General features: G+C 49.5%; 52 protein-coding genes, 3 pseudogenes and 1 other annotated feature (2 of these 56 cut by a window edge). Of the genes and pseudogenes, 32 read left to right on the top strand and 23 right to left on the bottom strand.

Features of this window, described 5'->3' with window-relative positions:
* Together trpD and SC127_RS22370 are read right to left on the bottom strand one after the other, a co-directional pair.
* Nucleotides 1-1,345: pseudogene (gene trpD, locus SC127_RS22375) on the bottom strand (bifunctional anthranilate synthase glutamate amidotransferase component TrpG/anthranilate phosphoribosyltransferase TrpD); it reaches 249 nt to the left of the window's first position.
* A complete protein-coding gene (locus tag SC127_RS22370; protein WP_332628205.1) occupies nt 1,345-2,907 on the bottom strand; it encodes an anthranilate synthase component 1 in 1,563 nt (520 codons plus the stop codon). Before SC127_RS22370 ends, trpD begins: the two are co-directional and overlap by 1 nt.
* A 23-nt stretch (nt 2,908-2,930) precedes the next feature.
* Nucleotides 2,931-3,035 (bottom strand) — a sequence feature (Trp leader region).
* Between the two features lie 154 nt (nt 3,036-3,189).
* On the opposite strand from SC127_RS22370, the gene rnm reads away from it, so the two are divergent.
* Both rnm and SC127_RS22360 read left to right on the top strand, forming a co-directional pair.
* Nucleotides 3,190-4,074 (top strand): RNase RNM, encoded by an 885-nt coding sequence (gene rnm / locus SC127_RS22365; RefSeq protein ID WP_215846695.1) that lies wholly within the window; start codon nt 3,190-3,192, stop codon nt 4,072-4,074.
* A 12-nt stretch (nt 4,075-4,086) separates the two neighbouring features.
* Nucleotides 4,087-4,707, top strand: coding sequence for an L-threonylcarbamoyladenylate synthase (locus SC127_RS22360; RefSeq protein ID WP_215846696.1), 621 nt, complete (start codon nt 4,087-4,089; stop codon nt 4,705-4,707).
* A gap of 5 nt (nt 4,708-4,712) precedes the next feature.
* Here the strand turns inward: SC127_RS22360 and SC127_RS22355 are convergent, their stop codons facing one another.
* On the bottom strand, nt 4,713-5,360 hold the full coding sequence (locus SC127_RS22355; RefSeq protein WP_243077828.1) for a serine protease: 648 nt from the start codon (nt 5,358-5,360) through the stop codon (nt 4,713-4,715).
* 765 nt (nt 5,361-6,125) lie between these two features.
* Here SC127_RS22355 and rluB point away from each other — a divergent pair.
* Nucleotides 6,126-7,016, top strand: coding sequence for a 23S rRNA pseudouridine(2605) synthase RluB (gene rluB / locus SC127_RS22350; protein ID WP_215846698.1), 891 nt, complete (start codon nt 6,126-6,128; stop codon nt 7,014-7,016).
* Between the two features lie 64 nt (nt 7,017-7,080).
* On the opposite strand, the gene cobO is transcribed toward rluB, so the two are convergent.
* On the bottom strand, nt 7,081-7,671 hold the full coding sequence (cobO, locus tag SC127_RS22345) for a cob(I)yrinic acid a,c-diamide adenosyltransferase (RefSeq protein WP_243077829.1): 591 nt from the start codon (nt 7,669-7,671) through the stop codon (nt 7,081-7,083).
* The gene (locus tag SC127_RS22340; protein WP_215846700.1) at nt 7,671-8,432 is read right to left on the bottom strand and encodes a YciK family oxidoreductase; all 762 of its coding nucleotides are present in this window, start codon (nt 8,430-8,432) and stop codon (nt 7,671-7,673) included. The genes cobO and SC127_RS22340 overlap by 1 nt, the downstream gene beginning before the upstream one ends.
* A gap of 175 nt (nt 8,433-8,607) precedes the next feature.
* Between SC127_RS22340 and sohB the strand changes: the two genes are divergently transcribed.
* Complete coding sequence (sohB, locus tag SC127_RS22335) at nt 8,608-9,654, top strand: protease SohB (protein ID WP_215846701.1); 1,047 nt, start codon at nt 8,608-8,610, stop codon at nt 9,652-9,654.
* A 41-nt stretch (nt 9,655-9,695) separates the two neighbouring features.
* Here the strand turns inward: sohB and SC127_RS22330 are convergent, their stop codons facing one another.
* On the bottom strand, nt 9,696-9,944 hold the full coding sequence (locus SC127_RS22330) for a DUF2498 family protein (protein ID WP_215846702.1): 249 nt from the start codon (nt 9,942-9,944) through the stop codon (nt 9,696-9,698).
* Between the two features lie 371 nt (nt 9,945-10,315).
* Here SC127_RS22330 and topA point away from each other — a divergent pair, with 371 nt between their 5' ends.
* From topA to acnA, 4 genes are all read left to right on the top strand, one after another.
* Nucleotides 10,316-12,913 (top strand): type I DNA topoisomerase, encoded by a 2,598-nt coding sequence (gene topA / locus SC127_RS22325; protein ID WP_332628200.1) that lies wholly within the window; start codon nt 10,316-10,318, stop codon nt 12,911-12,913.
* Between the two features lie 189 nt (nt 12,914-13,102).
* Entirely contained in the window at nt 13,103-14,077 is a 975-nt protein-coding gene (gene cysB / locus SC127_RS22320) for an HTH-type transcriptional regulator CysB (RefSeq protein WP_215846703.1), read from the top strand.
* Nucleotides 14,078-14,571: 494 nt separating this feature from the next.
* Nucleotides 14,572-14,730 carry a YmiA family putative membrane protein gene (locus tag SC127_RS22315; RefSeq protein ID WP_215846704.1) on the top strand — a complete coding sequence of 53 codons (159 nt, stop codon included), beginning with the start codon at nt 14,572-14,574 and terminating at the stop codon, nt 14,728-14,730.
* Between the two features lie 608 nt (nt 14,731-15,338).
* Nucleotides 15,339-18,020 (top strand): aconitate hydratase AcnA, encoded by a 2,682-nt coding sequence (gene acnA / locus SC127_RS22310; RefSeq protein WP_243077833.1) that lies wholly within the window; start codon nt 15,339-15,341, stop codon nt 18,018-18,020.
* 30 nt (nt 18,021-18,050) lie between these two features.
* On the opposite strand, the gene ribA is transcribed toward acnA, so the two are convergent.
* Nucleotides 18,051-18,644: a GTP cyclohydrolase II gene (gene ribA / locus SC127_RS22305; RefSeq protein ID WP_215846705.1), complete on the bottom strand. Its 594-nt coding sequence runs from the start codon at nt 18,642-18,644 to the stop codon at nt 18,051-18,053.
* Nucleotides 18,645-18,871: 227 nt separating this feature from the next.
* Here ribA and pgpB point away from each other — a divergent pair, with 227 nt between their 5' ends.
* The 5 genes from pgpB to yciH all read left to right on the top strand — a co-directional run bounded on the left by pgpB (nt 18,872) and on the right by yciH (nt 22,489).
* On the top strand, nt 18,872-19,636 hold the full coding sequence (gene pgpB / locus SC127_RS22300; protein ID WP_332628198.1) for a phosphatidylglycerophosphatase B: 765 nt from the start codon (nt 18,872-18,874) through the stop codon (nt 19,634-19,636).
* A 128-nt stretch (nt 19,637-19,764) separates the two neighbouring features.
* Nucleotides 19,765-20,073, top strand: a complete 309-nt coding sequence (locus tag SC127_RS22295; RefSeq protein WP_215846707.1) for a LapA family protein — start codon at nt 19,765-19,767, stop codon at nt 20,071-20,073.
* A gap of 6 nt (nt 20,074-20,079) precedes the next feature.
* Nucleotides 20,080-21,249, top strand: coding sequence for a lipopolysaccharide assembly protein LapB (lapB, locus tag SC127_RS22290; protein ID WP_215846708.1), 1,170 nt, complete (start codon nt 20,080-20,082; stop codon nt 21,247-21,249).
* 197 nt (nt 21,250-21,446) lie between these two features.
* On the top strand, nt 21,447-22,169 hold the full coding sequence (gene pyrF / locus SC127_RS22285; protein ID WP_332628197.1) for an orotidine-5'-phosphate decarboxylase: 723 nt from the start codon (nt 21,447-21,449) through the stop codon (nt 22,167-22,169).
* A complete protein-coding gene (gene yciH / locus SC127_RS22280; protein WP_332628196.1) occupies nt 22,166-22,489 on the top strand; it encodes a stress response translation initiation inhibitor YciH in 324 nt (107 codons plus the stop codon). The genes pyrF and yciH overlap by 4 nt, the downstream gene beginning before the upstream one ends.
* 81 nt (nt 22,490-22,570) lie before the next feature.
* Here yciH and osmB read toward each other — a convergent pair whose 3' ends face one another.
* On the bottom strand, nt 22,571-22,786 hold the full coding sequence (gene osmB / locus SC127_RS22275; protein WP_031374546.1) for an osmotically-inducible lipoprotein OsmB: 216 nt from the start codon (nt 22,784-22,786) through the stop codon (nt 22,571-22,573).
* A 338-nt stretch (nt 22,787-23,124) separates the two neighbouring features.
* Here osmB and araD point away from each other — a divergent pair, with 338 nt between their 5' ends.
* The 3 genes from araD to SC127_RS22260 all read left to right on the top strand — a co-directional run bounded on the left by araD (nt 23,125) and on the right by SC127_RS22260 (nt 26,044).
* On the top strand, nt 23,125-23,823 hold the full coding sequence (araD, locus tag SC127_RS22270) for an L-ribulose-5-phosphate 4-epimerase (RefSeq protein ID WP_332628194.1): 699 nt from the start codon (nt 23,125-23,127) through the stop codon (nt 23,821-23,823).
* A 229-nt stretch (nt 23,824-24,052) separates the two neighbouring features.
* Nucleotides 24,053-25,036 carry a 2-keto-3-deoxygluconate transporter gene (gene kdgT / locus SC127_RS22265; protein WP_215848272.1) on the top strand — a complete coding sequence of 328 codons (984 nt, stop codon included), beginning with the start codon at nt 24,053-24,055 and terminating at the stop codon, nt 25,034-25,036.
* A gap of 141 nt (nt 25,037-25,177) precedes the next feature.
* On the top strand, nt 25,178-26,044 hold the full coding sequence (locus tag SC127_RS22260; protein WP_215846711.1) for a crotonase/enoyl-CoA hydratase family protein: 867 nt from the start codon (nt 25,178-25,180) through the stop codon (nt 26,042-26,044).
* Nucleotides 26,045-26,059: 15 nt separating this feature from the next.
* Here SC127_RS22260 and pdeR read toward each other — a convergent pair whose 3' ends face one another.
* The 5 genes from pdeR to SC127_RS22235 all read right to left on the bottom strand — a co-directional run bounded on the left by pdeR (nt 26,060) and on the right by SC127_RS22235 (nt 35,088).
* A complete protein-coding gene (pdeR, locus tag SC127_RS22255; protein ID WP_243077838.1) occupies nt 26,060-28,045 on the bottom strand; it encodes a cyclic di-GMP phosphodiesterase in 1,986 nt (661 codons plus the stop codon).
* A gap of 158 nt (nt 28,046-28,203) precedes the next feature.
* Nucleotides 28,204-28,494 carry a YbdD/YjiX family protein gene (locus SC127_RS22250; RefSeq protein WP_332628192.1) on the bottom strand — a complete coding sequence of 97 codons (291 nt, stop codon included), beginning with the start codon at nt 28,492-28,494 and terminating at the stop codon, nt 28,204-28,206.
* Nucleotides 28,487-30,553, bottom strand: a complete 2,067-nt coding sequence (locus SC127_RS22245; protein WP_243077840.1) for a carbon starvation CstA family protein — start codon at nt 30,551-30,553, stop codon at nt 28,487-28,489. The genes SC127_RS22250 and SC127_RS22245 overlap by 8 nt, the downstream gene beginning before the upstream one ends.
* Nucleotides 30,554-30,735: 182 nt before the next feature.
* Nucleotides 30,736-32,670 carry an exoribonuclease II gene (locus tag SC127_RS22240; RefSeq protein ID WP_332628190.1) on the bottom strand — a complete coding sequence of 645 codons (1,935 nt, stop codon included), beginning with the start codon at nt 32,668-32,670 and terminating at the stop codon, nt 30,736-30,738.
* Between the two features lie 114 nt (nt 32,671-32,784).
* The gene (locus tag SC127_RS22235) at nt 32,785-35,088 is read right to left on the bottom strand and encodes an FdhF/YdeP family oxidoreductase (protein ID WP_243077842.1); all 2,304 of its coding nucleotides are present in this window, start codon (nt 35,086-35,088) and stop codon (nt 32,785-32,787) included.
* Nucleotides 35,089-35,350: 262 nt separating this feature from the next.
* Between SC127_RS22235 and SC127_RS22230 the strand changes: the two genes are divergently transcribed.
* Together SC127_RS22230 and iraP are read left to right on the top strand one after the other, a co-directional pair.
* Nucleotides 35,351-36,937, top strand: coding sequence for a PTS transporter subunit EIIC (locus SC127_RS22230; protein WP_243077843.1), 1,587 nt, complete (start codon nt 35,351-35,353; stop codon nt 36,935-36,937).
* A gap of 279 nt (nt 36,938-37,216) precedes the next feature.
* On the top strand, nt 37,217-37,546 hold the full coding sequence (iraP, locus tag SC127_RS22225) for an anti-adapter protein IraP (RefSeq protein WP_215846716.1): 330 nt from the start codon (nt 37,217-37,219) through the stop codon (nt 37,544-37,546).
* Nucleotides 37,547-37,634: 88 nt separating this feature from the next.
* Here iraP and SC127_RS22220 read toward each other — a convergent pair whose 3' ends face one another.
* The 3 genes from SC127_RS22220 to SC127_RS22210 form a co-directional block, all read right to left on the bottom strand.
* Nucleotides 37,635-37,961 (bottom strand): four-helix bundle copper-binding protein, encoded by a 327-nt coding sequence (locus SC127_RS22220; RefSeq protein ID WP_243077844.1) that lies wholly within the window; start codon nt 37,959-37,961, stop codon nt 37,635-37,637.
* 180 nt (nt 37,962-38,141) lie between these two features.
* Nucleotides 38,142-40,553, bottom strand: coding sequence for a membrane-bound PQQ-dependent dehydrogenase, glucose/quinate/shikimate family (locus SC127_RS22215; RefSeq protein WP_332628187.1), 2,412 nt, complete (start codon nt 40,551-40,553; stop codon nt 38,142-38,144).
* Between the two features lie 184 nt (nt 40,554-40,737).
* Complete coding sequence (locus SC127_RS22210) at nt 40,738-41,799, bottom strand: FUSC family protein (RefSeq protein WP_332628185.1); 1,062 nt, start codon at nt 41,797-41,799, stop codon at nt 40,738-40,740.
* A 95-nt stretch (nt 41,800-41,894) separates the two neighbouring features.
* Between SC127_RS22210 and aroD the strand changes: the two genes are divergently transcribed.
* On the top strand, nt 41,895-42,761 hold the full coding sequence (gene aroD, locus SC127_RS22205) for a type I 3-dehydroquinate dehydratase (RefSeq protein WP_332628183.1): 867 nt from the start codon (nt 41,895-41,897) through the stop codon (nt 42,759-42,761).
* 70 nt (nt 42,762-42,831) lie between these two features.
* Here aroD and betA read toward each other — a convergent pair whose 3' ends face one another.
* From betA to betI, 3 genes are read right to left on the bottom strand one after another with little or no spacing between them, the layout of a single operon-like run.
* Complete coding sequence (betA, locus tag SC127_RS22200; protein ID WP_243077848.1) at nt 42,832-44,520, bottom strand: choline dehydrogenase; 1,689 nt, start codon at nt 44,518-44,520, stop codon at nt 42,832-42,834.
* A 24-nt stretch (nt 44,521-44,544) separates the two neighbouring features.
* A complete protein-coding gene (gene betB / locus SC127_RS22195; RefSeq protein WP_332628181.1) occupies nt 44,545-46,017 on the bottom strand; it encodes a betaine-aldehyde dehydrogenase in 1,473 nt (490 codons plus the stop codon).
* A 14-nt stretch (nt 46,018-46,031) separates the two neighbouring features.
* Nucleotides 46,032-46,625 (bottom strand): transcriptional regulator BetI, encoded by a 594-nt coding sequence (gene betI, locus SC127_RS22190; RefSeq protein WP_243077849.1) that lies wholly within the window; start codon nt 46,623-46,625, stop codon nt 46,032-46,034.
* Between the two features lie 246 nt (nt 46,626-46,871).
* Between betI and SC127_RS22185 the strand changes: the two genes are divergently transcribed.
* Together SC127_RS22185 and SC127_RS22180 are read left to right on the top strand one after the other, a co-directional pair.
* Nucleotides 46,872-48,902, top strand: a complete 2,031-nt coding sequence (locus SC127_RS22185; protein ID WP_243077850.1) for a choline transporter — start codon at nt 46,872-46,874, stop codon at nt 48,900-48,902.
* Nucleotides 48,903-49,023: 121 nt separating this feature from the next.
* Nucleotides 49,024-50,340 (top strand): MFS transporter, encoded by a 1,317-nt coding sequence (locus SC127_RS22180; protein ID WP_332628179.1) that lies wholly within the window; start codon nt 49,024-49,026, stop codon nt 50,338-50,340.
* Nucleotides 50,341-50,618: 278 nt separating this feature from the next.
* On the opposite strand, the gene SC127_RS22175 is transcribed toward SC127_RS22180, so the two are convergent.
* Together SC127_RS22175 and SC127_RS22650 are read right to left on the bottom strand one after the other, a co-directional pair.
* Nucleotides 50,619-50,804 (bottom strand): hypothetical protein, encoded by a 186-nt coding sequence (locus tag SC127_RS22175; RefSeq protein WP_243077852.1) that lies wholly within the window; start codon nt 50,802-50,804, stop codon nt 50,619-50,621.
* 62 nt (nt 50,805-50,866) lie between these two features.
* The gene (locus SC127_RS22650; RefSeq protein WP_215848273.1) at nt 50,867-50,926 is read right to left on the bottom strand and encodes a type I toxin-antitoxin system Ibs family toxin; all 60 of its coding nucleotides are present in this window, start codon (nt 50,924-50,926) and stop codon (nt 50,867-50,869) included.
* A gap of 291 nt (nt 50,927-51,217) precedes the next feature.
* Here SC127_RS22650 and SC127_RS22170 point away from each other — a divergent pair, with 291 nt between their 5' ends.
* The 8 genes and pseudogenes from SC127_RS22170 to SC127_RS22135 all read left to right on the top strand — a co-directional run bounded on the left by SC127_RS22170 (nt 51,218) and on the right by SC127_RS22135 (nt 55,195).
* The gene (locus SC127_RS22170; RefSeq protein WP_243077853.1) at nt 51,218-51,625 is read left to right on the top strand and encodes a lipoprotein; all 408 of its coding nucleotides are present in this window, start codon (nt 51,218-51,220) and stop codon (nt 51,623-51,625) included.
* Between the two features lie 162 nt (nt 51,626-51,787).
* Entirely contained in the window at nt 51,788-51,910 is a 123-nt protein-coding gene (locus tag SC127_RS22165) for a phage holin (RefSeq protein WP_332628176.1), read from the top strand.
* Nucleotides 51,911-52,017: 107 nt separating this feature from the next.
* Nucleotides 52,018-52,526: pseudogene (locus SC127_RS22160) on the top strand (lysozyme).
* On the top strand, nt 52,507-52,956 hold the full coding sequence (locus tag SC127_RS22155; protein ID WP_332628174.1) for a lysis protein: 450 nt from the start codon (nt 52,507-52,509) through the stop codon (nt 52,954-52,956). Before SC127_RS22160 ends, SC127_RS22155 begins: the two are co-directional and overlap by 20 nt.
* Before the next feature lie 206 nt (nt 52,957-53,162).
* Nucleotides 53,163-53,846, top strand: coding sequence for a phage antirepressor KilAC domain-containing protein (locus tag SC127_RS22150; RefSeq protein ID WP_332628172.1), 684 nt, complete (start codon nt 53,163-53,165; stop codon nt 53,844-53,846).
* A complete protein-coding gene (locus SC127_RS22145; protein WP_243077856.1) occupies nt 53,843-54,016 on the top strand; it encodes a hypothetical protein in 174 nt (57 codons plus the stop codon). The genes SC127_RS22150 and SC127_RS22145 overlap by 4 nt, the downstream gene beginning before the upstream one ends.
* Before the next feature lie 290 nt (nt 54,017-54,306).
* Nucleotides 54,307-54,531 (top strand): annotated as a pseudogene (locus SC127_RS22140) (DNA translocase FtsK); the annotation flags it as partial.
* A 478-nt stretch (nt 54,532-55,009) separates the two neighbouring features.
* The gene (locus tag SC127_RS22135; protein WP_332628170.1) at nt 55,010-55,195 is read left to right on the top strand and encodes a hypothetical protein; all 186 of its coding nucleotides are present in this window, start codon (nt 55,010-55,012) and stop codon (nt 55,193-55,195) included.
* Here the strand turns inward: SC127_RS22135 and SC127_RS22130 are convergent.
* Nucleotides 55,161-55,610 carry a hypothetical protein gene (locus tag SC127_RS22130; protein ID WP_243077858.1) on the bottom strand — a complete coding sequence of 150 codons (450 nt, stop codon included), beginning with the start codon at nt 55,608-55,610 and terminating at the stop codon, nt 55,161-55,163. The two genes, SC127_RS22135 and SC127_RS22130, sit on opposite strands and share 35 nt — an antisense overlap.
* Before the next feature lie 201 nt (nt 55,611-55,811).
* Between SC127_RS22130 and SC127_RS22125 the strand changes: the two genes are divergently transcribed.
* The gene (locus tag SC127_RS22125) at nt 55,812-56,063 is read left to right on the top strand and encodes a bacteriocin immunity protein (RefSeq protein ID WP_332628166.1); all 252 of its coding nucleotides are present in this window, start codon (nt 55,812-55,814) and stop codon (nt 56,061-56,063) included.
* 147 nt (nt 56,064-56,210) lie between these two features.
* Nucleotides 56,211-56,627, top strand: coding sequence for a cell envelope integrity TolA C-terminal domain-containing protein (locus SC127_RS22120; protein ID WP_243077860.1), 417 nt, complete (start codon nt 56,211-56,213; stop codon nt 56,625-56,627).
* Between the two features lie 69 nt (nt 56,628-56,696).
* Here the strand turns inward: SC127_RS22120 and SC127_RS22115 are convergent, their stop codons facing one another.
* Complete coding sequence (locus SC127_RS22115) at nt 56,697-57,035, bottom strand: hypothetical protein (RefSeq protein WP_332628163.1); 339 nt, start codon at nt 57,033-57,035, stop codon at nt 56,697-56,699.
* 408 nt (nt 57,036-57,443) lie between these two features.
* On the opposite strand from SC127_RS22115, the gene SC127_RS22110 reads away from it, so the two are divergent.
* Nucleotides 57,444-57,671, top strand: partial view of a LysR family transcriptional regulator gene (locus SC127_RS22110; RefSeq protein ID WP_332628271.1) — the 5' end (the start) only. The gene runs 669 nt beyond the window's last position; only the first 228 of its 897 coding nucleotides appear in the window; its start codon is at nt 57,444-57,446; the stop codon falls past the right edge of the window.

Here is a 57,671-nt window from a genome sequence, read left to right as displayed (position 1 = left end):
GTCTTCTGGCGACAGCAGGTAACGCGTAATTTCGCCATCACGCAGTTCCGCTACGTGCGTTACATCATGCAGCGCCACTTCGTCCATGCCACCTCCATGAACCACAGCGGCACGCTGGTAACCCAATACTTTTAATGTCTGCGCAATAGGAAGCACCAGCTCTGCGCTGTAAACCCCAATCACGGCCAACGGCGGGCGCGCGGGATTGATCAGCGGGCCGAGCACATTAAACAGTGTGCGGGTTTTGAGCTGCTGGCGAACCGGCATCGCATGGCGGAATCCAGTGTGATATTGCGGAGCAAACAGGAAACAAACGTTCAGATCATCCAGCGCTTTACGCGCCTGCTCAGCAGGCATATCCAGATTAATGCCAAATGCAGCCAGCAGATCGGATGAACCCGACTTGCTGGAGACGCTGCGGTTGCCATGCTTCGCCACTTTCAGTCCACAGGTCGCGGCAACAAATGCGCTGGCGGTAGAAATATTAATGCTGTTGCTGCCGTCACCGCCGGTGCCAACGATATCGGCAAAGGCATAATCGGGACGCGGGAAGGGTTTAGCATCTTCCAGCAAGGCCGTTGCGGCACCCGCAATCTCCTCTGGCTTTTCGCCGCGAACTTTCATCGCGATGAGCGCTGCGGCTAACTGTGTTGGCTCGAGCTGCCCGGTAATGATTGCGCTGAATAGCTGATGGCTTTCAGCCTGATTTAGCGTCTGCGCCTGGTAAAGTTTTTCCAGAATAGTATGCATTTTGTTCTCCCTGTTACTTCGCCAGCGCCCAAGCCAGCGTCTGCTCAAGCAGACGTGCGCCTTGAGTAGTCAAAATGGATTCAGGATGGAACTGGAATCCGCAAACACGATCTGCATCGTGGCGCACTGCCATCACCATGCCGTTAAAGCTGGCGTTGACCGTTAATTCGTCGGGTGTGTTGCTGCCAACCAACGAGTGATAACGCGCCACTGGCAGCGGATTGCTCAGGCCAGAAAACATCGCTTCACCGTCATGCGTGATAATGGATGCTTTGCCGTGCAGGATTTCGCCCGCCTGGCCCACGTGTCCGCCATAGGCTTCCACAATGGCTTGATGACCGAGGCAAATGCCAATAATCGGCAGGCGACCCCGCAGCACACGAAGCAGCTCAGGCATGCAACCGGCATTTTTCGGTGCGCCCGGGCCTGGTGACAACATCAATACCGGGTTCTCCATACGCTGCAGATGGTCGATCAGCAATTCTGCAGGTAGGTTGTTGCGATAAATCACCACGTTGTGACCGAAAGTCCGCAACTGGTCGACGAGGTTATAGGTAAATGAGTCGATGTTATCGAGCAGCAGAATATCGGCCATCAGAAAATCTCCTTGCAGTGATGGGCTGTTGCAATGGCGCGCAACACCGCGCGGGCTTTATTGCGGCTTTCATCCGCTTCAGCTTGGGGATTGGAATCCAGGACGACGCCAGCACCGGCTTGCACGGTGGCAACGCCGTCTTCAACGTAGGCAGAGCGAATCACAATGCAGGTGTCTAAGTCGCCGTTAGCGGTGAAGTAACCCACTGCGCCGCCGTAACTGCCACGACGTGAGCCTTCCGCAGCGGCAATGCGTTGCATCGCGCGGACTTTTGGCGCGCCGCTTAGCGTGCCCATATTCATACAGGCGCGATAGGCATGCAGCACGTCAAGATCCTCGCGCAATGTGCCCACAACGCGTGACACTAAATGCATCACAAAGGAATAACGATCGACTTTAGTCAGATCGGCGACATAGCGGCTGCCGGGCACGCAGATACGCGCTAAATCGTTACGCGCCAGGTCAACCAGCATCAGATGCTCAGCCAACTCTTTATGGTCGGTGCGCATTTCAAGCTCAATGCGGCTGTCGAGATCGCGATCCAGCGAACCATCAGCATGACGACCCCGCGGGCGCGTCCCGGCAATCGGGTAGATTTCAATCTGGCGTGAAGTTGCGTCATATTTCAGCGAACTTTCCGGCGATGCGCCAAATAGCGTGAAATCCTGATCCTGCATGAAGAACATGTATGGGCTGGGATTACTGCTTTTCAGCGTGTCATACGCTGCCAGCGGCGACGGACAAGGCAGCGAGAAGCGGCGCGAAGGTACAACCTGGAAAATCTCGCCAATGCGAATCGCTTCCTGCATGTCGCGTACCACTTCGCAATATTCTTCGTCACTTTGATTAGTGTTCAGCGTCATCTGTTCAACAGATTGAACCGGTAACGGCGCTGCTGGCTGCAGCATTTGGCCATGCAACTGTTCAATACGCCCTTGTAGGCGTTGGAATTCGCTGGTGGAGGGGCTGAACAGGCTAGCCTGCAAACGTGCGCTGCGTTCCTGATGATCCAGCACTAAAAGGGTTTCAGCTAAATAGAAGCAGTAATCAGGACAGCGCTGATGACTTTCCAGTTCGGGGAGTTCTTCAAAGCCAGCCACTAAGTCGTAAGCAAACAGACCGCCCAGCAGCAAAGCTTCACGTTCATCGGCGGGTGCGTTCACCAGTTGAGGAATCAAACGCAGCGCATCGAATACGGAAAGCGCCTGTAAGCGGGAGTCTTCATCTTGCAGCGCTTCTGTGGTGGGAAAGGTTAAAACTCGTCCATCGGGGCGCGCTTCAATCTTCACGGAGTCCGGTAGCACGGCATCCAGCAGCGGCAGCAGCGCGCGGCCATTTTCCGAAAGCGCTTGTAAGGTGACGTTATTGCCAAGCGCACTGATACGCAGGGCGCTGTCAACGATCAGCAAGCTTTTTAGGTTACGTTTACTGTCGATATCCGCAGATTCAAGCAGCAAGGTTGCCGGGCGTGCGCCGCATAACTGATGAAACACTGCGGCCGGATCTTCGCGATAGGGCGCGGTGCCGGTAATCAACTTCACTGTAGGTTTCGCATTTGGCATGATGAATTCTCTGAATTTCGCTCGAAAAAAAGCCCGCTCGGTGGCGGGCTCAGGTATCTGCACAGCGTTTACGCTAGTTGTGCACGACGACGTCGCCCGTATCTGGGAACATCGCGCCACCAACCGTTTAAAAGCGTATGAACAACAGCCATGATTAAATACCCGTTACGTGTGAACTTGTGTACTAGTTAACGGGTTCATGGCTTAAATGTCAATACACTTTTTCTCTGACCGCCAAAATCGTTATCATGCTGGCCAGTTTAGATTTTTACTGGAGTTAGCTTGAGCGATATCGCCCGTTTCCCTATTTATGATTTACACAGCCACACGCGGGCATCTGATGGCTTTCTCACGCCGCAGGCCCTTGTGCAGCGCGCTGTTGAGATGCGTATTGGCGTTTTAGCAATTACGGATCACGATTCAGTGGGCGGCGTTACGGAAGCGCAGCAGGTGGCTATTGATCAAGATTTGCCCATCAAAGTTGTGGCTGGCGTTGAGATTTCAACAGTGTGGGAGAATCATGAAATTCATATTGTCGGACTCAATATTGATATTCACCATCCAGTAATGAGCACTTTTTTGGCTGCACAGCACGATCGCCGTCAGACACGTGCCGAACATATTGCGGAACGACTGGAAAAAGCACAGATTCCCGGCGCGCTGGCGGGTGCAACGCGTTTGGCGGAAGGTGGCGTGATCACGCGTGGCCATTTTGCCCGTTTTCTGGTTGAACAAGGACGGGCGGATAATTTTGCGCAGGTTTTCAAATCATATTTGGCGCGCGGTAAAACCGGTTATGTCCCGCCACAATGGTGTACAATTGAACAAGCTATTGATGCAATTCATCATTCTGGTGGTTGTGCCGTGCTGGCTCATCCCGGACGTTATGGACTGTCCGCAAAATGGCTTAAGCGCTTAGTCGCTTATTTTCGCGATGCCGGCGGTGATGCGATGGAAGTTGCACAGTGCCAGCAAGCACCTAATGAGCGCACACAGCTGGCGCAATACGCCAGAGATAATGGGTTAGCTGGTTCACAAGGTTCTGATTTTCATCAACCCTGTCCGTGGATTGAATTGGGACGCAAATTATGGCTGCCCGCAGGCGTCGAGCCGGTCTGGGAACGTTTTCCGGCTTTGGCACCTGCATCTGATTGCACGGAAAGGTGACACGAGGTTTCTATGAGTCAATTTTTTCATATCCATCCTGACAATCCGCAGCCTCGCCTGATTAATCAGGCCGTGGAATATCTCAATAAAGGCAGCGTGATTGTTTACCCCACCGATTCTGGCTATGCCTTGGGGTGTCGTTTAGAAGAGAAGGGCGCAATGGAGCGCATTTGCCGTATTCGTCAGCTGGATGGCAATCATAATTTCACCCTGATGTGCCGTGACTTATCTGAATTATCAGTCTATTCACAGGTCGATAATTCCGCGTTTCGTCTGCTAAAAAACAACACGCCGGGGAATTACACCTTCATCCTGAAAGCCACCAAAGAAGTTCCGCGCCGCCTGATGAGCGACAAGCGTAAAACCATTGGCCTGCGCGTGCCGTCAAATCCAGTGGCTCTGGCGCTGCTTGAAGCGTTAAATGAGCCAATGATGTCGACCTCTTTGATTTTGCCAGGCAATGATTTCACCGAATCAGACCCAGAAGAGATTCAGCACAGCATTGGCAAATTGGTCGATCTGATTATCGATGGAGGAACGTTGGGGCAGCAGCCAACCACGGTCGTTGATTTGACGCATGATGCGCCTGAGATCATCCGCGAAGGCGTTGGCGATACCCGTCCGTTCCAGTAATTTCCTCAGGCACCGCGCGTCGGTGCCTGTCCAATATTTGTCTGCAGCCAATCTTTAAAATCACGGTAGGGAATATAGAGCGAAACGTCTTTAAGTATGATCTTTCCGCTGCGACCATTTTTAATGGCGTCTGTATATCCCACAATAACACCACCCAGCGTTTCATCGCGGTTATAAACACCGCCGCCAGACATCCCTTGCACCACTCCCGCATTTGAAGCCATCGCCATACAAGGACTTTTATTCCAATTATTCCGAATGGCTGTGCGCGCTAAATTAGTGCCCGTTGATTCCACAGGCAAGGCGGAAATAAAGCTGTAGCCATACATTTTTATTGAATCGCCAATATCACTGTTACGGAATTTGGCTAATGTCTTTGCGTCATTCTTGTGATAAATAATCGCAAGATCGCAATAAGGATGATAGGCCTTTACGCGTTGAACGGCATATTTCGCAACGTGTGCGGCTGTCAGGCTATATTCAGGTGTGAGGGGGATGCTGCTGCCCAAAGTGCCAAGACCAAGGATCGTCGGGATGCCGGTCACGCTCATGTCTACGTGCTGCATCGCCGTACGACTGTACTCGGTTTGGCCCACAGAACAACCGCTTAAAGCCAGCGCGACAAACGCTGGGCACAGAAACAGTTTTTTCATGGTTTTTTCTTTATTTAGGCATGTCTTTAATATCCCTGGTGAGGATTTTCGACATGCAATATCAGGTTCATCACTGAACCGTATTAACGCAACAATTCCGGATGCGCCGGTTTATTGTATTAATGAAGAAGCAAAATATTTATTAATGAAACATGAGATATAATTTAATTTTTAGGTGAATAGCGTTAATCTTTCACTCTGATTTTCTTGCTCTTCGGGGTTAAATTGTACACAGATAATAAAGCTGTACAATTCAATTAAATTAATATTAGTCAAATAAACCTGAATATCATGATTTAATTCAACCTATGGTGCATTAAGTTTGATAATTTATTTTTTATCAATATCACATGCTAGGTAAAATCAATTAAACGATACATTATGCCGTAAAGGTCTTTTTTTATGGTTTAAATGATGTATGTGAAATGCCAGTGGAGTTTAAGATACCGTTACTTATTGAGTTGTCAGTACTTTTAATTAAATCATATTGTTTAATAAATTTAATGCTCACTAAGTATAAAGTTTTCGATATTGCCGTTTTAAGCACTGCTCGAAATAGTAAATAAGTTGTGTTGAACGACGAATTACCAGGCGTGAATTATCGCCAATTAACACTATTATTAGGATGAGTGCCATCTTCATAAACCGCGTTACATCAGGGTTAAATGCCTGTATAATAGGCCAAACTTTTTAAGTTAACCTGTTGATTTAAAAAGACTTACCACCCTACCGTGACGCCTGGGAAGGCGACAATGAGGAAGCTCAATGAGCGAAAAGTTACAGAAAGTATTAGCGCGTGCCGGCCATGGTTCGCGTCGTGAAATCGAAACAATGATCGCCGCCGGACGCGTCAGCGTTGATGGCAAACTGGCTACGCTAGGCGACCGTATCGAAAACAGTAAAGCCCTTAAAATTCGCATTGATGGTCATCTGGTCTCGATTGCCGAATCCGCAACGGAAGTCTGTCGCGTCTTGGCTTATTACAAACCAGAAGGTGAACTTTGCACCCGTAGTGACCCTGAAGGTCGTCCAACTGTCTTTGATCGTTTGCCGCGACTGCGCGGTTCACGCTGGATTGCTGTTGGTCGTCTGGACGTCAATACGTGTGGATTGATGCTGTTCACGACTGATGGTGAGCTGGCAAACCGTCTGATGCATCCAAGCCGTGAAGTTGAACGTGAATACGCCGTGCGTGTATTTGGTCAGGTAGATGACGATAAAATCCGTCAGTTGAGCAAAGGCGTGCAGTTGGAAGATGGCCCAGCCGCTTTCAAAACTCTGCGCTTTGGCGGCGGTGAAGGCATTAACCAATGGTATAACGTAACGCTGACCGAAGGACGTAACCGTGAGGTACGTCGTTTATGGGAAGCGGTTGGCGTGCAGGTGAGCCGTCTGATGCGTGTGCGTTATGGTGATATTCATCTGCCGAAAAACTTGCCACGTGGCGGTTGGACCGAGCTGGATCTTCCTGCGGTCAACTACTTACGTAATTTGGTCGGTATGGATGACGAAACGGTTACCAAACTGGTTGTTGAGAAAGATCGTCGTCGTACCAAGGCTAACCAAATTCGTCGAGCCGTAAAACGTCACAGCCAGACCGGAACTGCGCAGCGTCGTCCTACCGGTGGCAAAAGCAGCAAACGAACGTCTTCTTAAGTTTCCTGTTCATCTAAACGCAGCTTAACCGCTGCGTTTTCTTTTATTACCCGCTTATTCTTTATTACCAGTCAATTCCTTGCTGCGCCTGAATACCGACATCAAAAGCGTGTTTAACCGGACGCATCTCGGTCACTGTGTCAGCCATTTCCATGAGGCTGCGATGGCAACCACGTCCTGTAATAATGACGCTTTGTTGCAAAGGACGCTGAATAAGTGCAGCAATCAGCTCCTCAAGCGGCAGGTAATCCATACTGACCATGTAAGTGATTTCATCAAGGATCACCAAATCAAGATGGCTATCTGCGAGCATGCGTTTGGCCTGTTCCCATACGGCTAAACAGGCATCGGTGTCAGCCTGACGATTTTGCGTTTCCCAGGTAAATCCGGTCGACATCACCTGAAACTCAACGCCATGTTGCTCCAGCAGATTGCGCTCGCCGTTAGGCCATTCGCCTTTTATGAACTGGATTGCGCCGACACGCTTACCGTGACCGCAAGCTCGCAATGCAGTACCAAATGCCGCCGTGGTTTTGCCTTTACCATTGCCGGTGAAAACCATCAGAATACCGCGTACCTCGGTCGCGGCGGCAATGCGTGCATCAACGTGTTCTTTTAAACGTTGCTGACGTTGCTGGTGGCGATCTTCACTCATTATTCAGCTGCTCCCGGTTTTCGGCCTGGCTGGGCATCAAAACTCATACCGGTTTTACGACGGCTATCATCACCCATCAGATAAAGATAGAGCGGCATTAAATCGGCTGGGGTTTTTAGCTTGTTGGCATCTTCCTCAGGGAAGGCGCTGGCTCGCATTTTTGTGCGCGTTCCACCCGGATTGATACAGTTCACCCGCAAGTGCTGATTTTTATATTCATCAGCCAATACTTGCATCATACCTTCAGTAGCAAACTTCGACACTGCGTAAGCACCCCAGCCGGAACGCCCGGTGCGTCCTACGCTGGACGTGGTAAAGATCAGTGAGCCTGCATCCGATTTTAACAGCAGCGGCAGCAACGCCTGTGTGAGATAAAAAGTGGCATCGACATTTATCTTCATGACTTGTTGCCAAACGTGAGGATCAAGCTCAGCCAGCGGGACAATCTCACCTAAAATACCCGCATTGTGTAATACGCCATCTAAGTGCGAAAATTGCAGTGCCAACTGTTGAGCAATATGTTGGCAATTTTCTGGCGTAGCTTGTGCCAGATCGAACACCACGCTGTGCGCGGGTCGCTTGTTTAACTGATTGATTGCCTTCTCGGTGAGCTGAAGTCGCTCAAGATTGCGTCCCAGCAGAATGACTTCCGCGCCGTAGCGCGCGTAAGTTAACGCGGCTTCACGGCCAATACCGTCAGAAGCGCCGGTGACGAGAATAATTCGATTATTGAGCAAATCGCTTTTCGGTTGATAGTGCACAGGGGAATCCTCTAGCGAAGGTCAAAGTGTTTTCGTTTTATGCCTCAATTTCATGTGATGTGCAATCATCGACAGGCGCATTCTGTGCCAGGTGCTGGCATTTCAGGCGACGCTTGGGTGTAAACAAGTTAAACTATTCTATTGTCTCTAATTCTCTGTTTAATAAGGCGACGTAATGGATCTTCTTGCAAATTATGGACTCTTTCTCGCAAAAGTTGTGACGTTGGTGATTGCCGTCGCGGCTATTGTGCTGATCATCATGAATGCGACGCTGCGCAAACGCGGTCAAAGCGGCCAGCTGCGTCTGACACATCTGGGTGATGATTATCAGCAGATGAAAGACGATGTGCAGTTAGCGAAGATGAAACCGCAAGTGCAAAAACTGTGGTTGAAAAATCATAAGAAAGCTGAGAAGCAGAAAGCAAAAGCGGAAAAGCGTGCGGCTAAGCAGGGTGAAACCGAAATCGTGAAGCCGACACTGTATGTCATCGATTTCAAAGGCAGCATGGACGCCAGCGAAGTGACTTCATTACGAGAAGAAATTTCAGCCGTGTTAGCTGTAAAACAGAGCGGTGATGAGGTGTTGTTGCGTCTGGAAAGTCCTGGCGGGGTGGTTCATGGTTATGGTTTGGCAGCGTCACAGCTGCAACGCTTGCGTGATGGTGGCCTGCGCGTTACGGCTGCTGTTGACAAAGTTGCGGCTAGCGGCGGTTACATGATGGCTTGTGTGGCCGATCGTATTGTCGCCGCGCCGTTTTCCATAATCGGTTCGATTGGCGTTGTCGCTCAAATTCCAAACTTCAATCGTCTGCTTAAACGTAACGACATTGATGTGGAATTGCATACTGCTGGCCAATACAAACGTACGCTAACGCTGTTTGGTGAGAACACCGAAGAAGGACGTGAAAAATTTCAGGAGGATCTTAATGAAACACATGTGCTGTTTAAAGATTTCGTTCATGAAATGCGTCCATCATTGAATATCGATAACGTGGCTACCGGTGAACACTGGTATGGACGCCAGGCATTAGACTTGGGTTTGATTGATGAGATTGGCACCAGTGATGATCTCATTATTCGTCAAATGGATAGCTTTAATGTACTGGGCGTTCACTACGCGCGTCGCCGCAAGATGATTGACCGCGTTACGCATAGCGCCGGTTCTGTCGCCGAGCGACTATTAATGAAGCTCTGGCAACGGGGTGAAAAGCCCTTGTTGTAAGATATAACCCGGCGAGAGCCGGGTTTTTTAATGCGGTGGTTTTACTCCAGGTGATATTGAGATGATAACGCGACCGCGAGATATTTAAACACGTTAAACACCGCCGTTGTTTTCGCTGTAGGGATCTCATTCTCATCAAGAAAAAAGGGACCGCGAAACACGAAAACCTCACCGTGCTGTACCACGTCTGTCGCTTCCATTCCGGTAAAATAATCATCATGCGCTTTGATCATTACGTTGGCTTTTTCCAGCAACGCGTGGCGTGTAATAGCCTGGGTATCGTTCTGCATTTATTCATTCCTTTTTGACAGCCTCTTAATCCTTTCTATATTACTTGCGAGCCTCACTGTTCGACAAATGGTCGCAATGACTGAAAAATTGGCGCAAATTTAGCCTGAGTGCTAATTAAGTTGCGTAACAGATTTTATCAGGTAGAGTGTGGGCGATTCAGATTTCAGGGAGATCGCACCAGGAAGTGTGATTATGTCAGGTGGAAAAAGCGATTTTAATCATAAAGTTGCATCACGCCATGTTGTCTGACCTGAGATTGATCCCGCCGCCTTGAAATGTTAAACAGGCGCAGCAATATTGAACCCGATGGGTTTTTGGGCATCAAATCCTCTCCCGTTAAGCAGGACGATTTCATTAGGTAAAGGTAAATATGGGTAAAGCACTCGTTATTGTTGAGTCCCCGGCAAAGGCCAAAACAATCAATAAATACCTCGGCAATGACTACGTGGTTAAATCCAGCGTTGGTCATATTCGAGATCTGCCGACCAGTGGTTCAACCGCTAAAAAAAGTGCTGACGCTTCGACAGATAAAAAAGTTAAAAAAGTTAAAAAAGATGAGAAAGCCGCGCTGGTTAGCCGCATGGGCGTCGATCCTTATCATGGCTGGGAAGCGGATTACCAAATTCTGCCAGGCAAAGAAAAAGTCGTCGCTGAATTAAAAGCGTTAGCAGAAAATGCAGACCACATTTATCTCGCAACTGACCTTGACCGCGAAGGGGAAGCCATTGCCTGGCACCTGCGGGAAGTGATCGGGGGAGATGACAAGCGCTTCAGCCGCGTGGTGTTCAACGAAATCACCAAGAATGCTATTCGTCAGGCTTTTGAAAAGCCGGGCGAACTCAATATTGACCGTGTAAATGCTCAGCAGGCGCGTCGTTTTATGGACCGCGTTGTGGGTTACATGGTTTCTCCCTTGTTATGGAAAAAAGTGGCGCGTGGATTATCCGCAGGCCGCGTGCAATCTGTTGCCGTTCGTCTGGTGGTTGAGCGTGAACGCGAAATCAAAGCGTTTGTGCCAGAAGAGTACTGGGAATTACAAGCCAGCCTGACCACGCCGAAAGGCGACGATCTGCCAATGGAAGTCTCGCATCATAATGACAAAGCATTCCGCCCGGTAAACCGCGAGCAGACGCATGCTGCGCTAGCGCTGCTGGAAAAAGCGCGTTATGAAATTGTGGATCGTGAAGATAAGCCGACCAGCAGCAAACCTGGCGCACCTTATATCACCTCGACATTGCAGCAGGCAGCCAGCACACGCTTGGGCTTTGGCGTCAAGAAAACCATGATGATGGCGCAGCGCCTGTATGAAGCAGGATACATCACCTATATGCGTACCGACTCAACCAACTTGAGTCAGGATGCGGTTGCTATGGCGCGTGGATATATTGAAAGCAACTTTGGCAAAAAATACATGCCGGAGTCTGCCAATACTTACGCCAGCAAAGAGAACTCGCAGGAAGCGCACGAAGCAATTCGTCCTTCTGATGTGGAAGTGATTGCAGAGCAACTTAAGGACATGGAAGCGGATGCGCAGAAGCTGTATCAGCTAATCTGGCGTCAATTCGTGGCCTGTCAGATGACGCCAGCAAAATATGATTCCACTACGCTGACAGCGGCGGCGGGTGACTATAAATTGAAGGCCAAAGGACGCACGCTGCGTTTTGACGGCTGGACAAAAGTCATGCCTGCGCTGCGCAAGAACGATGAAGATCGTACATTGCCTGCTGTTAACGTGGGCGATGTGCTCGATTTGCAACAGCTGATGCCAAGCCAGCACTTTACCAAGCCGCCAGCGCGATTTAGCGAAGCGTCCTTGGTACGTGAGCTTGAAAAGCGCGGAATCGGTCGTCCTTCCACTTATGCCTCCATCATTTCTACCATTCAGGATCGTGGTTACGTACGCGTCGAAAACCGTCGTTTCTATGCTGAAAAAATGGGTGAGATCGTTACCGATCGTCTGGAAGAGAACTTCCGTGAATTGATGAATTACGACTTCACTGCGCGCATGGAAAACAATCTTGATCAGGTTGCGAATAATCAAGCGAAGTGGAAAGCGGTGCTCGATAACTTCTTCAGTGATTTCAGCCAGCAACTTGAGCAGGCTGAAAAAGATCCTGAAGAGGGCGGCATGCAGCCTAATCAGATGGTGTTAACCAGCATTGATTGTCCAACCTGCAGCCGTCCAATGGGTATTCGTACTGCCAGCACCGGTGTATTCCTCGGCTGTTCTGGTTATGCGTTACCGCCTAAAGAGCGTTGCAAGCAGACCATCAACCTGATTCCAGAAAATGAAGTGCTCAATATTCTGGAAGGCGATGATGCGGAAACCAATGCGCTGCGTGCTCGTCGTCGTTGCCAAAAATGTGGCACGGCAATGGACAGCTACTTGATCGATAATCAGCGTAAGCTGCACGTTTGTGGTAACAATCCAGAGTGTGACGGTTACGAAATCGAGCAGGGTGAATTCCGCATTAAAGGTTATGACGGCCCGATTGTTGAATGTGAAAAATGTGGCTCTGAAATGCACCTGAAGATGGGGCGTTTCGGCAAATACATGGCTTGCACCAACGACGAGTGTAAAAACACCCGTAAGATATTACGCAACGGTGATGTTGCGCCGCCGAAAGAAGATCCGGTTCCTTTACCAGAACTGGCATGTGAAAAATCGGATGCGTATTTCGTTTTACGTGATGGTGCAGCGGGCGTTTTCCTGGCAGCAAATACCTTCCCTAAATCGCGCGAAACGCGTGCGCCGTTGGTAGAAGAGTTACAACGCTTCAGCGACCGTTTGCCTGAGAAATTGAAATACCTGGCTGAAGCCCCGGCTGCGGATCCAGAAGGCAACAAAACCATGGTGCGATTTAGCCGTAAAACTAAACAGCAATATGTCTCTTCTGAAAAAGAGGGCAAAGCTACCGGTTGGTCCGCCTTCTATATAGAAGGCAAGTGGCAAGAAGCGAAGAAGTAATCCCCTAAAAGGCCAGCGCTCGCTGGCCTTTCTCATTCCCTTATATCAATAAGTTCTACATTTGTTATCTAAATGATATAGTGGTTATAGCATTTCCGACCTTTCTGATTCCGGATATTCAGCACGCTGTTTAGGCGACTTTATGTCAGCCGGGGATGCGACTCTGTAGCTTACTGGGATAGAACATATATGAAATTACAGCAGTTGCGCTATATCGTTGAAGTGGTTAATCATAATTTAAACGTATCCTCGACCGCGGAAGGCCTTTACACCTCGCAACCTGGCATCAGTAAACAAGTGCGCATGCTAGAAGATGAGTTAGGGGTACAGATTTTTGCCCGTAGCGGAAAGCATCTCACTCAGGTTACCCCTGCTGGCGAAGAGATTATCCGCATCGCTCGAGAAGTCTTATCAAAAGTAGATGCGATTAAATCTGTGGCGGGTGAACACACCTGGCCCGATAAAGGATCGCTTTACGTAGCTACGACACACACTCAGGCTCGTTATGCTTTGCCCGGCGTTATTAAAGGGTTTATAGAACGTTACCCGCGCGTATCGCTGCATATGCATCAAGGTTCACCGACTCAAATTGCAGAAGCCGTTTCGAAAGGGAATGCAGATTTTGCTATTGCTACTGAAGCGCTGCATTTGTACGACGACCTGATCATGTTGCCTTGTTACCACTGGAACCGCGCAATTGTTGTTACGCCTGATCATCCCTTAGCGGGCAAAGCACAGGTTACGATTCAAGAGCTGGCAGATTTTCCGCTTGTTACCTATACCTTTGGCTTTACTGGGCGCTCTGAACTTGATACCGCTTTTAACCGTGCGGGATTAACACCACGGATCGTTTTCACTGCAACCGATGCTGATGTGATTAAAACCTACGTTAGATTAGGATTAGGCGTGGGTGTCATTGCCAGTATGGCGGTTGATCCGGTGTCAGATCCTGACCTTGTAAGGATTGAGGCTGCGGAAATATTCACCAATAGCACAACCAAAATTGGTTTCCGACGAAGCACCTTTCTGAGGAGTTATATGTATGATTTCATTCAACGTTTTGCGCCACATTTGACTCGTGATGTGGTGGATGCCGCGGTTGCATTACGTTCTAATGACGATATTGAAGCGATGTTTAAAGACATAAAGTTACCGTTTAAATAATCACCGCACTGATTAATTTTTTTTAAGGCTGCCTTTGGCAGCCTTTTTTATTGCTAGTTGTTAGCGCCAGATGAAGATGGATAAGTTTCATTATTTTTTTGTAAATGAAACATCGATCACATGTTTCTTTATTGATGTTCATTAATTGCGAATCAGTACACATTTTTAACCATACCGCTTTGCGGCACGCCAGGATTATTCCCATACTCCAGTTATGACTTGATGTGGAAGCGCTTTTAATAAGGGTTTTAAATTTATACATTAGCTTTAACTGGTACTAATTCCATTTTAAGCCAAATTTTTGCTGTAATTGTTTAATAATAAAAGAGGGGAGAAGTTAATGATTACTTAAGTTTTTTAGTTATTTTGATAAATAGCGTTAATCGTTGTACTCAATAAAAATAACTGGATTTTTGGTCTTAACGAGTTTAGGATTCGTCCTAATTCTTCATCGGTGTTATCAATCATTTTATTGAGAGTGATTATCAAAAACTATGAATACGAGAATAACTGTACAACCGGATTTTCCGGCTAAAAGCACCAAGGTTGAGCGTTCTGGCAATACTCGTCGCAAAGCTTGGTTGACCATTTTTGCTGCTTCCGCACTGTTCTGGGTAGTTGTAGCATTAACGATCTGGCGTATGTGGGGCTAAGCCATGTGGGCAAATACACTCAGCCATAAACGTTCTTTGACCGCGCGCCAGCACAAACCTTCTGGCTGTAAGTCAAAAGAGGCTGGCGCGAAGCAGGAATTTGCATCAATCCCAGACTCTTGGGAGTTGAGTGACACCCAACGCCATTTCATCGAGTCTTTCATGGACCCGAAAGCGAAATAATATTTAAGAAGTAAGTAATTTATTACTTAGTGAAAATCTTTTCTTACCGGTTATTCCGGCGGGCACTTTAAAAGCCCAGTCTTTATCACACTCAGTTTAAAAAGTTTTCATCCTTTTCAGGGATGATTTCATGACTTTTTGCGCCAATTTTCAGTGAGGAGTGAATTTATGAATATGATAAAAATGTCTTGGTTCAGTGCTTACGCCTTCTCATTTGCGTTTTGGTCTGCGGCTGTATGGATCGCACTATAATTTGAATTAAATCACCTCTTTCTGATGCCTCGTGTCCTGCACGGGGCATTTTCGTTTGCGTTTGATTGTAGCAAATCGTGTTGTAATCAAAACGTTAACGAAATTGTGGTCTATCTTTAACATAAACCTTGTTTTCACTGAGGTTTAAAGATCACGATTATAAAGGAGGAACTATGTCGTTTACCCTACGCGAGCAGAGTCAGGAAACACTGCAGGTCGACAATCAAACCTATCATTTTTTTAGTCTGCCCCTCGCTGCTCAACACCTCGGCAACATTGATCGCCTTCCTAAGTCTATGAAAGTGTTGCTTGAAAACCTGTTACGTTGGCAGGATGGAGACTCTGTTACGGCAGAAGATATCCAGGCGCTGGTTGATTGGCAAAAAGATGCACATGCCGATCGCGAAATTGCTTATCGTCCTGCGCGTGTGCTCATGCAAGATTTTACCGGCGTGCCTGCTGTTGTGGATTTAGCCGCCATGCGAGAAGCGGTAAACCGCCTCGGTGGTGATGTCGCAAAAGTTAATCCGCTTTCCCCTGTAGATTTAGTCATTGACCATTCCGTCACGGTTGACCATTTTGGCGATGATGATGCGTTTGAAGAGAACGTTCGTTTGGAAATGGAGCGCAATCATGAACGTTACGTTTTCCTGCGCTGGGGGCAAAAAGCCTTTGATAAATTCCGCGTTGTCCCGCCAGGAACAGGTATTTGCCATCAGGTTAATCTTGAATATCTTGGCAAATCTATCTGGCATGAAAATCTGAACGGAAAAGAGTATGCCTGGCCCGATACTTTAGTCGGTACTGATTCGCACACCACCATGATCAATGCGCTGGGCGTATTAGGCTGGGGTGTGGGAGGGATCGAAGCTGAAGCGGCCATGCTCGGACAGCCGGTTTCCATGTTGATCCCTGATGTTGTCGGCTTTAAATTAACCGGTAAATTACGTCCTGGCATCACTGCCACAGACTTGGTATTAACTGTCACGCAGATGCTACGCAAACATGGCGTAGTGGGTAAGTTTGTTGAATTCTACGGTGATGGATTAGCTGATTTGCCGCTGGCTGACCGCGCAACTATTGCCAATATGGCACCAGAATATGGCGCAACCTGCGGTTTCTTTCCCATTGATGAAGTGACATTAAGCTACATGACGCTAACCGGTCGCGAAGCCGATCAGGTGGCGTTGGTTGAAGCCTATGCAAAACAGCAGGGTATGTGGCGTAACCCTGGCGATGAACCTATTTTTACCAGCACGCTAGCGCTGGATATGAATGAGGTCGAATCGAGCCTGGCGGGTCCTAAGCGTCCTCAGGATCGCGTCTCTCTGGGAGATGTTCCCGCTGCATTTGATGCCAGCAATGAACTTGAAGTCAATCAGGCACAAAAACCGCACAAGATTATTAATTACACGGACAGTGAAACCGGCTTAAGTCATGAGCTTACCGACGGCGCGGTTGTGATCAGCGCAATAACGTCATGTACTAATACTTCTAATCCAAGTGTTCTTATGGCGGCCGGTTTATTAGCTAAAAAAGCTGTTGAGCGCGGCCTCAAGCGCCAGCCGTGGGTTAAAGCGTCCCTGGCACCGGGTTCGAAAGTGGTTTCAGATTATCTGGCGGTGGCGCAGTTGACGCCTTCTTTGGATAAGCTTGGCTTTAATTTGGTGGGTTACGGCTGCACGACTTGCATCGGTAACTCAGGCCCGTTGCCTGATGAGATTGAATCTGCCATTAAAGAGGGTGATTTAACCGTTGGCGCGGTGCTTTCTGGTAATCGTAACTTTGAAGGCCGTATTCATCCGCTGATCAAAACGAACTGGTTGGCCTCACCGCCGTTGGTGGTGGCGTATGCGTTGGCTGGAAACATGAAAATCAATCTGCAAACCGATCCGCTTGGTCACGATCACACCGGGCAGCCGGTTTATCTCAAAGATATCTGGCCATCACCGGAAGAAATTGCTACTGCTGTTCAGCAAGTTACCAGTGACATGTTCCATAAAGAGTATGCCGAAGTGTTCGATGGCACACCGGAGTGGCAGGAGATAAAAGTCAGCGAAGCGGCCACCTATGACTGGGATGAAGGCTCGACCTATATTCGGCTTTCACCTTTCTTTGATGATATGGAGAAAGAACCCAAGCCGGTTAAAGACATCAAAGGCGCACGCGTGCTGGCAATGTTAGGTGATTCGGTGACAACCGACCATATCTCTCCAGCAGGTAGCATTAAAGCGGAAAGCCCAGCAGGACGCTACTTGATGTCGCATGGTGTAGAACGCAATGACTTTAACTCTTACGGTTCGCGTCGTGGTAACCATGAAGTAATGATGCGCGGCACCTTTGCAAATATCCGTATTCGTAATGAGATGGTGCCCGGCGTTGAAGGGGGTTACACCAAACATCATCCGAGTGGCGAAGTGTTAGCGATTTACGATGCGGCGATGAAATACCAAGCCGAAGGTGTTCCCTTAGCGGTGATTGCGGGTAAAGAGTATGGATCGGGATCAAGCCGTGACTGGGCAGCCAAAGGGCCTCGTTTACAAGGCGTGCGCGTGGTGATTTCGGAGTCATTTGAGCGAATTCACCGTTCAAATCTGATCGGTATGGGAATTTTGCCGCTGGAATTTCCACCGGATACCACGCGTAAAACGTTAGGTCTGACCGGGGAAGAGTTGATTGACGTTGAAAATCTGGATCAATTGCAGCCCGGCTGCACGGTGAAAGTGACCTTAACGCGCGCTGACGGTAGCAAGGAGCTGCTGGAAACGCGGTGCCGTATTGATACAGGTAATGAGTTAACCTATTACCGAAATGACGGCATCTTGCACTACGTGATACGCAACATGCTTAACTGATAAAAAAGCCGGGTAATCCCGGCTTTTTATTTATCCCTTCGGCAGTAGATGACCCATCTTAGCTGCCTTAGTGTCAAGGTAATGGGCATTTTTGGGATTGCGACCAACAACCAATGGCACACGCTCCACAATATTAATCCCAGCTTCCGACAGAATTTCTACTTTGCGTGGATTATTAGTTAACAATCGCACTTCATTCACCCCGAGCAGTTTGAACATATCTGCGCACAGCGTAAAATCTCGCTCGTCAGCAGCAAAGCCTAATTGATGGTTGGCTTCAACCGTGTCGTAGCCTTTATCTTGAAGCGCATAGGCACGAATTTTGTTCAGCAGCCCGATATTTCGGCCTTCCTGGCGGTGATACAGAAGCACACCGCGACCTTCTTCAGCAATTGAATTCAACGCGGCTTCAAGCTGAAAGCCACAGTCGCAACGCAAACTGAAAAGCGCATCGCCTGTCAGGCACTCAGAATGGACGCGCGCCAGAACCGGATCGTTATCATTGATATCACCAAAGACCAGCGCGACGTGGTCATGGCCGGTTGCCAATTCTTCAAAACCTACCATCAGGAAATCTCCCCATGGCGTTGGCAGTTTGGCTTCTGCCACCCGTTTAAGCTGCATGTGACTCTCCAGAACCTTCAGAGGATGCACTATCATCATGATAGCGCACGGGCGAGTGTAGCCCGACAAACGTGTAATATTGTGCCACAACCCACTGGTGGGCTGGTAATCTGTCAGAGCGATTGTAGTGATAAAGCACAATTATCCAATCTGCAATGGTTATGTTATTCTTTTTTAAGCTAAAGTTATTCATCAGCGATGAATTAAGTTCTCTAAAAGGAAAACGGATGTTGAAGATTTCACGCCGCACCACCTTGGGGATGCTGCTGTTGTTGATAATGCCGCTGACGGTTTGGTTATCTGGCTGGCAGTGGCAACCGGGTGAAAGCGGTGCGGTTTTAAAAATCTTATTCTGGATGACCGAAACTGTCACCAGTCCTTGGGGAACCCTGACCAGCCTGTTACTCAGTGCATGGGTCATGTGGTGTCTGCGTTTTAGATGGAAACCCGCTATTTTGCTGTTGCTGATTATGAACGCCACCATTCTGGCAGGGCAGTACACCAAATCCTTCATTAAAGACCAGGTTCAGGAATCGCGGCCTTATGTCGTATGGTTAGAGCACAGTCATGGTCTGGATGACAAAGCGTTCTACGAACTAAAACGCCATCAGCGCAGCCAAATGGTTAATGATTTAATGGCTGACGATACGCTGTTACCCGGCTGGCTAAAACGTCATTGGGCGCAAGAGACCGGTTTTGCTTTTCCTTCCGGGCATACCATGTTTGCGGCCAGTTGGGCTTTGCTGGTAATTGGATTGCTGTGGCCGCGTCGCCATTACAAAACGGTTGTGATTGTCTTTATCTGGGCCAGCGCGGTAATGGGTAGCCGCCTGTTGCTGGGCATGCACTGGCCACGTGATTTAATCATGGCCACTGTATTGTCATGGGTGTTGGTAACCCTGGCCACCTGGCTGGCACAACGTTTTTGTGGGCCGCTTAGCTTGCCGCCCGAAGAACAAAAAGAGGTGCAAGAGCGTGAACCTGAATTGTAATTCCACGCGTAGACCCCATATCATTGATTGTGCTTGCGTAAAAACGAATCGCCTGATGCTGCTGGGAGCAGCATTTTTGCCGTAGTTTTGGCATAATTCCACCCGACAACCTCACAACAGGATGCACTGTGAAATATTTGCTGATTTTTTTAGTGGTTTTGGTCATTTTCATCATCTCCGTCACATTAGGTGCGCATAACGACCAGGTCATCACCTTTAACTATCTGCTGGCGCAGGGCCAATTCAGTATCTCTACACTATTGGCAAGCTTGTTTGGTGTAGGCTTCTTGTTGGGCTGGGCAATTTGTGGATTGTTTTGGTTACGTGTTCGCGTTTCCCTGGCGAATGCGCAGCGCAAAGTAAAGCGTATGCAAGCACAAATTGAACAGGGCAGCACGACAGTGACGACCACATCGTCATCGGCTGCCCGGGAATAATTATCCATGCTTGAATTGCTGTTTCTGTTGCTTCCGGTTGCTGCTGCTTACGGCTGGTATATGGGTCGACGTAGCGCACAACAGGATAAGCAGCAGGAAGCGAACCGTTTATCCCGCGAGTATGTTGCCGGCGTTAACTTCCTGCTCTCTAATCAGCAAGACAAAGCCGTTGATCTCTTTTTAGACATGCTTAAAGAAGACAGCGGCACAGTCGAAGCTCACCTGACGCTGGGTAATTTGTTCCGTTCTCGCGGCGAAGTTGATCGCGCTATTCGCATACATCAGTCATTAATGGAAAGCGCTTCACTGAGCTACGAGCAGCGCTTACTTGCGATTCAGCAATTAGGGCGTGATTACATGGCGGCCGGATTGTATGACCGCGCCGAAGATATGTTCAAACAGCTCACTGATGAAACAGATTTTCGCATCGGTGCACTGCAGCAATTATTGCTGATTCACCAGGCAACAAGCGACTGGCAGCAGGCGATTGAAGTCGCTGAACGTTTGGTGAAACTGGGCAAAGATAAGCAGAAAGGTGAAATAGCCCATTTTTATTGCGAGCTGGCTTTGCAGGCGATGAGTAGTGACGATCTTGATCGCGCGATGAGCCTGCTGAAGAAGGGTGAAGCAGCAGATCGTCAAAGTGCACGAATCTCTATCATGATGGGACGTATTCTGATGGAGAAGGGCGATTACGCAAAAGCAGTGGGGCATTTACAGCGCGTACTCGATCAGGATAAAGAGTTGGTGAGTGAAACGCTGCCAATGCTAGAAACCTGTTTTCAACGGCTGAATCAGCCAGACGCGTGGGCAGAATTCCTGCAACGCTGCGTTGAAGAAAATACGGGCGCCGCCGCTGAACTGTATATGTCCGATATACTCGAGCAGCAGCAGGGACCAGAAGAAGCTCAGCTTTATATCAATCGGCAGTTACAACGTCACCCAACCATGCGAGTGTTTCATCGTTTGATGAATTTTCACCTACACGAAGCTGAAGATGGTCGCGCCAAAGAAAGTTTGATGGTTTTGCGCGACATGGTTGGCGAGCAGATTCGCACCAAGCCACGCTATCGCTGCCAGAAATGCGGCTTCACTGCGCACGCACTTTACTGGCATTGCCCTTCTTGTCGCACGTGGTCCTCTGTGAAGCCTATTCGAGGACTCGACGGTCAATAATCATCAACAGCCAGCGTTGGTGATTTACTTTCATTGTAGTTACAACATACTAAAAGCCTAAAGCTTTCGAAACCTACGCATCTGTGCAGTTTGTCGTCTAACAGACGGGAACAGCGATTGTGATGGCCCGACACCGCAGGTAAAATGCCAGCCGTTTGTCTATTGCGCCCATGGGTGCCCACTGCAGAGGAAATGCCATGCCTTCACCCCAAACTGTGACCGCTTCGCCGATTCTGGTGGCTTTCGATTACCATGACATCAATAGCGCATTACGCTTTGTTGACCAAATCGATCCCGGTAGCTGCCGACTGAAAGTGGGCAAAGAGATGTTTACGCTGTTTGGCCCTTCATTGGTGAAAGATTTGCAGCAACGCGGTTTCGATATCTTTCTTGACCTGAAGTTTCACGATATTCCCAACACGACAGCGCATGCGGTTGCCGCGGCTGCCGATCTGGGTGTCTGGATGGTCAATGTCCATGCCAGCGGTGGGGCACGCATGATGAATGCTGCACGTGAAGCTCTGGTTCCCTTTGGAAAGGATGCACCTTTACTGATTGCTGTGACAGTACTGACAAGCATGGATGCAGACGATCTGAAAGGATTGGGCATCACACTCTCACCGGCAGAACAGGCAGAAAAACTGGCAAAATTAACCCGTGAGTGTGGACTGGATGGTGTGGTCTGTTCCGCACATGAAGCGGCACGTTTTAAACAGGTCATTGGATCAGATTTCGCGCTGGTTACGCCAGGTATTCGCCCGGCAGGCAGTGATGCAGGCGATCAACGCCGTATCATGACACCAGAGCAGGCGAAGCAGGCAGGTGTTGATTATATGGTGATTGGACGCCCTATTACCCAATCGGCCAATCCCGCTGCTACGTTGCAATCAATCTTAAAAAGTCTGGAGGATGCCTCATGAATCGCGATAACCCGCTGGTTTACTCTACGGATACAGGTCGTATAGACCAGCCGCAGCAGAAAGTTGAGCGACCTAAAGGTGATGGCATTGTTCGCATTCAGCGTCAGACCAGCGGACGAAAAGGCAAAGGCGTCTGTTTGATTACCGGTATTGATCTGGATGATGCCGCATTAACACAGCTTGCTGCCGAGCTTAAGAAAAAATGCGGTTGCGGTGGCGCATTAAAAGAGGGCGTTATCGAAATCCAGGGTGACAAGCGCGACTTACTCAAGAGCTTACTGGAAGCAAAAGGCATGAAGGTAAAGCTGGCAGGCGGCTAAAATGAAAAAAATCGGGCTACTAAAAGTAGCCCGATGAGTATGTAGATGCATTGCGTAGCCGTGTTTTATTTTAATGCGGTCTTAATGAACTTGATGACCGATAATACCACCTACCGCTGCGCCACCGACGGTGCCGAGCGCGCTGCCGTTAGTTAGCACTGAACCACCAATCGCACCGGCACCCGCGCCAATTGCGGTATTACGGTCACGTTTAGACCAGTTAGAACAACCGCTTAACGCGACGACTAAGGTGGTAGCAAGGACAGCTGCTGTAATACGTTTCATTGTAATTGTCATAAACTTCTCCATTAGTGTGCTCACAGAGGCAACACCTTAAGTATAGCTTCGAAATTAATTTCACTCGTCGTCGCCGAGTTATTGCCACATCCTTGAAGGCAATGTATCGGCTTTCATCATGATGACCGACGAGTAATCAACAAAGCTCAGACAGGTCCGCTCTTTGTCTGAGAGGATTTTAAGCGTTCTGCGAAATTTCCGAAGATAGACAATTCCTAATTCACTCCACAATTTTGCTTTCACAGCTAATTCATTCTGCGTTTATAGCGATTTGCTCCATAACCTTTTGCCCGCTGGCTCCGCACACTTTAGGGACGATGATCTGCAGGAGAAAAGGAATGCTGGAACAGCTTAAACAGCAGGTTTTGGAAGCGAATCTGGACTTGCCAAAATATAACTTAGTCACTTTTACCTGGGGCAACGTCAGCGCTGTCGATCGTGAGCAGGGCTTGCTGGTGATTAAACCCTCAGGAGTCAGCTATGACGTGATGAAGCGCGACGATATGGTTGTGGTTGACCTTGCGAGTGGCGACGTTATAGAAGGAGATAAACGGCCATCTTCAGATACCGCAACGCACCGTGCACTTTATATGGCGTGGCCCGAAGTGGGCGGCATTGTGCATACCCATTCGCGCCATGCCACCATTTGGGCGCAGGCCGGGCGTGTCATCCCTGCTTGGGGAACGACCCATGCTGATGACTTCTACGGTGAGATCCCGTGTACACGGGCAATGCGTGATGATGAAATCAAACATGAGTATGAGTGGAATACCGGCCAGGTAATTATCGAAACCTTTGCTGAACGTGAGCTTTCTCCCAGCGCAATTCCCGCTGTGCTGGTTAATTCGCATGGGCCTTTTGCCTGGGGCAAAGACGCGCATGCTGCGGTACACAGCGCCGTTGTGCTGGAAGAAGTCGCTTATATGGGGTTATTCAGTCAGCAATTGACCGCTAACTTGCCACCGATTCAGCAAACGCTGCTCGATCTCCATTACCTGCGCAAGCACGGCGAAAACGCGTGGTATGGACAAAAGTAACTGGCTAACAGGGATGTAACCCATCCCTTCTTGCTGTCTCGCTGTTTACGCAAAAACGGATAGGGCGATCGCGATCATGTTTATTAAAACAGTGCATCTATAAAAATAAAACGCTGTTTCAATTTTATAGTCAGGATCACTGTTTTTGTTTCTTAATGTCATTACTTTGCTGTCATCGCCTTCGGGCACAACTCACATCTTCCTCTGGAACAGCAAAGGTGACACCAATATGCATATCAAACGTGCGATAGATAAAATCCCTGGCGGCATGATGTTGATACCGCTATTTCTCGGCGCGCTTTGTCACACCTTTTCCCCCGATGCCGGAAAATATTTTGGATCGTTCACCAACGGATTGATGACCGGGACGGTACCTATTCTGGCTGTGTGGTTTTTCTGTATGGGTGCATCGATAAAAATCAGCGCGACGGGAACGGTATTGCGTAAGTCCGGTACGTTAGTGCTGACCAAAATTGCCGTGGCCTGGGTAGTCGCGGCCATCGCCTCACGCATGATGCCGGAGAACGGTGTTGAAGTCGGCATGTTTGCTGGACTCTCTACGCTGGCTTTGGTCGCCGCGATGGATATGACCAATGGCGGCCTTTATGCCTCGATTATGCAGCAATATGGTTCGAAGGAAGAGGCGGGCGCATTTGTCCTGATGTCGCTGGAATCAGGTCCACTGATGACTATGGTTATTCTTGGCACAGCCGGCATAGCATCATTTGAACCCCACGTCTTTGTCGGTGCAGTTCTGCCCTTTATTGTCGGTTTTGCTTTAGGAAATCTTGATCCAGAATTGCGAGAATTCTTTGGCAAAGCGGTCCATACGCTGATTCCTTTCTTCGCGTTTGCTTTGGGTAATACCATCAATCTGGCCGTCATTGCTGAAACGGGTCTGCTCGGTATCATGTTGGGCGTCGCAGTGATTATCATTACCGGCATCCCATTAATTATTGCCGATCGTGTAATCGGAGGCGGAGACGGAACCGCAGGTATTGCCGCATCGAGTACGGCAGGAGCCGCCGTTGCTACGCCAGTATTGATTGCAGAAATGCTGCCACAATTCAAACCGGTTGCACCAGCTGCGACCGCGCTGGTCGCGACATCGGTTATTGTAACGTCTGTTCTGGTCCCGATTATCACCGCGATTTATTCAAAACGCGTTAAGCGTTCGCAGGTTGTTGTCAGCCAGCGCGCGGCTATTAAGTAACCCACCTAATCAATCCCCGGCCCTAAGTCGGGGAAATCTCTGGATTTTGTTTTATAAATCAATCTCTCATTTGGTCTGGCCTCACTCTGCATTACGCTGATGTGGCGTAAAAAACGCATCTAATAATCAGAGGATGAGACTATGACAGTTATTAACCAAGCAACTTGCAGATTGTTTACCGAAGTCGGACATACCACACAGCTGGTGGCGTACTACGAAGAAGGACGACGCACCATGTGGATGATGTTGCGGGCGCAGCCGCGTCCTAGCTTCAACCATGAGCTGATAGAGGAAATCATGAATTTGAGCTATGCCGCACAGCGTTCTGGCTTACCGATTGATTTCTGGGTAACCGGTTCTTTGGTACCGCAGATGTTTAATGCGGGTGGCGATCTGCGTTTCTTCGTTGAATGTATTCGTAACAATCGCCGTGAAGCTTTACGTGCTTATGCCAGAGCCTGTGTGGATTGCATTCATTCTGCAGCACGCGGTTTTGATACCGGCGCGGTGACGCTAGCGATGATTGAGGGCAGCGCATTAGGCGGTGGCTTTGAAGCGGCGCTGGCGCATCACTTCATTCTGGCGCAGAACAATGCACGCATGGGATTCCCTGAAATTGCCTTCAACTTGTTCCCTGGTATGGGCGGTTATTCATTGGTGGCTCGCCGCGCAGGCATGAAACTGGCAGAGGAGTTAATTTGTGAAGGTGAATCTCACAGTGCGGAGTGGTTTGAAACGCGAGGACTGGTCGATAAAGTCTTCCAGCCGGGCGACAGCTATCGTGCAACACGCACATTCATTGATACGTTGCGTCCGAAGCTGAATGGTGTGCGAGCTATGCTCAAAGCGCGTCAGCGCGTGCTGCAATTAACACGCGCTGAGTTGATGGATATCACCGAAGATTGGGTCGATTTTGCCTTTACCATTGAGCCAAAAGATATTGCTTACATGGAACGTTTGGTGCAATTACAAAACCGCCACAGCGCCTCGTTGCGTAAAGCGGGATAGTAATGTAATCCAGCGTTAAACGCGGGCAGGATGCTTAGCCAGCCAATGCCCAAACTGCTCTGCGGGCATTGGTTTTGCGTAGTAGTAACCCTGACGCCCATCAACGCCACTATTGAGGATAAATGCTTCTTCAGCTTTTGTTTCAATGCCTTCGGCAATCACTAACAGATCGAGAGCCTTGGCGACGGCAACGATCGCGCGAACCAGCGACTGAGAAACAGGCTGTAAATTGATATCACGTATAAAACTTTGATCGAGCTTGATGGCATTGATTGGCACACGTGCTAATTGGGAAAGTGACGAATAGCCTGTACCAAAATCGTCAAGATGGACCTGGGCGCCCAGATCCTGGAACTTTTTCATTAGCGTCAGCGCTTCAGCTTCATTCTCAATCAAGCAGCTTTCGGTTAATTCGATATCGATTGGACAATCACTTAAACCGGCATCGGCCAATGCCTGTTTTAAATCGCTATAAATGCTCTGATCCAGCAGTTGTCGCGCAGAAACATTTACGGCTACGCGCAGTTCAATGCCTTGTTGACGCCAGGTGAGGATCTGTTTCAGCACATTGAGCATGACCCAGCGGCCGAGCGGCACAATCAGGCCAGATTCTTCCGCATAGGGGATAAATTCAGCCGGGGAAACCAAGCCTCGTTCCGGTGAGTTCCAGCGCACTAACGCTTCCGCGCTGCGTATCTGCCCATCGCTGTCGACTTTAGGCTGGTAAAAAACCGTTAAATGATCGAGCTCCAGCGCTTTACGAAGGTTGGTATCAAGCCATAAATATTCAAATACGCGTTGGTTCATCTCAGCGGCGAAAACACAATATTTACCGCGACCATTCTCTTTTGCGTGATACATCGCAGTATCAGCATTGCGAATCAGGCTTTCACGGTCTTCGCCATGCAGCGGGGCAAGGGCAATACCAATGGAGCAGCCGCTATAAACCTCAATGAGTCCAATGCGGAACGGTAAACGCAAACGCTCCAGAATGCGAGATGACATCGCTTCCAGCGCCGCCTGGCTAGTATGTTCAGCCAGCACCACGAATTCATCACCACCCAGACGTCCCAGCGTTTGATCTTTACCCAAACAGCTAAGAATCGCCAAAGAGACAGCTTGCAGCAGTTGATCGCCAAACATATGGCCGTAAGCGTCGTTAACTTTTTTGAAATTATCCAGATCGAGATAAACCACACCGGTTTCATCGCCGCCTGCTTGCTCTAGTGCCAGGCTCATTTGTTGATGAATTGCGTTGCGATTAGGCAATCCGGTCACCGTATCGGTGTTTGCCAGCACCCGTAGACGTTCCTGGGCCCGTCTTTCCTCGGTTATGTCCGTTCCTGAACAGATGAGGAAAATTTCATTTTTTCCGCTACCGCTGTGCACGAACTTATTACGAAACAGAAACAGTCGCTGGCCTTTTTTAGTCTTCACCCAGCGTTCAACTTCGTAGGAATTGCCGTCGCGAAAGAATCCGGCGATGTTGCGGCGTGATGCTGCAGCTTCCTGTTTACTCATAAACAATTGAAAGACGTTGCGCCCAATCACTTCATGTTCATTCAGGCCGGTATATTCTTCACTGAGGCGATTAAAACGTTGAATATTGCCGCGCTGATCGAGAATCACGATCACCGAATTAGCTTCTGAAACCACTTGCTCAGCAAATGAAAGACCCAGCGTCAAATCACGTGCAACGGCAGAGGTATCACCCCACGCAGAAGCCGTTCCGCCCCAGGATGACTGGTTTACCTTGCGGCCCACCAAGTGCATCGGAACCGGCACGCCGTGTAGCGGCAGCGTAAGATTAATTGTCGAGGTGATCACTGGCATTGCGCGGATTAAACTGGCCTGGCCCGGCGTCAGCGGCAGGGCAATGTTGGTATTTGACGATTCGTCTTCAGCAAAATGCAGCGCATCGCTGTCCGCGGTTAGACGCCAATGAGGGCTGGTTGTACCAAATAAGGTATACAACAAGGTTTGCCCTTGTTCATCGGTCATGGAACTTCCTCCGGGAAGTGCTCTGCAGGCGTTATCTCATTATTTTAGCAACAGTATTCATCATCTGACGCGAGCACAAGATGCAAACTGAATATATTTTGTTGTCCAGCTATGAATGGCACAAAAAAGCCCCGTAAAAACGGGGCGATGGCGTTGATTTAGCAAGGGCATTTACCCAGTTTCCCCGCTTGGCTTGGAAAGCGAGCATCCAGGCAATAACGATGAAAATCTCGCTCTGTCATTGCTGTCTGATCGGGATGATGGTACTGCATATGCTGTAAATATTTTTGATAATCCTGAACACCGACCATTAAGCGAAAGCTCTGTTGTAAACCTTGCCACAGCGCGCGCCAGCTAAATTTCGCCGTATCTGGCGCTGATAGCCGCTGGCAACGTTCAATTTGCCATACGCCTTGTGGACGTGTAGCACGATGAATGGCATCAAACATGACGTACCTCCTTACGTAACGCTGGCTCAGATTCATGGGTAGTCGGCACGTTACTGCGCAGGGCGCGACGAATAACAAACACCGCAGCGATTAACATCGTGACCGCCACCAGCATGAAGAATCCACACAAAGCGGCATTGATTTGGTTGCTAAAAACGATGGTTTGCATATCGGCTACAGTTTTTGCTGGCGCAAGAATCACGCCTTCATCTAAACCTCTACGGAATTTATTTGCCTGCGCAAGGAAACCGATCGAAGGTTTTTCATGAAAGATTTTCTGCCAGCCCGCAGTCATTGAAGTAATAAACAGCCAAATCGTGGGCAGAATCGTGACCCAGGCGTAACGCTGTTTCTTCATCTTAAACAGCACTACCGTTCCGAGGATCAACGCCATTGAAGCCAGCATCTGGTTACCAATACCGAACAGTGGCCACAAGGTGTTGATACCGCCAAGCGGATCAACTACACCCTGATAAACGAAAAAGCCCCATCCCGCGACAGCTACCGAGGTACCGGCCATGTTACCTAACCACGAACGGTTGTTGGCCATTGAGGGCACCACGGTGCCGACCAAATCCTGCACCATAAAGCGGCAGGCGCGTGTGCCTGCATCAACAGCGGTAAGAATAAACAGCGCTTCAAACAGAATGGCGAAGTGATACCAAAACGCCATCATGGCGCGGCTGTTGAACACTTCCGTAATGATATGCGCCATGCCAACCGCAAAGGTCGGTGCGCCACCGGCCCGTGATAGAATCGATCCTTCACCAACGTCACGTGCAATGCCGCTCAACACTTCTGGCGTTACCACAAAGCCCCAGCCGTTAATGACCTGAGAGGCATTTTCAACCGTGGTGCCAATCAGCGCTGCCGGAGAGTTCATGGCAAAGTAAACGCCCGGATCCAGCACCGATGCACAGATTAACGCCATGATGGCGACAAAGGATTCCATCAGCATCGCGCCATAGCCGATAAAGCGAATATGACTTTCGCGCTCGATCAGTTTTGGCGTAGTACCGCTTGAAACCAGCGCATGGAAACCAGAAATCGCGCCACAGGCAATGGTAATAAACAAGAAGGGGAAGAGCGCGCCGGAGAAGACCGGGCCGGTGCCGTCAATGAATTTCGTCACCGCAGGCATTTTCAACTCTGGCATGGCAAACACGATGCCAATCGCCAAGCCAACGATCACACCAATTTTAAGAAAGGTTGAGAGATAATCTCGCGGCGCTAACAGTAACCAAACCGGCAGCACCGAAGCGATAAAGCCGTAAATTACCAAGACCCACGTTAGTGACGTGCCTTTCAACGTAAAAAAGGGCCCCCAGTAGGGATGTTGTGCCACATCGCCACCGAAGATAATCGCGGCCATCATCAGCACAAAGCCAATCAACGAGACTTCAGCGATTTTACCGGGGCGGATAAAGCGCATGTAAACGCCCATAAACAGCGCGATCGGTATGGTGGCGGCAATGGTAAACAGTCCCCAAGGACTGTCCGCTAAGGCTTTCACCACGACCAACGCCAGCGCCGAGAGAATAATGATCATTACGCCCAGCGCACCCAGCATAGTAATCACACCAGCAAAAGCGCCTAACTCCTGACGCGCCATTTCACCCAAGGAGCGTCCGTCACGGCGCGTGGAAATGAACAGAATCAAAAAGTCCTGCACTGCGCCAGCCATCATTACGCCGACCAGAATCCAGATAGTGCCCGGTAAGAACCCCATTTGGGCCGCTAAAATTGGGCCAACCAGCGGACCTGCGCCTGCAATGGCAGCAAAGTGATGGCCAAAAAGCACCCATTTGTTGGTTGGGACATAATCCAGCCCGTCGTTAAGACGTTCGGCAGGTGTGAGGCGACGGTCGTCCAGTTCAAAAATGTTGCGCGCAATAAACAGGCTGTAAAAGCGATAAGCGATGCTGTAGCAGGCGACAGCGGCAATGACCAGCCAAACGGCGTTGACGTGCTCGCCACGGTTTAAGGCGAGCATGGCAAACGCGCCCGCGCCGATTAACGCCACCGCTAACCAGATGACTCCGGTTTTGACGTTTTTCATGACTAACTCCTTGTAGGGATCGAGAGAGAGGCGATCGAAAACAACGAGTTAAACTTAATGTAATGGAATGTAAGTGGAAGTTAATCGATAGAGAAGTGTGAGGCGAGGTACAAATTTAACATTTAGGCAAATAATTTGGGGAAAGTGCGGGACAACCTGAGTTGTCCCGCAAATTTTCGTGCTTATACCGCTGGGCGAGCCACAACGCTACGTGTTTCCATGCGCACTTCAGCGATGGTCACGTCAATAACGTCGGTGACGCGGAAAGCGACTTCACCTTTGATCTGAACCGTGCCGTTTTCCTGGCTGCAGACCAGTTCATCACGCACCGCGTGAATAAACGGGGCAGGGATAAAGGCGACCGCGCCGAACTCCAGCAAACGGACGCGCATACCGCCACGTGACACATCAATAATTTCGGCACTGAATTTACGATCGCTGCCAGCGAACGGCGACAGATAGCGCGCATACAGCCAGTCACCGACATCGCGTTCAGCCATGCGATTCAGACGACGACGCTCACTCATGGTCACGGTCAGCGCGCTATCCGGGCGAGCAATGTCATCACCCCGGATAATCGCTTTCAGCAAACGATGGTTGATCATGTCGCCAAATTTACGGATCGGCGAAGTCCAGGTCGCATAAGCTTCCAGGCCTAAACCAAAGTGTGGGCCTGGTTCAGTGCTGATTTCAGCGAAAGTCTGGAAGCGACGAATGCGGCTGTCGAGGAACTGCGTTGGCTGCGCATCGAGTTCACGACGCAGCACGCGGAAGCCTTCCAGCGTAGTGATTGCTTCCGCATCCACGGTGATGCCATGTGCAGCCAGCACTGTTGCTGCTTGCTCGGCATTGGTCGCATCAAAACCGGCATGAACGTTGTAGATACCAAAGCCGAGGCGTTCACGCAGCACTTTGGCCGCGCAGACGTTGGCCAGGATCATCGCTTCTTCAACAATGCGGTTAGCGATGCGGCGTGGCTCGGCAATGATCTCCAGCACTTCGCCTTTTTCACCCAGAAGGAAGCGGTAATCTGGACGATCTTTAAACACCAGCGCATGGGTTTGACGCCATTCGCCGCGTGCCAGGCAGATGCGATGCAACAGTCGAATCTGGTTCGCGATCGCTTCGTTCTCGGGTTGCCATTCGCCGCTGTTTTCCAGCCAGTCAGAGACGTCGTCGTAAACCAGCTTGGCTTTAGATTCAATCCAGGCAGCAAAGAACTGTGGATCTTCGCCTAAAGTGCCGTCTTTTGCCACGGTCACGCGGCAAGCCAACGCTGCACGGCGCATATTCGGACGCAGCGAACACACATCGTCAGAGAGTTCGCGTGGCAACATTGGAATATTGAAGCCTGGCAGATAGTTAGTAAAGGCACGTTGCGCCGCCACTTTATCGAGCTGGCTGCCTTCTGGCACGTAAGCGGTGGGGTCGGCGATGGCGATAGTCAGACGCAGCGCGCCATCGTTCAGTTCCTCAACGTACAGCGCATCATCCATATCTTTGGTGCTGGCGCTGTCGATGGTGACAAAATCCAGTGCGGTGAGATCTTCACGCGTCAGGTTCTCATCCATCATTTCGCCAAAGCCAACGTCTGGCGCTTCACGCTCAAGGTTATGGCGCGACAGCGTCACCCACCATGGCGCAAGGTGATCGTCAGCTTTGATAATAAATTCGGTCAGTTCAGCATAAAAACCGCGGTCGCCTTTTAGCGGGTGGCGGCGCATCTCAGCCACTGCCCAGTCGCCAGCTTGAAAATCATGTGTCACACCACGGGCCGGGCGGCACTGGATGGCATCTTTCAGCAGCGGATGATCCGGGACAATTGAAAGACGATCGTCTTTCTTCTGCACGCGGCCAACAAAGCGGCTCAGAAACGGTTCAACCAGCGTTTCTGGTTCAGCACTTTCACGGTCTTTATCGCTATGGATGATGGCAACGATGCGGTCACCGTGCATCACTTTCTTCATCTGCGGAGGCGGGATGAAGTAGCTTTTTTGCGCATCAACTTCGAGGAAGCCGAAGCCTTTTTCAGTGCCTTTTACCACACCTTCGGCGCGAGGCGTTTGCGAGTGGAGCTTCTCTTTGAGCTGCGCGAGCAGCGGGTTATCCTGGAACATAATTTTTTTAGTTTCGTGGCCTAAGAGCGGCTGACAGTTTTACGCGAATCGGGGTCGCGCGGCAAGGCAAAAAGCCGCTTAGCGCGGCTTTTTAACAATGCTGTAACAAGGATTTTAGGCAATTCGCTGACCGGGAAGTGCCTGTGAAAGTTCGAGTTTTACCGGTACCGATTTGGAGGTTGGCGTACCGCTGCCGTCACCAAAGCTATTGAGTGGGACCAGCGGGTTGGTTTCGGGATAATAGGCCGCGAGATTGCCGCGCGGAATATTGTATGGCACCAGCTTGAAGCCGCTGACGCAACGCGTAATCCCGTCGTTCCACAGCGTTTCGATATCAACCAACTCACCTTCGCTGAAACCCAATTCGGCCATGTCATCAGGGTTAATAAACACCACTTCGCGCTGGCCGTACACGCCGCGATAGCGATCGTCGAGACCGTAAATCGTGGTGTTGTACTGGTCGTGGGAACGCAGAGTTTGCAGAGTAAACGGCACGTCCGCATTCAGGTTGGGAAACAGTGACGTTGGCAGTGCTGCGTGGCTAAATTCTGCTTTTCCTGACGGCGTATTAAAACGCAATTCCGCTGCGGCGTTGCCCAGATAAAAACCGCCCGGCAGGTCGCATTTCTCATTGAAATCAGTGAAGCCTGGGATCGTGGCGGCAATATGATCGCGGATCAGGTTGTAATCACCGGCCAAATCCAGCCATTTTACTTTGTCATCACCGAGTACTGCGTGTGCAATACCTGCCACAATCGCCGTTTCTGAACGCTGCGTATCCGCCAGCGGCATGCCGATACCTTCAGAGGCGTGCACCATGCTGAATGAATCTTCCACAGTAATGAACTGATTGCCGGTCGCCTGCTCGTCACGCTCGGTGCGACCCAACGTCGGCAGAATCAATCCTTCATGCCCCGGAACCAAATGGCTGCGGTTCAGCTTGGTACTGATGTGCACCGTCAAACCGCAACGCGACATCGCTTCTTCGGTAATCGGTGAATCTGGCGCTGCTGCAGCGAGATTACCGCCCAATGCGATCAACACTTTGACTTCATCACGTAGCATGGCATTCAAGGCTTCAACGGTGTTATGGCCTGCTGCACGTGGGGGTTCAAAATCGAAATGTTTGCCCAGCGCATCAAGGAACGGCTTAGCCGGTTTCTCATCGATGCCCATGGTGCGGTTGCCCTGAACATTACTGTGACCGCGAACCGGACACAGGCCCGCGCCTTTTTTACCCAGTTGCCCAAACAGCAGTTGCAGGTTAGTGATCTCACGAACCGTATCAACCGAATGTTTGTGCTGGGTAATGCCCATCGCCCAGGTACAAATTACCCGGTCGGCGCTTTGATAAATCGCCGCGGCTTCACGGATCTGCGCCTCAGTCAGACCTGATTGCGCCACGATCTGCGCCCAATCGGTGTTATCAACTGCTGCAAAGTACGCTTCAACGCCTTGCGTTTTGGCATTCAGAAAAGCCTGATCGAACAAGCCACTTTCACCCGCAGCCAGACGCGCACGGTGCGTTTCCAGCAGCGTCTTCACCATGCCGCGTACCGCCGCCATATCACCCCCCAAATTCGGTTGGTAATAAGCCGAACTGATGGTGCCCGCTTTAGACGTCATGACTTCAAGGGGTTTTTGTGGATCGGCAAACCGTTCCAGACCGCGCTCACGTAGCGTGTTAAAGGTTACGATCTTCGCGCCATGATCGGCAGCGTGACGCAGGCTGTGCAGCATGCGTGGATGGTTCGTTCCCGGGTTTTGACCGAAGACAAAAATCGCGTCAGCGTGGTCAAAATCATCCAAACGAATCGTGCCTTTGCCTACGCCGATACTGCGCTTCAGGCCAGTACCGCTGGCTTCGTGGCACATGTTGGAACAGTCAGGGAAGTTATTCGTGCCCATCAGGCGGCCAAACAACTGATAAAGCCAGGACGCTTCATTACTGGCGCGGCCGGAGGTGTACAGCTCCATTTGATCAGGATTATCCATCGCCTTGATATGGCGTGCAATTAGCGCGAACGCCTCATCCCAGCTGATGGGTTCATAATGATCGGTTTCGGCGTTGTAACGCAGCGGATGCGTTAAACGGCCCTGATATTCAAGAAAGTAATCACTCTGCGCGTAAAGCGTATTAACGCTGTGCTTAGCAAAGAAGTCGGTATCGACGACACGACGTGTCGCTTCCCAGGTGACCGCTTTTGCGCCGTTTTCGCAAAAGCTAAACGTACTTTTGTTGTCATCGCCCCATGCGCAGCCTGGGCAGTCAAAACCGCGGGCTTTATTCATGCGTAGCAGATTACGCATATTTTTCAGTGCAGCTTTGCTGTCAAAGACGAAACGCGTGGTAGCTTCCAGTGAACCCCAACCGCCCGCTGCGGCACGGTAAGGTTTGATTTTGCGTTTAAATTTCATAATGAGTGCAGGCTTATTTTTATTGGAAAATATTGTAGAAAGTTTGTTATCAGGATATGGCCTGATGGTGAAGGGAAGTGTGCCGCTCTGCATAAAAGTTGTCTAATTGATTGACTTAATGGTGCGATAGTCACTGTTTATCGTGCATTTGACTTAAATGTGATGTTGGTCAAATTTTACTCGCGTTTAACCCGGCGTTTACGGGTGAAGTTTCTACATCGCGCTAATACTGTTTTTTCACAACAGAAGAGGGCGCGATACCATGAAACAGCTGACCAGCCAGATTCATGCTTTTGGCAAAGCGTTGATGATGCCGATCTCGGTCATTGCCGCTGCGGGGATATTTCTTGGATTGGCAGCAGCAATGCAAAATCCGGCGATTACCGGCGATGCGTTTGCGCAGATGCAGGTTCCACAATTAATCATTGGCTTTATCCGCAAAGTTGCTGGCGCGCTGTTCGCTAATTTGCCGGTGTTTTTTGCCGTGGCCAGCGCCATCGGTTTGGCCAAAGCAGAAAAACCCACGGCGGCTTTTGCAGCGGTGATTGGTTACATTGCGATGAATGTCGGTATCAATGCCACGTTGGCCGCCAAAGGCTTAACTGCCGCTACGACCACGCCAGAAGCGTTACAGCAGGCGGGCATGGATCAAACCACGGCGATGATGACCTCGGCGGAATACATCGAGATGCTGGGCGTCTTCACCTACAACATGAGTGTGCTCGGCGGCGTCATTGCTGGCTTAGCAACAGTTGCGCTACACAATCGTTTCTACACCCAGCAGTTGCCCACGGCGATCAGCTTCTTTGGAGGGCGTCGCTTTGTGCCAATTGTCACCGTGGTCTGTTTACCGCTCATCGGTGTGCTGTTAGCAATGATATGGCCAACCATAGGTCAGGGCATTGCCTGGATCGGTCAGATGATTGGTAAAAGCGGACAATATGGCGCTTTTCTGCTAGGTGCCTTCGAGCGCATCCTGATTCCTACCGGCCTGCACCATATTCTGAATGAAACGGTGCGTTTTACGCCGATTGGCGGTATGGCAACTGTTGATGGCCAAAGTGTTGTCGGTGCACTGAATATCTTTAATACCTCTTTAACCCATCCTGGTATGATTCCAGATGAAACCATTCGCACTGCCACCCAGTTTCTTGCGCAGGGAAAAATCCCAGTAATGATGTTTGGTTTACCCGCAGCGGCGCTGGCGATTTATCACACGGCAAGGCCAGAGCATAAGCAACGCGTCAAGGCGCTGGTGATGGCGGGAGCATTAACCTCTTTTACTACCGGTATCACTGAACCGCTGGAGTTTTGTTTCATCTTCGTTTCGCCGGTGCTTTATTTACTGCATGCCTTTCTGACCGGCCTCTCATTTATGTTGATGTCGATGTTGCACTTGATGATCGGGAACGTTCAGGGTGGCGTTATCGATTTGGTCGTGTTTGGCATGCTCGGCGGCAGCAAAACGCATTGGTGGTGGACGCTGGCGCTGGGCGTGATTTATGCACCGCTCTATTACTACGCTTTCCGCTTCGTCATTACCCGAATGAACGTAGAAACGCCAGGCAGAGAATCTGAGGATGAAAAACCGCAGGTGGTTGCTGCCAACGAGCGCACCCAAGTGATCATCAGTGGTTTAGGCGGCCATGCGAATATTGAAGATGTTGATTGCTGTTTTACGCGTTTGCGCGTCCGGGTTAAAGATATGAAGGAAGTCGTTGATCAGACTTTAATGAGCACTGGCGCTAATGGAATAAACCGTGTCAGTAATAACGATGTCCAGGTCATATATGGCCCGCAAGTTGAAAAAATTGCGAATGAAGTAAAAACAGCATTGGGTGTAGCCTAAAAGCGAAGCGGCAGAACGTTGAAAGGTTCTTGCGGTTTATTCTCTCCGCGTTGCAGCAGGGTTATCTGTTCACTGTTGCAACGTAATTAATATTGAGTATATAAGCTTCTTTTATGGGTTTAATTTTATTAATCTTATCCACAGAAGATAGGCGCGGTTAATTACCTGAAAACAGCACTCTGGTCTGACCATGTGGCATATTCCCCCCTTTTTCAGGTAAACTCTGTATGTTCAGCGCTAAGCGCTCATTGTTTTTCTGAATAAAAGACTGGAGGTCAGATGAATAATGTCATACTGAGTATGCTTGCTAAAATTTCGAATATGGATGCTCAAGCTAAACAGCTAGCCGCTCGAGTAGAAGCGCAATCTCTGATGATGAGTGCCTTGCTTTTGACCATCGGCCAAAATGGTGGACTGAGCGAACTCATTGGCAGCGTGAATAAAGCCATCAACTCTGTCATGGTTGATCCCTATGATCCCTATCGACCTGAAGCAGAACTCCTGCTGCAAGAGTTCCAGGATATGGTTAGAGTTTCCCAAATGATCGCCAAAGAAAATGCTGTGCTTAACTCCGGCGATACAGGCCCTTTTGATGCAAAAAATGCCTAAAATTATTAATGCTGACTTTCACGCTTAGTGATCTTTTATAATTCACCACCAGTAATAAACCGCCTTTTCAGGCGGTTAATCACGTATGTTAAGCGGCCATTTTGCGGCATGCTTCAGCGCAGTGTAGACACGCTTTTGAGCATTGCTGGCAATGATCATGCTGATGTTTCCCACACTCTTCGCCGCATTGCTGACAAATATCCGCGCAAATTGCACATAATGCTTTTGCAGCATCGCTGTCCAGTGCCATAAATTGCGCGCTTAAACGACAGAGGCTGGCGCATTGTGTATCCAGTCTGATGCAATCCCGCATCATTTCTAAATTCTCTTCTTTTAAACAGGATGCGGCACAATTATCACAGGCGGCAGCGCAGAAATAGCATGCTTCAATGCAATGACGATATTGTTCAATCATATTTCCTCCTCAATTTATTCCTCCTTAAGTCTGAAAATAAAACCGACTTTATGCAAATCAGTAATATGTTAATAACTATTTCAGTGGCTGGTTTATTATATCTAACAATAAAAAAAACCTTTTTACTTTTATGTAAGGGGAATAAGCAGGGCTGAAAAAAGCACAGCCCAAAGAAAATATTTAATGAGAAGGCAGCGCATAAGCCATCACAGAATCCCCTGAGGCTGTACCCAAACCTCCGTGTCCTCCCGCCGCAATAACCACATATTGTCTGCCATCTTCACCTTGGTAAGTCATCGGCGTAGCCTGGCCGCCTGCCGGTAAGCGGGTGCGCCACAGTTCTTTTCCGCTGGCTTCGTCATAAGCACGCAGATAATTATCGGCCGTTGCCCCCATGAAAATCAGTCCACTTTGAGTAATGACGTTGCCGCCCATCATAAAGATGCCGGTTGGCAGCGGAGCGTTAGTATGTGTACCGAAAATATTCATATCGCGCGTCGTGCCAGCCGGACGTTCCCAGATAATTTTGCGGCTGGTGAGGTCGATGGCGTATAACTTGCCCCACGGCGGTGTGCTACACGGGGCACCTAATAGGCTGAGCCAGGGTTTGACGACTGCCGCCCAAGGCGTGCCATATTCAGGACCCACCGCGAATTCCTTTGGTTTTGGATAAGGTTGACCGCTGGCCCAGCCTGCCCATTTCTGCATCAGACCTTGCTTAATAGCGTCGTCACTTTTCATCATTTGCATGGTGAAAGGGATATAGCTGGTATTGGCAATCATGACATTATGGCGCGGATCAATTGATGCACCGTACCAATCCATTACCCCATCAAAGGCAGGATAAGCGATGGAAGTTCCCGCTGCTGGTGGCGTGAAATTACCCTGATAACGGTAACGGTGAAACTGAATGCGGCACCAAAGCTGATCAAACGGCGTAGCGCCCCAGGTGTCGGTTGCTTTTAATACGGGCGGGGCAAGGTTAGGCATACCCACGGAATCAGGCTGCGTTGGTGAAAGATGTTCGCCCGGTAATGAGGGCGAGGTGGGAACAGATTTTTCATTCACTTGAGCCAGCGGCTTACCGGTTCGACGATCCAGCAAGAACAACTGCCCCATCTTTGTGGTTTGCACCAGCGCATGCACACCTTTTCCATCTGGAGTGGGCAGGTCAACTAACGTTGGACCAATCGGCAAGTCAAAGTCCCATACGTCATGATGCACCGTCTGGAAATGCCATTTTTCTTCGCCGCTATGAATGTCGAGTGCAACGATTGAGCTTGAATATTTTTCGTCAAAAGTGCGTCTTCCCGCACCGTAGTAATCCGGTGTGGCGTTACCCAGCGGAATATAAATCAAACCCAATTTTGGATCGGCGGTGTAGGTTCCCCAGCCGTTTGGTGTACCGCGTGTATAGGTTTCACCCGCTTTTAACGGCGCATTCGCTGGATTTCGACCCAAATCCCACGCCCAACTCAATTCACCGGTTTTCTCATCATAGGCACGCACAACGCCTGAGGGTTCGCCCGTGGTTTGATTATCATATATCCAACCGCCTAACACGATACGGCCTTCCAGCACCATCGGCTGCGAAGTGATGTAATGAAATCCAGGTGGCACGTTGCCCATGTGATCGGTAAGAGAGACATAACCATGTTGACCAAAAGATTCGCACGGTCTGCCGGTGCGTGCGTCCAGCGCCACCATGCGCGCATCCGCCGTAGTCGTAATGATTTTCTGTGGGCAGGTCGCATCACTATCAACCTGGCTCCATGCCACACCACGGCAGGCAAGGTATTCATTAGCTGAAGTATTCGATTTCGGATCAAATTTCCAACGCTGTTTTCCTGTGGTGGCATCCAGCGCAATCACTTCACGATGAGGCGTACAAATGTACAAGCTGTTGCCCACTTTAATGGGTGTCACTTCAAAACTGAACTCACGTCCTGCCTTGTCTTCGCCTTTACGCATGACATCACCGGTGTCGTAACGCCATGCCGGTTTTAATTCATTTACGTTCTGCGGCGTAATTTGCGTTAGCGGAGAAAAGCGTTGTCCAGCCGCCGTGCGCCCGTAATGTTTCCAGTCATTGCCGTTATCTTCAGTGGCTGAGCGCTGAGCAGATTGCACGGCGGGAAAGGGGAGATGATGAACAAAGCGGGCGTCAGTGACTTGCCAGCCGCTGTAAAGAATGCCGCCGATAGAGAGAAGATAAATCAATGCGGCAGCCAACGTTGAACGGCGTTGAGCAGCAGCCGTGATGATTGGACGCACAACCCAAGGCATGCAGAGCCAAATGCCAAGAATTGCTGGCGCCAGAAGACGAGGCATTAATTGCCAGCCATCGAGTCCCACTTCCGTTAATGACCACACCACACAAATCAAAAAAGTGATCAAATAGAGCCAGATACCTGACGAGCGACGCCGTAAAAGTTGAATGCCGCTGATTAAGAAGCCAATACCAAACAGCAGATACCACGGCGTGCCGCCTGAAAAAGCCAGCCAGCCTCCGAGTATCAAATAAGCTAAACCAAACAAGCTGACCAAAAGACCACTTAGCGTTGGCCAAAAACGCAGCGATGTTGATGCCACAATACATCCCTCTGTAAAAGATTGTCAGTAAAGCCTATAGAAAAACTGACACTTTGCAGATGGCATGCTTTAAATCACACAATTTTTCCAAAATACACTTATTTTTCAATGCGATTTAATTGGTAAATTATTGTCTCTGAAGTTTTCGAACCCTTATCGGCATACCGTTTTCGGGTTCATTGATTCAATATAATGATTCAGGATCGGACTTTTTATTGTCGCTAAGTCGGATTTGTAATGCCGTCGCCAAACGGGTGAATAAGATTGCGGCTAATGCGTAGGCTCCGCCAATTGCCGTTGCAGTCAGGCGATCGGCTGCCACATTTCCCTGCGCTAACCCGGTCAGTGAAATCATAAATACCACCATCAGGGTGACGAAAAAGGTAAAGACAAAATAGGAGCCGGTTGCCAGGCGATAGGAAAGGGTAAACGCGATGTAACCTGAAACGATAAAACCGCATGCCAGCACGGCAAGTTGTGGGAAAAGGTAGGTCAGGACGCCCGCCGACAAACAGCCCAGAAACGTGCCAAACAGCCTTGCCGGCACCCGCAGCAGTGATTCTTGATAGTGGTTGCGCAAACACAACAGCAGAGTCATACCGGTCCAGTAGCCATTCTTCAGGTGATAAAGTTCAACGGTGAACAGCGCCATCCCCATCGACAATAAACCAAACAGCACTGACCAGCGCAGATGGAGTTTGTGGCGATGTTTTAGCGTCTCCTGACGCAGAAAGGAGAACAGTGAAAATCGGCTCACCCACTGCAAATGAAAATGACCTTTGCTCAACAGCAGGCAAATTATTGTTAACTGTACCAAGCCGCCGATGGAAATAAGCAGCGCTCGGTGAGTGGCATGCGCCATATCGCCAGGAAAGTAACCTGAGACCAGAAAGGCGATCGCCGCTTGCAGGAATACCCAACCCGCGGTGCCATCGATACCCGTGATGATGGCGTAGGCCGCGGTATAAATCATGGCCAGGCTGATGTAGAGCGGCAACACCGATCCCGCCATGGCGCCCAGCCAGGATGAGAAACCGAGTCCCACCACGGTTGCCAGCAGCAATTTAAATGAAGAGCCTTCCCAGGTTTTACTGGCACCAAAGGCCAGCGGCAAAGCACCGCTGGCAATGACGCTCGCTTCGGCAACGTGATTCAACAGAAATCCGCCGATAAAAATCAGCATCAGTGCAGGCAAACAACAGAGGCCCAGCCGCAGGTCGTGCTTCAGTCCGGCATCCACTTTCATATTTATTCTCTCCTTGCTTCTCTCTTGCCTATCTTAAAAGTGTGAACCAGATCTTAAAAACTGAAATGATCATACCAAAGCGAAAGGAGACATTAATGTTAAACGCACCCACAGCGATTTTACTGGCGATGGCGGTTTCTGTTTGCGCGACAGACGCCAGTGCTCAAGAGCCAGAGTCGAAAAAACAGCAGGTTCAGCCGCTTCAGGTAGGCAATGTGCGCATTGGTCAGGGACAACCCGCTATTATCGTCTCGACCTCAGGGCAGGATGAAGCCAGCGTGCTGCAAGAAACTGAGCAAGCCGCGCGCACGCATGAAGTGAGTATCGTTGAACTGCGTGTTGATAAACTCGCTTTTGCTATGGATGGACCGCGCGTCGCTAAATTGGGCCAGTCGATGCGCCAAAAACTGAACGGTAAGCCGTTGCTGCTGACCTTTCGTACCAAACAGGAAGGGGGAGAAAAAATGCTGGACGATGCGCGTTATACGCAACTTTATCAGCAATGGCTGGCCGCGGGATTCGCTGATATGGTTGATATTGAGATGCGCATCGGTGAGCAACCAATACAAAAGCTGGTGGCAGAATCGCGACAGCAAAAGGTGGCGGTGATCCTCTCTTATCATGACTTCAATGCGACGCCGTCTAATGAAGAGATGTTACAGCGTCTGGAATGGCAAGCCGCGCACGGTGCTGATGTGTTGAAAATTGCCGTGATGCCGAAAACGCCAGAGGATGTGAATCGCTTAACGTCTGTCACCTGGCAAATGCGACAGCACAGTGATAAGCCTTTGCTGACAATGGCAATGGGAGGAAAGGGGACAATTAGCCGTATCGCGGGTGAAGTGTATGGCAGCAATCTGACGTTTGGTAACCTGGGACAAGCGTCTGCTCCCGGCCAGTTGGACGTGAATGTACTGTATCAAACATTGAAAGCGCTGCATCAGGCGGGTCAGGATAGTTAACCAAGCCGGTTAACAGACAAAAAAAGCGCCAACAACTTAGCTGTTGGCGCGAGTGCAATATGGGTGATCGTTATGCGTGTTGATTTGCGCGCTTTGGCTCTGTACGCACTGGCGTATCGCCCGCCACAAAGTATTTCGCTGTGCTGCGCGGTAACTGATGACCACGAATACGGTCAGCAATTTTCTCGCCAATCATAATGGTGGTGGCATTCAGGTTACCGGTGATGATCAGCGGCATAATGGATGCATCCACTACACGCAATGATTCCAGGCCGTGAACGCGTCCATCGCCATCAACCACCGACATCGCATCGGTACCCATTTTACAGGTACCGCAAGGGTGATAAGCCGTTTCGCCATGATTACGCACAAACTCATCCAGCTGCTCATCGGTCTGGCAATCAAGACCCGGGCTGATTTCGCGACCGCGATATTTATCCAGCGCCGGTTGCTGAATGATCTCGCGGGTGATGCGAATGGCATCACGGAACTCGTGCCAATCCTGTTCAGACGCCATGTAGTTGAACAGAATCGAAGGATGCTGGCGCGGATCGCGTGATTTCAACCGCACATGGCCCCGACTTGGCGAACGCATCGAACCGACATGACATTGAAAACCGTGCGCATCAACCGCATTAGAACCGTTGTAGTTAATCGCAACCGGCAGGAAGTGATACTGAATATTCGGCCAAGCGAACTCTTCGCGGCTTCGAATAAAGCCACCCGCTTCGAATTGGTTGCTGGCACCGAGGCCGGTGCCATTTAACATCCATTCAGCACCGATTTTCGGCTGGTTCCACCACTTCAATGCCGGATAAATAGAAACCGGCTCTTTGCATTCGTACTGCAGGTACATTTCCAGGTGATCCTGCAGGTTTTCACCCACGCCAGGCAGATCCTGTACCACAGGAATATCGAACTGCTTCAGCAAAGTCGCCGGGCCAACACCCGAGCGCTGTAAGATCTGCGGCGATGCGATCGCGCCTGCACACAACAACACTTCACGACGCGCATGGGCTTTATGTGAGGTGTTACTCTCACCCACCAAATATTCCACGCCGACAGCACGCTTGCCTTCGAACACGATGCGGTCGGTGGTGGCATGCGTGATAATTTTCAGGTTGGTACGGCCTTTAGCTTGATCAAGATAACCGCGCGCGGTGCTGGAGCGACGACCTTGTGGCGTTACGGTGCGATCCATTGGACCAAAACCTTCCTGCTGATAGCCGTTGAGGTCTTCAGTGCGCGGATAACCCGCCTGCACGCCCGCTTCGATCATCGCTTCAAACAGCACGTTATTACCCGCTTTTGGCGTTGCCACGCAAACCGGGCCGTCTCCGCCGTGATAATCGTTTGGCCCGATATCACGGGTTTCGGCTTTGCGGTAGTACGGCAGGCAATCCAGATAGCTCCACGATTCCAGGCCCGGCTCTTTGGCCCAGCCATCGAGGTCCATCGCGTTGGCGCGGATGTAGCACATACCATTAATCAGCGACGATCCCCCTAAGCCTTTGCCACGACCACATTCCATGCGGCGGTTGTTCATGTAAGGTTCAGGATCGGTTTCGTAAGCCCAGTTGTAGCGTTTTCCCTGGAGTGGATACGCTAACGCCGCAGGCATTTGGGTGCGGAAATCAAAACGATAATCTGGACCGCCTGCTTCCAGCAGTAGAACGTTTACAGTGCTGTCTTCGGTCAGGCGTGTAGCTAAAACATTCCCTGCGGATCCGGCTCCGATGATGATGTAATCAAATTCCATTCGTCGTTCCTCAGGTTGGAATAATTAAAATATTGACTGAAAACGTGACAGTTCGACCTGCACAGATTTCACTTGGGTGTAGTTTTGCAGCGTCATCAGGCCATTTTCACGACCCACGCCGGAATGTTTGTAACCGCCGACCGGCATCTCTGCTGCCGATTCACCCCACGTGTTAATCCAGCAAATGCCCGCTTCAATTTGATGAATCACGCGGTGCGCACGATTCAGATCCTGCGTCACAACGCCCGCAGCCAAACCAAATTCGGTGGCGTTGGCGCGGCGTACCACTTCTTCTTCGCTCTCGTAACTCAAAATTGACATCACCGGGCCGAAGATCTCTTCACGCACAATTTTCATCTCGTCGTGACAATCGGTGAACACGGTGGGGGCAACCCAAGCTCCCTGATCAAAGCCCGCGCCAGTAAGGCGTTTGCCACCGCACAGCACGCGCGCCCCTTCAGCGATACCTGACTCGATATAACGCATGACATTATCGCGATGACTAAAGCTCACCAGCGGACCAAAGTTGGTTTCCGGCTGGCGCAAATCGCCAGGTTGGATGCGTGCCACGCGCTCAGCGATTTTCGCTTCGAATGCCGCTTTCAGCGGGGCAGGGATAAAGACGCGAGTACCATTGGTGCAAACCTGACCTGAACTGTAGAAGTTGGCCATCATGGCAATGTCGGCAGCCAGATCGAGATCGGCATCATCAAAGATGATCAGTGGAGATTTGCCACCCAGCTCCATGGTGACCTCTTTCAGCGTAGATCCCGCTGCATTAGCCATGACTTTCTTGCCGCTGGCGACGCCGCCGGTGAACGAGACTTTATCGATGCCGGGATGTTCAGTCAGCAGCTGACCTGTGACTTGTCCGGTGCCCGGCAGCACGTTAAATACGCCATTTGGCACGCCAGCTTCGGTGTAGATTTCTGCCAGTTTGAGCGCGGTTAATGGCGTCACTTCGCTGGGTTTGAAGATCATTGCGTTACCCGCAGCTAATGCGGGTGCGGATTTCCATAGCGCGATCTGGATGGGGTAGTTCCAGGCACCAATGCCCGCCACCACGCCCAGCGGTTCACGGCGGGTATAAACGAATGAAGTATCACGCAGCGGGATCTGCTGGCCTTCCAGCGTGGGGATCAGGCCAGCGTAATATTCCAGCACGTCGGTGCCGGTGACGATATCCACGCTGACGGTTTCGCTGTACGGCTTACCGGTATCGAGCATCTCCAGCTCAGCTAATTCGTCGTTACGCTCGCGCAAAATATCAACCGCACGGCGCAAAATGCGTGAGCGCTCCATTGCGGTCATGGCTGCCCAAACTTTTTGACCTTTTTGCGCCGCAGCAACGGCACGATCAACATCCGCTGCACCTGCCTGATGCACATCAGCCAACACTTCGCCATTGGCCGGATTGATGGTTTGGAAAGTTTCGCCTTCGGTCGCAGCTACGTAAGCACCATCGATATATAATTTTTGCTCGGTGAACAGGGACATATCTTCTCCTTCCTTTATTCGTGCTCGCCAGCCAACTGCTGACGGATGAATTGTGTGGTCAAGGTTCTGGCCGCGTCTGGATTGAAGGGCTTACCGCTTAATGCGGCACGTAGCCATAAACCGTCAATCAATGCGGCTAAGCCATAAGCCGCCAGACGCGCCTTATCGCGGGGGATTTCACGACGGAACTCTGCTGCCAGCGTTGAAAACAACCGACTGCTACTGACGCGCTCAAGGCGATTGAGCTGGGGTTGATGCATGCTGCTGGACCAAAAATCCAGCCAGGCCTTCATGGCGGCGTTGTGCACCTGCGTTTCGTCAAAATTGCCTTCGACAATCGCGCACAAGCGCGCTTCTGTGCTGGCATCAGCCAAAGGCCGCAGCCTGGCGGCAACCGCATCACGCAGTTGGCGGGTCACGTCGCGCATTGTGGCTTCTAATAAGCCATTTTTGTCTTTGAAGTAGTGACTAATGATCCCGGTCGACACGCCTGCACGGCGCGCAATCTGGGCGATAGTTGCATCATTAATCCCGACTTCATTAATTGTGCTCAGGGTCGCATCAATCAGTTGCCGACGTCTTATCGGCTGCATCCCCACCTTTGGCATAACTCCAACTCCACCCTCAATTCGAGCCTCTATTAAAACTTTTTTTGATTGCACGTTCAATATAAAAAGAAAAGTTGTTAGGATGCTGTGCTTCAGTTGTTACGATAAACGCAGCGGTGGGAAGCGCAATACAACGCCGTAGCGCAGATTAAGTTTTGGCAATAAAAGGGAAGGATACGAGTCAGACATCGCCTGACTTTGAAGTAAGTTCTTGATATTTTGCAGTAAATTAACCAGAGGTAATCGATGATTAATTCACCTGCCAGTGAAAAAGACAGAATCAATCCTGTTGTGTTTTACACGTCAGCCGGACTGATTCTGACATTTTCACTTGTGACAATTCTTTATAGCGATTTGGCCGCAAGCTGGATCTTAAAAACAGTAAACTGGGTTTCTGCGACGTTTGGCTGGTACTACATGTTATCCGCCTCACTCTATATCGTATTTGTGCTCTATATGGCTTGTTCGCGTTTTGGTGCGATCAAGCTTGGCCCGGAACAATCAAAACCTGAATTCAGCGTACTGAGTTGGTCGGCCATGCTGTTCGCCGCCGGTATCGGTATTGACCTGATGTTTTTCTCGGTTGCTGAGCCGGTTGCGCAGTACATGCAGCCGCCAGAAGGGGCGGGGCAAACCATGGAAGCGGCTCGCCAGGCAATGGTCTGGACACTGTTCCACTATGGCTTAACCGGTTGGTCGATGTACGCCTTAATGGGAATCGCGCTGGGTTACTTTAGCTATCGCTACAACTTACCATTGACCATACGCTCGGCGCTGTATCCTATTTTTGGTAAGCGAATCAATGGGCCAATCGGCCATACCGTGGATATTGCTGCTGTAGTCGGCACGATTTTTGGTATTGCCACGACATTAGGTATCGGTGTGGTTCAGTTGAACTACGGTCTGAAAGTCTTGTTTGATGTTCCTGAAGGGCTGACCGCGCAAACGGCACTGATTATTTTGTCTGTGGTCATTGCGACGATTTCCGTGACGTCCGGCGTGGACAAAGGGATCCGTATTCTTTCAGAGATCAACGTGGCGCTGGCGCTGGGTTTGATCCTGTTTGTGCTGTTTATGGGCAATACTGAATTCCTGCTGAATGCGCTCGTGCTGAACGTGGGCGATTACATTAATCGCTTTATGGGCATGACGCTGAACACCTTTGCTTTTGATCGTCCAACCGAATGGATGAACAGCTGGACACTCTTCTTCTGGGCGTGGTGGGTTGCCTGGTCGCCGTTTGTTGGCTTGTTTCTGGCGCGTATCTCTCGTGGTCGTACTATTCGTGAATTCGTACTGGGAACGCTGATTATTCCGTTTACCTTTACGCTGTTGTGGCTGTCGGTATTCGGTAATGCCGCGCTGTACGAAATCATTCACGGTGATGCAGGATTTGCTCAGGAAGTGATGGGCCATGCGGAACGCGGCTTCTATAGCCTGCTGGCGCAATATCCCGCCTTTAAGCTGAGTGCTTCCGTGGCAACGATTACCGGTATGCTGTTTTATGTCACTTCAGCCGATTCTGGCTCGCTGGTGCTTGGCAACTTCACTTCGAAGCTGAAAGACATCAACAGTGATGCACCGAACTGGTTACGTATTTTTTGGTCAATTGCCATCGGCGTATTAACCCTGAGTATGTTGATGACCAACGGTATTTCGGCGTTGCAAAATACCACGGTAATCATGGGGCTGCCGTTCAGTTTTGTGATGTTCTTTGTGATGGCGGGTTTGTATAAATCGCTGAAAATTGAGGATTACCGTCGGGCCAGCGCCTCGCGTGAAACTGCTCCCTATCTTGCGGCGGCAAATGATCGTCTGAGCTGGAAAAAACGCCTGTCACGTTTGATGAACTATCCCGGCACACGTTATACCCAGCAAATGATGGAAACCGTGGTGTTCCCGGCGATGCAGGATGTTGCGAAAGAGCTGGAACTGCGTGGCGGTAAAGTGACGCTGGAAAGCGTGCCAGCCGATGAAGCTAACCCGATCGGCTATCTCGATCTGCGGGTGAATTTGGGTGAAGAGCAGGACTTTGTTTATCAGGTCTGGCCGCAACAGTATTCGGTTCCGGGCTTCACCTACCGCGCACGCAGCGGTAAATCAACCTATTACCGCCTGGAAACCTTCCTGCTGGAAGGCAGTCAAGGCAACGATTTGATGGATTACAGCAAAGAACAGGTGATTATCGATATTCTCGATCAGTACGAACGCCACCTGAACTTTATCCATCTTCATCGTGAAGCGCCGGGCAATAATATTACGTTCCCCAACGTCTAACGCGCATGGCACAGGCCGGAGAATCTTTCTCCGGCTTTTTTCAGTTCTACGCTAACCCGCAACGTCAACAAATCATCTATCTTTAAGGCGTTATGTCTCATTGATTTTGACAGGGAGTCGTATGAAAAAAATCCTCAGCACGTTTCTTCCGCTTTATGCCACCACATTGTTGATGCTGTTAGGTTCCGGCCTTCTGACTACCTACGTTTCGCTGCGGCTGGCGCATGAGCAGGTTAATGGTGCGCTGATTGGTGCCATCATCGCGGCTAACTATGTCGGTTTGGTCATTGGCGGCAAAGTTGGGCATAACCTGATTGCCCGCGTGGGCCATATCCGTGCTTACGTCTCCTGCGCTGGCATCATTACCGCCTCCGTGATTGGACATGGTTTGACAGACTTCATCCCGCTGTGGGTTTTTCTGCGCTTGATCATCGGTCTTTGCATGATGTGCCAGTACATGGTGCTGGAGAGTTGGTTGAACGATCAGGCTGAATCTTCGCAGCGTGGCGTCATTTTTGGTTTTTACATGGTGGCGACCTATTTAGGCTTAAGTGGCGGGCAGGTTTTACTGACGCTGCAAAGCGGTTTTGGCGTCAGCACCTTGCTGATTGTGGCACTCTGCTTTGCGCTGTGTCTGGTGCCTATCGCCTTGACCACTCGCACCAATGTACAGGCGATGTCGCCCGCGCCAATGGAGCTGGGCTATTTCATTCATACCATTCCTAAACTGCTGGGCACCACGCTGATTACCGGCATGGCGGTAGGGGCGTTTTACGGATTAGCGCCGGTGTATGCCAGTAGCAAAGGCTTTTCAACCGCACAAACCGGCCTGTTCATGAGCTTAACGATATTTGCTGGGCTGGTGTCGCAATTTCCGCTGAGCTGGCTCTCTGACCGCTACGATCGCCAGCGCTTGCTGTTCTTTATCGCCGTGCTGTTTGCTATTAGCGCCTTGCCGCTGGTCTTGCTGCCGCACCTGACGTTTGGCTGGTTGTTGGGCGTCTCTTTTATCGCCAGCATGATGCAATTCTCGCTCTATCCGTTACAGGTTGCGTTAGCTAACGATCAGGTCGCTGCTGAACGTCGTGTTTCTTTAACCGCCTGCCTGCTGATGGCATTTGGTATTGGTGCCAGTATTGGGCCGCTGATCGCTGGCGCACTGATGCAACCGCTCGGTAGCAATATGCTTTATCTCTGTTTCATGCTGTGCGCGGTAGCCATTGCTCTGTTAAGTTACACCGCTAAACATATTCCGATGCCGACCACCGAAGTACCGTTACCGCACGTGGTATTGCCAGACAGTTTGGCAACTTCACCGTTGGGTGCGGCATTAAATCCGACGCTTGAAGAGGAGGTGATTCAGGCATCGATGGGGAGCAACGAGGATGAAGTCGAGGAGCAGAAGGGCGAACAGCCCACCTGTGATGGGCCCACATGAGTTGAAAAAGTGGACGCGGGAAGAGTTGCAGGAGCTGGCGAAGCATTACAGGCAGAAAACCAGAGATTTGATTAAGCAGCATGAGCCTTGAAGCCAATCGTTTTGAAGAACAAGTTTCACTAATACCTATTCGTTTTTGTTATTGAATACCACGCAGTACTCACCCTTTGGGGTAGTGAAATTCTTCTAAGTAAGTTGCTGATTATCATCAATAATCGTTTGGATTGCTTCATCTAAGGCCATCATTGATCCACCCTCATTAGCTAAAAAAATTTTTATCACTTACTAAGGTTTTCGGCATACATCTGCAATGCTTTAGTAACCACTGCCGCCTGTGATTCTCCAGTCTCATTTGCCAGTCGTTCCAGCAATTCGATAACGTTCATGTGGAGCTTAATACCTTTAACCTTCACGCCGCGCTTTTCATCGCTCTTTTTCTGAATGTCAGATATTGATTGTGCCATATGAAAATCCTAAATTAAGTGGGTAGGGTGAGAGGGGGTTTCTCCCTCTCTTCCTGACTGTCTTAGTAAGCTGGCGAGCTAATCACTAAGAGAACATTCAGGATGATGATTAATTTCATCATAATCCTTTTCTCGTTGGCCTCTGCTTCGGTAGGGGCCTTCCCGTTTCAGCATCTTGCTGATGTGATTACATATAGGTTAACCTATAATTATAGGCAAAATGTTTCTTCGTGTTTTAACCGAAATATCAAATAATTATTAAGGCTCGCTAAGGCAGGCTGATCGGGCTAAGAAGATTACCTTGATGCAGTGGTTAATTGGGTTTGCTTTAAATCAAAAAAGCTGGAAATTAAATTAACCATATGGCCCTAAGGTGTATAAGATTCTCCGTCCAAATATCCTGGAGAATCAAAATGAAGAAGTATTTACTGGTTTTGATGGCGGCAGCTGTACTCGCTGGGTGCGCCTCGAATGACATTGAAGATATGCCCCGAGACGCAAGAATTAAGTTCGCCAACATGGAGGGCTACTCTAATAATCCATACCCGCAAGCGAAAATGCTGGGCGAGGTCATGGGTATGAGTTGTGCTCGTAGAGGTGGATCGTCAATGATGGTTACTGAAATTGGCGGGAATATCTTTGCAACCAGCTCTGGCCCTGACGTCGCTAACGGCGCAGAAGCCCTTCAGGATATGAGATATAAAGCTGCGGTCATGGGCGGTGACGCTGTCGTAAACGCCGTTTGCAAATCAGGTGGCGTAGATTGGGGCCATAATTGCTGGTCCACAGTTAAATGTGTCGGTGATGTTGTAAGTAAATAAGGGTAAACCCTCATAATCAAATTTTAAAGGCTCACTTCGGTGGGCCTTTTTCGTTTTAGCGCCCTCCCAAAACTAAATCGGATGACCCTCATTGCTGTGATGGGGAGGAGCGCTCTTTTCTTCTGACTACAAACAGCACCGACCGTTATCACGGAGGTGTATATGAGTATCGATATGAGCAAACTGGCATCAGCCGGGACAATTGCCAATGGTCTGTTGACTAGGCTTAGCCCCGACGAATGGAGTGCTGTTGGCGTTCTGGCCGGTATTCTGTCGCGCTACTGACGCTCGGTATCAACTGGTATTACAAACGTAAAGCAACACTCACGCAGATTCAGGCGCTTCAACGCTGGCCCACCGCGCCGGAACTCACTGAGGATTAACCTATGGCTATGTCAAACGGCCTGCGCAACAAACTGATTGCAGCAGCGGGGGGCGGCTCTATGTTGATCGCTACTGTATACCTTGGCGGTAAGGATGGCGTAGAAGGGCGTGTGTATGAGCCTTACAAAGATGTGGCTGACGTATGGACTGTCTGTGACGGTCATACCGGTAACGACATCATCAAAGGTAAAAAGTACACCGACCGCGAATGCGATCGCCTGATGTGGAATGACCTGCAACCCGTAAAGAAAGCTGTAGACGGAATGGTCAAGGTGCTGCTCGGCGAATATCAGCGCGCCGCGCTCTACAGCTTCACATATAACGTCGGGACGGGTGCCTTCTCAAAATCAACCCTCCTGAAGCGCCTGAATACCGGTGATGTTGACGGTGCCTACGCGAAGAGTTGCGCCGCTGGATTTACGCCGGAGGGCAGAAGTGGCGCGGACTGATGAACCGCCGCGATATGGAACGCACCATGTGCCTGGCGGAGAGTGTTGATGATCTGGCTGGTAAATAACTGGCGTGCGCTGTTGTGGTTCCTGCTTTGCCTTTGCATTGCGGCGTTTGCTTCGGTAGCTAACTACTACCACAGCAAATACGAATCAGCATCCCACCTGGCGGAAACGCGACAGGAAACAATCAACGATATGCAGCGCCGCCAGCAAAGTGTTGCTGCTCTCGATGCCAAATACACACAGGAGCTAGCTGATGCTAAAGCCACTATCGAGCAGCTGCATGACGATGTTATTGCTGGCAAGCGTCGGTTGCAGCTCAACGCCACCTGCACGAAGCAATCCACTGCCTCCTCCGGCATGGATGATGCAGCCCGCGCCCGACTTACTGACGCCGCTCAACGGGATTATTTCACCCTCAGAGAGCGAATCGAAACAGCCGGAAAGCAAATAGCCGGTTTGCAGCAGTACGTCAGAAAGCAGTGCCTGAAATAAAAAATATTTATTGACCGCACTTTGCAAAGCACAAAGTCTATTAAATGAGTCTCGCGCAATGCGGGACTTTTTTATGCGCCTCGCACGCGCAAATATCAACCCCTAAGCCTACAGAAAAGCAAGCCTGAGATTAGCCGTAAATGGTGCATCTTAGGGGGCGGCTTAATCTGTGCGACAGGCTTGTTTCTCTATAGGAGTACCAGCTCATGCAACAGCCAGTAAATGATCAGGCTCTGACGATGACCAGCCATGAAATAGCGGAAGTAACTGGCAAGCGTCATCCCGATGTAAAGCGCGACATAGAAACTATGATGGAACAGCTTCAGGAGGATGTGAGCAAATTTGCTCGTATCTATCTGGACACCATGAACCGCAAGCAAACCGAGTATGTTCTGGATCGCGAACATACAGAATGCCTTGTGACAGGGTATAGCGCATTGCTGCGCATGAAAGTGATCAAGCGGATGCATGAGCTTGAAGAGTTAGTACGTATCCCACAGACATTACCTGAAGCGCTCCGCCTTGCTGCTGACCTCGCAGAGCAAAAGGCGGAACTGGAAAACAAGCTCGCAATTGCGGCACCAAAAGCTGATTTTGTTGATAGCTACGTCGAGGCATCAGGAGCTATGGGTTTTCATGAGGCTGCAAAGTTGTTGAAGATTAAAGAAACTCAGTTCCGCTTGTTTCTGGTTGAACACGACATTATGTATCGACTTGCAGGAAAGCTTACGCCATATGCTCAGCATCTGGACGCTGGACGCTTCACAGTTAAAACCGGTGAGAATCAACACAACGGGCACGCCTTCACACAAGTTAAGTTCACGCCGAAAGGTATTCAGTGGATTGCCGGATTACTGGTATCCAATAAGGTGAGTGGGCGGGCTGCATGACGAAAGATGAAATGCAGCAACTTGAAACCATCTGCCGCTATCTAAAGGATGGTTTTAAGGATTTGAACTGTGGACGCATTGCGGTCGGCGCATCTAATGTCGAAAAAGCTGAGGTTCTTCTTGATGCCCTAATGGCTATGGAAGAGGCAAAAAATAGGAGAAATGGTTGAGAGTCTCTTCCTCAACGGCTTTCATCACAAGGCGCATTTGCGCGTGCGCCTGATGTATATTCATCCCTTAACGACAGAGCAAAGGGGGTGAAATGAAATTTTTTATAGCTTGGGAGCATTATTCGACGCATTGGTCGTTGATTGAAAAGGGATATCATTTTATAGAAGTAACTGATCCATTTTTGATCGATATTGTTCTTGGGGAGCATCTTGAGCGATTAGCTAAATCTAAAGCAGTGGAGCTAAAATACATCGTTCCAGTAAGTTGCCAGCCAATGCCGTCAGTCCGTGAAGAAAATGAACACTGGAGGGCATCTAATCAAAAAAGCGATGAGCTTGACCCTTTATATAATCAGGCCGTAGCGTTTGTAGTCGAAAAGCGCCGGGCTTCAATATCAGGCCTTCAACGCCAACTCCGTATTGGCTATAACCGTGCCGCAATCCTCATCGAACAAATGGAATCCCAAGGCATTGTTTCTCCGGCAAACCGTGACGGTAGTCGCGAATTGATTTAACCATTAGTAATACAGAGTGTTTATTAGGTTCATAACCGCCTCCGGGCGGTTTTTTGTTGCCATTACAAAGCTCATCTGCGGGTAGGTATTGATAATGCTACGTTCCGGCTATAAGGCGAATGCAATCAGCGAAGGAAACATTATCTTCTAAAGCGAGCGCCCGTGCTGAAATGAAATCCTCCTGATACCAAACCACATCACTGACCCTTACCGGGGCTGAGCATTGATCGCAGTAAATATGTGATACCTGCTCAGCTTTTAGTGAGTTTGTCGAGGCCTTGAAGCGGTCTCCACCGCAACTCGTGCAGTGAATTTTGATGACGGGCATGGTATGGCTCAATACAGGATATTTCAGGCATTTTATATTAAGAATATCCTCAGAAAAATATAAAAATCCTAACGCAGACAATGCATTACGTTCATTTATGATTTAAGAATAAGTGCAATCGAGCACGGGCGGTTTTTTATTGGAGTGAATATGCTTAACACCTACCGTATTACCGTCACTACCAAATCAGGCGAAACTCACGAAGGCCTGATGAACCGATCACAGCCAGAGATGGTTAACGGATTCATTGGCGTTGCCCGGGAAGGTGGCGCTTGGATATACCTCGCGCCTGATGATGTGCTCAAGATGGAGTATGTGCCTGTTGGGAGGGATTAGGCTCGTCATCTTTATGATTCATTTTGTAGCTTTCATCGAGAAGTGAAATAACTTCTTCAATTTTTTGATTGAAACCTGTGAACTTAATCGTCCTTTGTGTCATTTTTCGGCCTTCTCCGTGGGCCCCACCATGGAGAGCAGAATTTTCGTATTTAACACCGACTCCTCCATTGCCTGAGGCTTCATATACTTCAGTAATTTCCACGCACTCTGCAATGAGGATTCTTCGGGCTATTGCCAATTCCTGTTGTGCTTTCGCCTGGATATCAACAAGCGAGTTAGCGGTCTCAACAGTCTCTGCTTTTTCCTCAGGGCTCGCTTTTGCATCCCCGGTATTTGACTTGTAAAGATCGTATATAGACCTGAAGGCAAGTTCCGCCATGCTTGGCCCGGCAAGGAAATTGAGAATCGACATAAGCTACCCATTTTGAATAGTGAAGTTGATCTTTATCGGTTCATCACAAAAAAACATTAGAGCAATAAATATGGCGATCAAATCTAAAACTGGCCGCCCTTCTGATTATCTACCAGAGGTGGCTGCTGACATCTGCGCATTTCAGTTCAGTGCTCTCTTGAACAGCTTGGGTTAACATCACTCTAAACATGAGGGTGTTCAATGAATTTAAAGCCAAGTTTCGAAGAGTATACGGAAGCAGAATTCACCCAACTTGTGAGTGAAATCTGTAGCGCTGAGGGCGGCGAAGATTATCAGGATAAACTTCTGGAAAATTTCATTTCAGTAAGTGAGCACCCTGGAGGTTCTGACCTGATTTATTACAGCGAAGATGAGGACGCAACACCTGTGAAGATTGTCGCCGCTGTTAAATCATGGCGCAAAGCTAATGGTAAGAGTGGCTTTAAGTCATAAATCATAAAGCCTCCTTACGGAGGCTTTTTTTGTGGGCATCACAAGACGCATTTGCGAGTGCGCCTGATGATGGTTTACTCAATCTAGATCGTAGTTTTCGTTATGTGTCCAGAGTGGTATAAGTTTTAAAAAACCTGCATGGAAGCCATGATGAAAAAATCACTATACCTGATAGCCGCTTTATTGTTAGTTGGCTGCCAATCTAATAACGGCAGACATCCAAATAGGCCATTCAAATTTCCAACAGCGTCAGAAATACAAAGTCAGTGTGAATCTCAGATACCAGCACAAGCTGCAAGCCGAGACACCAATTTATGGCTTTGCCAAGTGGTAACAGCAATCCAATACCGATTTTTCGATGCTGATAAGTATCAAGGAAAGACCTGTGATTTAGTAATCATGCAGCCGTTGGGGAAACCGCCGGTAAGCATTACATCTAAAGGTGGAGACCCAGACCTGTGTGTGGCAGCAATTGAGGCTACAAATCAGGCTATAGAATCAAATACCTTTCCTATGCGACCAGCATATCTGAAAGATGAGATACCCATGCGTTTTGCGCCTTGATGCAAGAATATACCGCCTCCGGGCGGTTTTTTATTGCCACCAGAAATCTCATCAATCGGTGGGCAATGGTTACGAGCGGTAAAAGCATTGCAACGCCCATTCATGGATCGTTATGTGTAATGGCTCATGAAATGCAGAATCAGTATTTTTGATAAAAGCAAGCATAGATTCAATGCTGTTGTCCGTCTCAATGAAAGCAATTGATGCAGGTCTATCATCATCCTCATCTTTGTATTCAAGCATGACCATTACTTTGTCTTTGTAAGTAACATCTGAAAGAGTTAATTCATATGATCCGCTCAAGTCACACCAAATTTTATAGTTGCCCTGAACCTCAATACAAAGAGGATAAAAATAAAGCGAATCACCTTTATTTAAGCACCAATCCAACTCTTGGCTCTTACTCATAATTAATCTTATTTCTTTTTTTAAGAGAGTTTAAATGGCTCTCACCGACAAACAAGGTTGACCGGGCGCTACCGGTAAAAATAGGTGACAAGGTCGCGTATAACTTTTTGGGTGAAGCGGCGATCGGAAGATTTATGTATCAGGCCATCATCACGGAAGAGGGTGAAGCGATAGAGGGAGAGTCACTGGAAGATGTCACGATTGTGGGCAAGGTGACATATGAGGTGCTTTGCATGCATGAGGACCGTAGGCCGGTATAGTTTGACAATACACGGGTTGTCTAAGAACATTCACTGGTAACAAAAAGTCGCTTATCGACGGGGTGAATTTTTGTTTAGTACACACAGTAGTACATAATTATTTTATTTACGAAATTTACTCACCCTAAGTTATTGATAGGTAAAGAAAATCGATATCAAGCAACTTATTTATCTCTGCAATCTAGAGCGCGAACGTCATTTTGGGCGCGCCGCCGAAGCCAGTTTCGTTACTCAACCGACCTTATCGATGCGGCTCAAAAATCTTGAGCGTGAACTAGGATTGTCGTTGATTAACCGCAGCAACAACTTTGCTGGATTTACGCCTGAAGGCGATCGCGTTTTAGCCTGGGCGCGAGAAATTGTCTCAGTTTATCAA

This window comes from Pantoea sp. T14 (assembly GCF_036663535.1).
Lineage (GTDB): Bacteria > Pseudomonadota > Gammaproteobacteria > Enterobacterales > Enterobacteriaceae > Pantoea > Pantoea phytostimulans.
Note: the sequence above shows the minus strand (reverse complement) of the source record. Positions and strands in the feature narration are given on the sequence as shown.

Bases quoted from the DNA above. Each gene is read 5' to 3' on its own strand.
- SC127_RS22370 (WP_332628205.1), bottom strand. From the start codon at position 2,907: ATGCCAAATGCGAAACCTACAGTGAAGTTGATTACCGGCACCGCGCCC.
- SC127_RS22360 (WP_215846696.1), top strand. From the start codon at position 4,087: ATGAGTCAATTTTTTCATATCCATCCTGACAATCCGCAGCCTCGCCTG.
- SC127_RS22355 (WP_243077828.1), bottom strand. From the start codon at position 5,360: ATGAAAAAACTGTTTCTGTGCCCAGCGTTTGTCGCGCTGGCTTTAAGC.
- rluB (WP_215846698.1), top strand. From the start codon at position 6,126: ATGAGCGAAAAGTTACAGAAAGTATTAGCGCGTGCCGGCCATGGTTCG.
- cobO (WP_243077829.1), bottom strand. From the start codon at position 7,671: ATGAGTGAAGATCGCCACCAGCAACGTCAGCAACGTTTAAAAGAACAC.
- sohB (WP_215846701.1), top strand. From the start codon at position 8,608: ATGGATCTTCTTGCAAATTATGGACTCTTTCTCGCAAAAGTTGTGACG.
- SC127_RS22330 (WP_215846702.1), bottom strand. From the start codon at position 9,944: ATGCAGAACGATACCCAGGCTATTACACGCCACGCGTTGCTGGAAAAA.
- topA (WP_332628200.1), top strand. From the start codon at position 10,316: ATGGGTAAAGCACTCGTTATTGTTGAGTCCCCGGCAAAGGCCAAAACA.
- cysB (WP_215846703.1), top strand. From the start codon at position 13,103: ATGAAATTACAGCAGTTGCGCTATATCGTTGAAGTGGTTAATCATAAT.
- SC127_RS22315 (WP_215846704.1), top strand. From the start codon at position 14,572: ATGAATACGAGAATAACTGTACAACCGGATTTTCCGGCTAAAAGCACC.
- acnA (WP_243077833.1), top strand. From the start codon at position 15,339: ATGTCGTTTACCCTACGCGAGCAGAGTCAGGAAACACTGCAGGTCGAC.
- ribA (WP_215846705.1), bottom strand. From the start codon at position 18,644: ATGCAGCTTAAACGGGTGGCAGAAGCCAAACTGCCAACGCCATGGGGA.
- pgpB (WP_332628198.1), top strand. From the start codon at position 18,872: ATGTTGAAGATTTCACGCCGCACCACCTTGGGGATGCTGCTGTTGTTG.
- lapB (WP_215846708.1), top strand. From the start codon at position 20,080: ATGCTTGAATTGCTGTTTCTGTTGCTTCCGGTTGCTGCTGCTTACGGC.
- pyrF (WP_332628197.1), top strand. From the start codon at position 21,447: ATGCCTTCACCCCAAACTGTGACCGCTTCGCCGATTCTGGTGGCTTTC.
- yciH (WP_332628196.1), top strand. From the start codon at position 22,166: ATGAATCGCGATAACCCGCTGGTTTACTCTACGGATACAGGTCGTATA.
- osmB (WP_031374546.1), bottom strand. From the start codon at position 22,786: ATGACAATTACAATGAAACGTATTACAGCAGCTGTCCTTGCTACCACC.
- araD (WP_332628194.1), top strand. From the start codon at position 23,125: ATGCTGGAACAGCTTAAACAGCAGGTTTTGGAAGCGAATCTGGACTTG.
- kdgT (WP_215848272.1), top strand. From the start codon at position 24,053: ATGCATATCAAACGTGCGATAGATAAAATCCCTGGCGGCATGATGTTG.
- SC127_RS22260 (WP_215846711.1), top strand. From the start codon at position 25,178: ATGACAGTTATTAACCAAGCAACTTGCAGATTGTTTACCGAAGTCGGA.
- pdeR (WP_243077838.1), bottom strand. From the start codon at position 28,045: ATGACCGATGAACAAGGGCAAACCTTGTTGTATACCTTATTTGGTACA.
- SC127_RS22250 (WP_332628192.1), bottom strand. From the start codon at position 28,494: ATGTTTGATGCCATTCATCGTGCTACACGTCCACAAGGCGTATGGCAA.
- SC127_RS22245 (WP_243077840.1), bottom strand. From the start codon at position 30,553: ATGAAAAACGTCAAAACCGGAGTCATCTGGTTAGCGGTGGCGTTAATC.
- SC127_RS22240 (WP_332628190.1), bottom strand. From the start codon at position 32,670: ATGTTCCAGGATAACCCGCTGCTCGCGCAGCTCAAAGAGAAGCTCCAC.
- SC127_RS22235 (WP_243077842.1), bottom strand. From the start codon at position 35,088: ATGAAATTTAAACGCAAAATCAAACCTTACCGTGCCGCAGCGGGCGGT.
- SC127_RS22230 (WP_243077843.1), top strand. From the start codon at position 35,351: ATGAAACAGCTGACCAGCCAGATTCATGCTTTTGGCAAAGCGTTGATG.
- iraP (WP_215846716.1), top strand. From the start codon at position 37,217: ATGAATAATGTCATACTGAGTATGCTTGCTAAAATTTCGAATATGGAT.
- SC127_RS22220 (WP_243077844.1), bottom strand. From the start codon at position 37,961: ATGATTGAACAATATCGTCATTGCATTGAAGCATGCTATTTCTGCGCT.
- SC127_RS22210 (WP_332628185.1), bottom strand. From the start codon at position 41,799: ATGAAAGTGGATGCCGGACTGAAGCACGACCTGCGGCTGGGCCTCTGT.
- aroD (WP_332628183.1), top strand. From the start codon at position 41,895: ATGTTAAACGCACCCACAGCGATTTTACTGGCGATGGCGGTTTCTGTT.
- betA (WP_243077848.1), bottom strand. From the start codon at position 44,520: ATGGAATTTGATTACATCATCATCGGAGCCGGATCCGCAGGGAATGTT.
- betB (WP_332628181.1), bottom strand. From the start codon at position 46,017: ATGTCCCTGTTCACCGAGCAAAAATTATATATCGATGGTGCTTACGTA.
- betI (WP_243077849.1), bottom strand. From the start codon at position 46,625: ATGCCAAAGGTGGGGATGCAGCCGATAAGACGTCGGCAACTGATTGAT.
- SC127_RS22185 (WP_243077850.1), top strand. From the start codon at position 46,872: ATGATTAATTCACCTGCCAGTGAAAAAGACAGAATCAATCCTGTTGTG.
- SC127_RS22180 (WP_332628179.1), top strand. From the start codon at position 49,024: ATGAAAAAAATCCTCAGCACGTTTCTTCCGCTTTATGCCACCACATTG.
- SC127_RS22175 (WP_243077852.1), bottom strand. From the start codon at position 50,804: ATGGCACAATCAATATCTGACATTCAGAAAAAGAGCGATGAAAAGCGC.
- SC127_RS22170 (WP_243077853.1), top strand. From the start codon at position 51,218: ATGAAGAAGTATTTACTGGTTTTGATGGCGGCAGCTGTACTCGCTGGG.
- SC127_RS22165 (WP_332628176.1), top strand. From the start codon at position 51,788: ATGAGTATCGATATGAGCAAACTGGCATCAGCCGGGACAATTGCCAAT.
- SC127_RS22155 (WP_332628174.1), top strand. From the start codon at position 52,507: ATGATCTGGCTGGTAAATAACTGGCGTGCGCTGTTGTGGTTCCTGCTT.
- SC127_RS22150 (WP_332628172.1), top strand. From the start codon at position 53,163: ATGCAACAGCCAGTAAATGATCAGGCTCTGACGATGACCAGCCATGAA.
- SC127_RS22145 (WP_243077856.1), top strand. From the start codon at position 53,843: ATGACGAAAGATGAAATGCAGCAACTTGAAACCATCTGCCGCTATCTA.
- SC127_RS22135 (WP_332628170.1), top strand. From the start codon at position 55,010: ATGCTTAACACCTACCGTATTACCGTCACTACCAAATCAGGCGAAACT.
- SC127_RS22130 (WP_243077858.1), bottom strand. From the start codon at position 55,610: ATGTCGATTCTCAATTTCCTTGCCGGGCCAAGCATGGCGGAACTTGCC.
- SC127_RS22125 (WP_332628166.1), top strand. From the start codon at position 55,812: ATGAATTTAAAGCCAAGTTTCGAAGAGTATACGGAAGCAGAATTCACC.
- SC127_RS22120 (WP_243077860.1), top strand. From the start codon at position 56,211: ATGATGAAAAAATCACTATACCTGATAGCCGCTTTATTGTTAGTTGGC.
- SC127_RS22115 (WP_332628163.1), bottom strand. From the start codon at position 57,035: ATGAGTAAGAGCCAAGAGTTGGATTGGTGCTTAAATAAAGGTGATTCG.